The 55,563-nt window shown below is 62.4% G+C and carries 50 protein-coding genes and 2 pseudogenes (1 of these 52 running past the window's edge); 29 read left to right on the top strand and 23 right to left on the bottom strand.

The genetic code is table 11. The features are described 5' to 3' along the window. On the bottom strand, window positions 1-442 hold the beginning of the coding sequence (locus tag HBO11_RS26220; protein WP_169957119.1) for a hybrid sensor histidine kinase/response regulator. 1,160 nt of this gene lie to the left of the window's left edge; only the first 442 of its 1,602 coding nucleotides appear in the window; it begins with the start codon at window positions 440-442; the stop codon falls past the left edge of the window. A 113-nt stretch (window positions 443-555) separates the two neighbouring features. Between HBO11_RS26220 and HBO11_RS26225 the strand changes: the two genes are divergently transcribed. The 4 genes and pseudogenes from HBO11_RS26225 to HBO11_RS26240 all read left to right on the top strand — a co-directional run bounded on the left by HBO11_RS26225 (window position 556) and on the right by HBO11_RS26240 (window position 2,534). After that, window positions 556-1,158, top strand: a complete 603-nt coding sequence (locus HBO11_RS26225) for a response regulator transcription factor (RefSeq protein WP_169957117.1) — start codon at window positions 556-558, stop codon at window positions 1,156-1,158. Window positions 1,159-1,186: 28 nt separating this feature from the next. After that, window positions 1,187-1,414 (top strand): annotated as a pseudogene (locus HBO11_RS26230) (ASCH domain-containing protein); the annotation flags it as partial. A 117-nt stretch (window positions 1,415-1,531) separates the two neighbouring features. Next, the gene (locus tag HBO11_RS26235) at window positions 1,532-1,969 is read left to right on the top strand and encodes a GNAT family N-acetyltransferase (protein ID WP_169957126.1); all 438 of its coding nucleotides are present in this window, start codon (window positions 1,532-1,534) and stop codon (window positions 1,967-1,969) included. Window positions 1,970-2,042: 73 nt separating this feature from the next. Next, the gene (locus HBO11_RS26240; RefSeq protein WP_169957116.1) at window positions 2,043-2,534 is read left to right on the top strand and encodes a GNAT family N-acetyltransferase; all 492 of its coding nucleotides are present in this window, start codon (window positions 2,043-2,045) and stop codon (window positions 2,532-2,534) included. 14 nt (window positions 2,535-2,548) lie between these two features. Here the strand turns inward: HBO11_RS26240 and HBO11_RS26245 are convergent, their stop codons facing one another. Further along, a complete protein-coding gene (locus tag HBO11_RS26245; RefSeq protein WP_169957114.1) occupies window positions 2,549-3,754 on the bottom strand; it encodes a YgcG family protein in 1,206 nt (401 codons plus the stop codon). Window positions 3,755-3,886: 132 nt separating this feature from the next. On the opposite strand from HBO11_RS26245, the gene HBO11_RS26250 reads away from it, so the two are divergent. Beyond that, window positions 3,887-4,702: an alpha/beta hydrolase gene (locus HBO11_RS26250; RefSeq protein ID WP_169957113.1), complete on the top strand. Its 816-nt coding sequence runs from the start codon at window positions 3,887-3,889 to the stop codon at window positions 4,700-4,702. After that, on the top strand, window positions 4,692-5,861 hold the full coding sequence (locus HBO11_RS26255; protein WP_169957112.1) for a PAS domain-containing sensor histidine kinase: 1,170 nt from the start codon (window positions 4,692-4,694) through the stop codon (window positions 5,859-5,861). Before HBO11_RS26250 ends, HBO11_RS26255 begins: the two co-directional genes overlap by 11 nt. A gap of 8 nt (window positions 5,862-5,869) precedes the next feature. Here HBO11_RS26255 and HBO11_RS26260 read toward each other — a convergent pair whose 3' ends face one another. Then, entirely contained in the window at window positions 5,870-6,253 is a 384-nt protein-coding gene (locus HBO11_RS26260) for a type 1 fimbrial protein (RefSeq protein WP_169957110.1), read from the bottom strand. A 141-nt stretch (window positions 6,254-6,394) separates the two neighbouring features. Then, window positions 6,395-7,960 carry a L,D-transpeptidase family protein gene (locus tag HBO11_RS26265; RefSeq protein WP_169957109.1) on the bottom strand — a complete coding sequence of 522 codons (1,566 nt, stop codon included), beginning with the start codon at window positions 7,958-7,960 and terminating at the stop codon, window positions 6,395-6,397. Window positions 7,961-7,997: 37 nt separating this feature from the next. Here HBO11_RS26265 and HBO11_RS26270 point away from each other — a divergent pair, with 37 nt between their 5' ends. Genes HBO11_RS26270 through HBO11_RS26280 form a run of 3 tightly spaced genes read left to right on the top strand, consistent with a single transcriptional unit; the run spans window position 7,998 to window position 9,812 of the window. After that, window positions 7,998-8,696, top strand: coding sequence for a murein L,D-transpeptidase catalytic domain family protein (locus tag HBO11_RS26270; protein WP_169957108.1), 699 nt, complete (start codon window positions 7,998-8,000; stop codon window positions 8,694-8,696). Window positions 8,697-8,740: 44 nt separating this feature from the next. Then, window positions 8,741-9,490, top strand: coding sequence for a creatininase family protein (locus HBO11_RS26275; RefSeq protein ID WP_169957106.1), 750 nt, complete (start codon window positions 8,741-8,743; stop codon window positions 9,488-9,490). 46 nt (window positions 9,491-9,536) lie between these two features. Beyond that, a complete protein-coding gene (locus HBO11_RS26280; RefSeq protein WP_169957105.1) occupies window positions 9,537-9,812 on the top strand; it encodes a hypothetical protein in 276 nt (91 codons plus the stop codon). On the opposite strand, the gene yfcF is transcribed toward HBO11_RS26280, so the two are convergent. After that, window positions 9,787-10,419: a glutathione transferase gene (gene yfcF, locus HBO11_RS26285; RefSeq protein ID WP_169957103.1), complete on the bottom strand. Its 633-nt coding sequence runs from the start codon at window positions 10,417-10,419 to the stop codon at window positions 9,787-9,789. The two genes, HBO11_RS26280 and yfcF, sit on opposite strands and share 26 nt — an antisense overlap. A 109-nt stretch (window positions 10,420-10,528) precedes the next feature. Then, window positions 10,529-11,074, bottom strand: coding sequence for a DUF924 family protein (locus HBO11_RS26290; RefSeq protein WP_169957102.1), 546 nt, complete (start codon window positions 11,072-11,074; stop codon window positions 10,529-10,531). Window positions 11,075-11,206: 132 nt separating this feature from the next. On the opposite strand from HBO11_RS26290, the gene HBO11_RS26295 reads away from it, so the two are divergent. Then, window positions 11,207-12,364: a DUF1624 domain-containing protein gene (locus tag HBO11_RS26295; protein WP_169957100.1), complete on the top strand. Its 1,158-nt coding sequence runs from the start codon at window positions 11,207-11,209 to the stop codon at window positions 12,362-12,364. Window positions 12,365-13,119: 755 nt separating this feature from the next. Here the strand turns inward: HBO11_RS26295 and metE are convergent. The 3 genes from metE to HBO11_RS26310 all read right to left on the bottom strand — a co-directional run bounded on the left by metE (window position 13,120) and on the right by HBO11_RS26310 (window position 17,244). Next, complete coding sequence (metE, locus tag HBO11_RS26300; protein WP_169957099.1) at window positions 13,120-15,408, bottom strand: 5-methyltetrahydropteroyltriglutamate--homocysteine S-methyltransferase; 2,289 nt, start codon at window positions 15,406-15,408, stop codon at window positions 13,120-13,122. Between the two features lie 121 nt (window positions 15,409-15,529). After that, window positions 15,530-16,285, bottom strand: coding sequence for a M12 family metallopeptidase (locus HBO11_RS26305; protein ID WP_169957097.1), 756 nt, complete (start codon window positions 16,283-16,285; stop codon window positions 15,530-15,532). A gap of 80 nt (window positions 16,286-16,365) precedes the next feature. Continuing rightward, on the bottom strand, window positions 16,366-17,244 hold the full coding sequence (locus HBO11_RS26310; protein WP_169957096.1) for a LysR substrate-binding domain-containing protein: 879 nt from the start codon (window positions 17,242-17,244) through the stop codon (window positions 16,366-16,368). 126 nt (window positions 17,245-17,370) lie between these two features. Between HBO11_RS26310 and HBO11_RS26315 the strand changes: the two genes are divergently transcribed. The 7 genes from HBO11_RS26315 (at window position 17,371) to HBO11_RS26345 (ending at window position 27,626) form a co-directional block, all read left to right on the top strand. Next, window positions 17,371-18,672, top strand: a complete 1,302-nt coding sequence (locus HBO11_RS26315) for an FAD-dependent oxidoreductase (RefSeq protein ID WP_169957094.1) — start codon at window positions 17,371-17,373, stop codon at window positions 18,670-18,672. 39 nt (window positions 18,673-18,711) lie between these two features. Next, window positions 18,712-19,800, top strand: a complete 1,089-nt coding sequence (locus HBO11_RS26320; RefSeq protein WP_170059010.1) for a polyamine ABC transporter substrate-binding protein — start codon at window positions 18,712-18,714, stop codon at window positions 19,798-19,800. A gap of 111 nt (window positions 19,801-19,911) precedes the next feature. Then, a complete protein-coding gene (locus HBO11_RS26325; RefSeq protein ID WP_169957091.1) occupies window positions 19,912-21,009 on the top strand; it encodes a carboxynorspermidine decarboxylase in 1,098 nt (365 codons plus the stop codon). Window positions 21,010-21,038: 29 nt separating this feature from the next. Then, window positions 21,039-22,283, top strand: coding sequence for a saccharopine dehydrogenase family protein (locus tag HBO11_RS26330; protein ID WP_169957090.1), 1,245 nt, complete (start codon window positions 21,039-21,041; stop codon window positions 22,281-22,283). A gap of 1,334 nt (window positions 22,284-23,617) precedes the next feature. After that, the gene (locus tag HBO11_RS26335) at window positions 23,618-24,124 is read left to right on the top strand and encodes a sigma-70 family RNA polymerase sigma factor (protein WP_104912118.1); all 507 of its coding nucleotides are present in this window, start codon (window positions 23,618-23,620) and stop codon (window positions 24,122-24,124) included. Then, window positions 24,121-25,080: a FecR family protein gene (locus HBO11_RS26340; protein WP_169957391.1), complete on the top strand. Its 960-nt coding sequence runs from the start codon at window positions 24,121-24,123 to the stop codon at window positions 25,078-25,080. Before HBO11_RS26335 ends, HBO11_RS26340 begins: the two co-directional genes overlap by 4 nt. 101 nt (window positions 25,081-25,181) lie before the next feature. Further along, complete coding sequence (locus HBO11_RS26345) at window positions 25,182-27,626, top strand: TonB-dependent receptor (protein WP_169957389.1); 2,445 nt, start codon at window positions 25,182-25,184, stop codon at window positions 27,624-27,626. 53 nt (window positions 27,627-27,679) lie between these two features. On the opposite strand, the gene HBO11_RS26350 is transcribed toward HBO11_RS26345, so the two are convergent. The 5 genes from HBO11_RS26350 to HBO11_RS26370 all read right to left on the bottom strand — a co-directional run bounded on the left by HBO11_RS26350 (window position 27,680) and on the right by HBO11_RS26370 (window position 32,098). Next, on the bottom strand, window positions 27,680-27,997 hold the full coding sequence (locus tag HBO11_RS26350) for a hypothetical protein (protein WP_170041019.1): 318 nt from the start codon (window positions 27,995-27,997) through the stop codon (window positions 27,680-27,682). Window positions 27,998-28,071: 74 nt separating this feature from the next. Then, complete coding sequence (locus HBO11_RS26355; protein WP_170059011.1) at window positions 28,072-28,386, bottom strand: hypothetical protein; 315 nt, start codon at window positions 28,384-28,386, stop codon at window positions 28,072-28,074. Window positions 28,387-28,436: 50 nt separating this feature from the next. Beyond that, window positions 28,437-29,675: a hypothetical protein gene (locus HBO11_RS26360; RefSeq protein WP_169957364.1), complete on the bottom strand. Its 1,239-nt coding sequence runs from the start codon at window positions 29,673-29,675 to the stop codon at window positions 28,437-28,439. A gap of 164 nt (window positions 29,676-29,839) precedes the next feature. Beyond that, window positions 29,840-31,012, bottom strand: a complete 1,173-nt coding sequence (locus HBO11_RS26365; protein ID WP_169957363.1) for a sugar transporter — start codon at window positions 31,010-31,012, stop codon at window positions 29,840-29,842. Between the two features lie 87 nt (window positions 31,013-31,099). Beyond that, window positions 31,100-32,098: a bile acid:sodium symporter family protein gene (locus HBO11_RS26370; protein WP_169957362.1), complete on the bottom strand. Its 999-nt coding sequence runs from the start codon at window positions 32,096-32,098 to the stop codon at window positions 31,100-31,102. A gap of 84 nt (window positions 32,099-32,182) precedes the next feature. Here HBO11_RS26370 and HBO11_RS26375 point away from each other — a divergent pair, with 84 nt between their 5' ends. Next, window positions 32,183-32,971, top strand: a complete 789-nt coding sequence (locus HBO11_RS26375; protein WP_169957360.1) for a helix-turn-helix transcriptional regulator — start codon at window positions 32,183-32,185, stop codon at window positions 32,969-32,971. A 991-nt stretch (window positions 32,972-33,962) separates the two neighbouring features. Here HBO11_RS26375 and HBO11_RS26380 read toward each other — a convergent pair. Next, window positions 33,963-34,991 carry a LacI family DNA-binding transcriptional regulator gene (locus tag HBO11_RS26380; RefSeq protein WP_169957255.1) on the bottom strand — a complete coding sequence of 343 codons (1,029 nt, stop codon included), beginning with the start codon at window positions 34,989-34,991 and terminating at the stop codon, window positions 33,963-33,965. Between the two features lie 212 nt (window positions 34,992-35,203). Here HBO11_RS26380 and HBO11_RS26385 point away from each other — a divergent pair, with 212 nt between their 5' ends. Both HBO11_RS26385 and HBO11_RS26390 read left to right on the top strand, forming a co-directional pair. Beyond that, the gene (locus HBO11_RS26385) at window positions 35,204-36,535 is read left to right on the top strand and encodes an MFS transporter (RefSeq protein ID WP_169957254.1); all 1,332 of its coding nucleotides are present in this window, start codon (window positions 35,204-35,206) and stop codon (window positions 36,533-36,535) included. 13 nt (window positions 36,536-36,548) lie between these two features. After that, a complete protein-coding gene (locus tag HBO11_RS26390) occupies window positions 36,549-37,916 on the top strand; it encodes an amidase (protein WP_169957252.1) in 1,368 nt (455 codons plus the stop codon). 171 nt (window positions 37,917-38,087) lie between these two features. Here HBO11_RS26390 and HBO11_RS26395 read toward each other — a convergent pair whose 3' ends face one another. The 7 genes from HBO11_RS26395 to HBO11_RS26425 all read right to left on the bottom strand — a co-directional run bounded on the left by HBO11_RS26395 (window position 38,088) and on the right by HBO11_RS26425 (window position 44,693). After that, window positions 38,088-39,323 (bottom strand): Zn-dependent hydrolase, encoded by a 1,236-nt coding sequence (locus HBO11_RS26395; RefSeq protein ID WP_169957251.1) that lies wholly within the window; start codon window positions 39,321-39,323, stop codon window positions 38,088-38,090. Next, complete coding sequence (locus HBO11_RS26400) at window positions 39,320-39,811, bottom strand: L-2-amino-thiazoline-4-carboxylic acid hydrolase (RefSeq protein WP_057438692.1); 492 nt, start codon at window positions 39,809-39,811, stop codon at window positions 39,320-39,322. Before HBO11_RS26400 ends, HBO11_RS26395 begins: the two co-directional genes overlap by 4 nt. Before the next feature lie 135 nt (window positions 39,812-39,946). Beyond that, window positions 39,947-41,086 (bottom strand): branched-chain amino acid ABC transporter substrate-binding protein, encoded by a 1,140-nt coding sequence (locus tag HBO11_RS26405; protein ID WP_169957250.1) that lies wholly within the window; start codon window positions 41,084-41,086, stop codon window positions 39,947-39,949. An 83-nt stretch (window positions 41,087-41,169) separates the two neighbouring features. Then, a complete protein-coding gene (locus HBO11_RS26410; protein WP_169957249.1) occupies window positions 41,170-41,886 on the bottom strand; it encodes an ABC transporter ATP-binding protein in 717 nt (238 codons plus the stop codon). Further along, window positions 41,879-42,652: an ABC transporter ATP-binding protein gene (locus tag HBO11_RS26415; RefSeq protein ID WP_099168260.1), complete on the bottom strand. Its 774-nt coding sequence runs from the start codon at window positions 42,650-42,652 to the stop codon at window positions 41,879-41,881. Before HBO11_RS26415 ends, HBO11_RS26410 begins: the two co-directional genes overlap by 8 nt. Further along, the gene (locus HBO11_RS26420; RefSeq protein ID WP_169957247.1) at window positions 42,649-43,749 is read right to left on the bottom strand and encodes an ABC transporter ATP-binding protein; all 1,101 of its coding nucleotides are present in this window, start codon (window positions 43,747-43,749) and stop codon (window positions 42,649-42,651) included. Before HBO11_RS26420 ends, HBO11_RS26415 begins: the two co-directional genes overlap by 4 nt. Continuing rightward, window positions 43,746-44,693, bottom strand: a complete 948-nt coding sequence (locus HBO11_RS26425; protein WP_169957246.1) for a branched-chain amino acid ABC transporter permease — start codon at window positions 44,691-44,693, stop codon at window positions 43,746-43,748. Before HBO11_RS26425 ends, HBO11_RS26420 begins: the two co-directional genes overlap by 4 nt. Before the next feature lie 207 nt (window positions 44,694-44,900). On the opposite strand from HBO11_RS26425, the gene HBO11_RS26430 reads away from it, so the two are divergent. Together HBO11_RS26430 and HBO11_RS26435 are read left to right on the top strand one after the other, a co-directional pair. Next, entirely contained in the window at window positions 44,901-45,806 is a 906-nt protein-coding gene (locus tag HBO11_RS26430) for a LysR substrate-binding domain-containing protein (RefSeq protein WP_169957245.1), read from the top strand. A gap of 123 nt (window positions 45,807-45,929) precedes the next feature. Next, the gene (locus HBO11_RS26435; RefSeq protein WP_169957244.1) at window positions 45,930-46,358 is read left to right on the top strand and encodes a hypothetical protein; all 429 of its coding nucleotides are present in this window, start codon (window positions 45,930-45,932) and stop codon (window positions 46,356-46,358) included. 87 nt (window positions 46,359-46,445) lie between these two features. Here HBO11_RS26435 and HBO11_RS26440 read toward each other — a convergent pair whose 3' ends face one another. Beyond that, window positions 46,446-46,913 (bottom strand): Lrp/AsnC family transcriptional regulator, encoded by a 468-nt coding sequence (locus tag HBO11_RS26440; protein WP_169957257.1) that lies wholly within the window; start codon window positions 46,911-46,913, stop codon window positions 46,446-46,448. Window positions 46,914-47,074: 161 nt separating this feature from the next. Between HBO11_RS26440 and HBO11_RS26445 the strand changes: the two genes are divergently transcribed. The 7 genes and pseudogenes from HBO11_RS26445 (at window position 47,075) to HBO11_RS26470 (ending at window position 55,381) form a co-directional block, all read left to right on the top strand. After that, entirely contained in the window at window positions 47,075-48,895 is a 1,821-nt protein-coding gene (locus HBO11_RS26445) for a tyrosinase family protein (RefSeq protein ID WP_169957243.1), read from the top strand. After that, window positions 48,892-50,625, top strand: a complete 1,734-nt coding sequence (locus HBO11_RS26450; protein WP_169957241.1) for a hypothetical protein — start codon at window positions 48,892-48,894, stop codon at window positions 50,623-50,625. Before HBO11_RS26445 ends, HBO11_RS26450 begins: the two co-directional genes overlap by 4 nt. 16 nt (window positions 50,626-50,641) lie before the next feature. Further along, window positions 50,642-50,740 (top strand): annotated as a pseudogene (locus HBO11_RS28740) (outer membrane lipoprotein carrier protein LolA); the annotation flags it as partial. Window positions 50,741-50,780: 40 nt separating this feature from the next. Then, the gene (locus HBO11_RS26455) at window positions 50,781-52,379 is read left to right on the top strand and encodes a hypothetical protein (RefSeq protein WP_170059012.1); all 1,599 of its coding nucleotides are present in this window, start codon (window positions 50,781-50,783) and stop codon (window positions 52,377-52,379) included. Next, window positions 52,376-53,197, top strand: coding sequence for a hypothetical protein (locus tag HBO11_RS26460; RefSeq protein WP_169957359.1), 822 nt, complete (start codon window positions 52,376-52,378; stop codon window positions 53,195-53,197). Before HBO11_RS26455 ends, HBO11_RS26460 begins: the two co-directional genes overlap by 4 nt. A 127-nt stretch (window positions 53,198-53,324) precedes the next feature. After that, on the top strand, window positions 53,325-54,044 hold the full coding sequence (locus HBO11_RS26465; RefSeq protein WP_169957357.1) for a response regulator transcription factor: 720 nt from the start codon (window positions 53,325-53,327) through the stop codon (window positions 54,042-54,044). Then, a complete protein-coding gene (locus HBO11_RS26470) occupies window positions 54,041-55,381 on the top strand; it encodes a sensor histidine kinase (protein ID WP_169957356.1) in 1,341 nt (446 codons plus the stop codon). The genes HBO11_RS26465 and HBO11_RS26470 overlap by 4 nt, the downstream gene beginning before the upstream one ends. The last annotated feature ends 182 nt before the right edge of the window (window positions 55,382-55,563 follow it).

Here is a 55,563-nt window from a genome sequence, read left to right on the forward strand (position 1 = left end):
GCATCAGCACCATAAAGGGCTGCGCCTGCCACAGTGGGGTCAGCCGATACACAATCAGCAGCGCCAGCAACGCCAGGCCCGTGGCAATCGCCAGGTAGCGCGAACCGTAGCGCATGCCGTTGCCGAGGTTGACCCAGACCATCACCGCATACAGCGGCAACGCCGCCTCACCGCCCACCACCAGGCCGAACGAGGTGCCGGTGTAGTCGTGGATCATCCCGAAGACCCGCCGCGCCGGATAATGCCCGGGCCAGCGTGCAATCACCTGGCGCAGCGCAATCGAGACCAGCAGGAACCCGCAGATGTAGATAATCACCGGCACATAGCGCTCCATCGACTGCCCCGGCAAAAAGCCCAGCAGGCCGATGTACACAATGGCGCAGGCGGCCACCACAATACGCAGGTTGGCTTGGTCCAGTTCGGCGTCTTTCACGAACTTCATGGGCAACGTCCTTGTACGGTCATCGTCTTATCTGTGTACCCGGCAGGCAGGCGGTGAACAGAGTGGTAAAGTAGCACGCCACAGGACAACCTGGCCCCAGGGAGGAGCACCCCATGACATGCCGGATCATCATCGCCGACGACCATCCAATGTTTCGCGAAGGCATGCTGCGCACCGTGCAACGCCTGCTGCCCGAGGCCTGCGTGGAACAGGCCGGCGACCTGGACACCGTGCTGCAGATGCTCAAGAGCGGCAGCGAAGTCGACACCCTGATCCTCGATTTGCGCTTCCCCGGCCTGACCTGCATCAGCCAGTTGGGCGAACTGCGCCAGCAACTGCGGCGCACCACATTGATCGTGGTGTCGATGGTCGATGACCCGTTGTTGATCGAACAGGTGATGGCGCTGGGGGCCGACGGTTTTATCGGCAAAAACATCGCCCCCGAAGAAATCGGCCAGGCCCTGCTCGCCATCCGCCAGGGCGAGGTGCTGGTCAAATTCGCCCCCTCCGGGCTGTTGCCCCTGGACACCAACACCCTGACTGCACGCCAGCAGGAGGTGTTGCGGCTGATCGCCCAAGGCAAGACCAACAAGGAAATCGCCAAGGCCCTGGATATTTCGCCGTTTACTGTGCGCATCCATGTGTCGGGGTTGTTGAGAAGCCTGAACGTGCCATCGCGGGCAGCGGCGGCCGTTAAATACAGCCCACCCCTGTAGGAGCAGCACCATCAAAGCTCTCTCCATCGTGCGCCCCAGCGGCAGCCGGATCGCCGCAGGCGAAAAAACCCTGGAAATCCGCCGCTGGCAGCCACAGCTGGAGCCGTCCCAGGACCTGCTGATTGTCGAGAACGGGCGCTTCCTGCATACCGATGGCGATGAAGACGAAGCCGGTGTGGCCGTCGCCATCGTACGCGTAAAGGCAGTGCGTGCGTTTGCCCCAGAGGACGTGCCAGCAGCCTGCGCCAGCTATTTCGAAGAAGGCTGGTTCGCCTGGGAACTGACTGACGTACGGCCGCTCGCACGCCCCTTTAGCGCCCTGGCGGCACGGGGGATCTACGAGGTTGAATTCATGGAAAACCGCGAGAACTGTATGAACAGTCAGATCAGAGTCGCTACCCCGGCAGACATCAACGCCATCTTCGACATTCGCACCAGCGTCAGGGAAAACCACCTGTCCCATGACCAATTGGCGCAAATGGGCATCACCCCGCACGCCATCCAGCAAGCCATGCAACTAGCGCCCTGCGTATGGATCGCCGAGGTGGAGGGTGTGGCGGCCGGTTTTTCCATGGCCGACATAGAAGAAGGCTGCGTATTTGCCGCCTTCATCCGCCCCGAATTCGAAGGCCACGGACTGGGCCGCAGGCTGATGGAGCAGGCCGAAGCCTTGTTGTTCCAGCACCATCAACAGATCTGGCTGGAAACCGCCGAAGCGAGCCGCGCCAACGGGTTTTACCAGCGCCTGGGGTGGGTGGTGGTGGAGCAATTGCCACAGGGGGATATTCGGATGGAGAAGCTCCGGGAATAACCCTGCCAGTGGGATTTTCGCCAGCGCACCGACCCCGCTATCATGCAGCCCTTCGCCCAACCCAGGAACCGCCATGCCCGCCCTCACCCTACGCAACGCCACCCCGGCAGACGCCGCCCGCTGCTACGAGATCGAAATCGGCGCCTACGAAGGTGATGAAGCCGCGACCCTGGAGAAGATCGCCACGCGTATCGCCCTGTACCCGCAGGGCTTCCTCACTCTGGAAGTGGACGGTCAAGTAGTGGGCTTTATCAACGGCGGGTGCGCCTATGATGTGGTGATGTCGGATGAGGCCTTCAAGGAGTTGGTGGGGCACTCGGCGGATGCGCCGAATGTCGTGATCATGTCGGTGGTGATCGACCCGGCGCACCAGGGCAAGGGGTATTCCACGCAGCTGATGCAGGCCTTTGTGCAGCGCATGCGCGGGATGGGCAAGCAGACCATCCACCTGATGTGCAAGGAGCAGCATGTGCCGTTGTACACGCGCATGGGTTACCAGTATGTGCAGCCCTCGGCGTCAGACCACGGCGGGATGGCCTGGCATGAGATGGTGATGACGCTCTGACCCGGCAGCGGGCTTCACCAACTCCCCGAGGCCCCGCCGCCGCCGCTGGAGCCGCCGCCACCGGAAAACCCGCCACCGGAGCTGGAACTGGAGCTGGAGCTTGAACGGTCGCTGGAACCGGAGCTCGACCCGCCCGTGCCCTGACCGTAAATGAACAGCGCCGCGAACGAGCTGATGGGCAAGGCGAACAACCAGCCATCAAGGCCCATCTCCAGCAAGTACCCCGCCGCGCCATACACCCCCAGCACCATCAGCGTCTGCACGCAAAACCCCAGGCGGCTGTGGTTCCAGGCGGCTCTCATCACTGCTAGCAGGACCAGGTACAGGCCCAGCACCACCAGCGCGGCCAGCGGCCATGCCAGCCAGTTCATAAAGGACACTTCAGTCAGGTAGTGATCCACCAACCCCAGGCCGACGCTGTAGGCCATCAGCGCCAACACGCAATAAAACACCGCCTTGGCCTGCCACAACGCGCCGAATATCGCTGCGCCGATCGACATGCAAAACGGCAGCGCCAGCACATAGATCGGCCAGGCCTTGCCATTGATTGCGGCCAGTGCCGTCAGCAGCACGGTCAGCACCAGGCCAGCAATCAGGCCACGGCGCCAATGCAGCTTGCCCGAGGCCAGCAGCACCCCGCCGATGGCCCCCAGAATCAGCGCCAGCAACACCGCAGTTTCATCCACTGTTTCAAGGGGCTGGTCCACTGCCGGCAAGTCGCCGCCCTCGACCAGCACGCTCAGGGCGTCCACGGCGCGCTGCACACCGCCAGCGTAATCGCCCTGGCGAAACGCCGGGGTCAATTGCTCCTCGATAATCCGATGGCTCAACAGGTCCGTGACCAGCCCTTCCAGGCCGTAACCGACCTCGATCCGCGCCTTGCGATCGTCCTTGGCCACCAGCAGCAAGATGCCGTCGTCGATACCCTTGCGTCCCAATTTCCAGGCGCGCAACAGTTGGGTGCTGAACGTCTGGATATCGACGTCGCCCGTACTGGGCAGCAGCATCACGGCGATCTGCGCACCCTTGCGCTGTTCGAGATCAGCAAGCTGCGCGGTCAGGCGCTGCTGCGTCGCGGTATCGAGGGTGTGGGTCAGATCGATCACGCGCTGGTTCAGCGCCACATTCACCAAGGCCGGCGGCACCGTTTGCGCCAAGGCCAGTGCGCTGAACAGCAGGAGCACCAGGCCCCAGGCCGATTGCCATAAAAACCGCCCCATACTTTGTTACCTGACGTTTCGTCCTGAAAGCGCCGACTTTACCCTATCAGCGCTATATCTAGTGACCCCATGCGGTGGACTCTCTAAACTGACGCGAAAACCTCATAGCAACACGCCACTACGAGCACGCCCATGGACCTTCGCCATCGCAACAACGTCAACATAATGGGCAATGGTTCCTCGACGCTGGTGTTTTCCCATGGTTTTGGCTGCAACCAAGCCATGTGGAATTACCTGCTGCCCCATTTCGTCGAGCGTTTTCGCGTGGTGGTGTATGACCTGGTAGGGGCCGGCCTGTCTGACCCGGCGGCCTACCACAAGGAAAAATATGCGGCCCTGGACGGTTACGCCGCAGATCTGAACGAGATTATCGATGCGTTCGCCAGTGGCCCGGTGATTCTGGTTGGCCATTCGGTCAGCGCAATGATCGGTACCCTGGCCGACCGCGCAGCGCCCGGGCGCATTGCCGCCCATGTGATGATCGGCCCCTCGCCCTGCTATATCGACACCGACGACTACGTGGGCGGGTTCAAGCCCGAAGACATCCAGTCGCTGCTTGACACCCTCGACAGCAACTACCTGGGTTGGTCCAGCGCCATGGCCCCGGTGATCATGGGCGCGCCGGGGCAACCGGCACTCAGTGAAGAGCTGACCAACAGCTTTTGCCGCACCGAGCCCGAGATTGCCAAGCAGTTTGCGCGGGTGACGTTCCTGTCGGACAACCGCGCCGATATCGGCGGCCTCACCACCCCCACATTGATCCTGCAATCGAGCGATGACCTGATCGCCCCGGTCTGCGTGGGCGAGTACCTGCACCGCGTATTGCCCCACAGCACCTATCGCCTGATCGACAATGTGGGCCATTGCCCGCATATGAGCGCGGCACCGGCTTGCGCGGCGGCGATGGAGCACTTCCTGCTGCCATGGACCGTTGCCCATGGCGAGTGAACAGTTGCCCGATCCCCAGGCGCTGTTCGACGGTGCGGCCTGTGCACTGGCGGTCACCGCAGAAGACGGCACGCTGCTGCGGGTAAACCAGTGTTTCAGCGACTGGCTGGGCATGCCGGCGACCGAGCTGCAGGGCCGGCGTTTCCAGGACCTGCTGACCATGGGCGGGCGGATTTTTTACCAGACCCACCTTGCCCCGCTTATGCAGGTGGAAGGCCGCATCACCGAGGTAAAACTGGACCTGCGCCATCGCGATGGCCACACCGTGACCATTTTGCTCAACGCCATCAAGCGCGAATACGCCAACGGTGTGCAGCATGAACTGGCGCTGTTCGGTACCACCGACCGCGACAAGTACGAACGCGAGCTGCTCAACGCCCGCAAGTTGGCCGAAGCCCTGCTGCTGGAGAAGACTGCTGCCGAAACCGCCCTCCAGCACGCCCAGGCCGAGCTCAACCAGGCCTATATCAAGGCGCAGCGGCGGGCGCTGTTTGCCGAGCAAATGGTCGCCATCGTCAGCCATGACCTGAAAAACCCGCTAACCGCGATCAAGATGGCATCCGACTTCCTCGCCCGGGGCGAGCGCACCGCCAAGGAAACCCAGTTGATTGGCCATATCGGCCAGTCATCGGAACGCGCCCAGCGGATGATCGCCGACCTGTTGGACTTCACTCAGGCCCGGGTCGGCGTTGGCATCGGCGTAAGCCCCAACCCGCTGGACCTGCACGACGTGACCCGGCGCGCAGTGGATGAGCTGCGGGTGGCCTTCCCCCGCGCGTGCCTGGTGCATCACACCGTGGGCGCTGCCGATACCTGCCTGGATGGCGACCGTGTGCAGCAAATCATCGGCAACCTGGTGGCCAACAGCGTGGCCTATGGCGACCTGCAACAACCGATCACTATTACCTCGCGACTGGGCCACGACGGGGCCAGCCTCTCGGTGCACAACCATGGGCCGGTGATTGCCGACGCGCTGATGCAGGTGCTGTTTGAGCCCATGACCCGAGGCACCGACCAGGACTGCGACATACGCAGCGTGGGGCTGGGGTTGTTTATCGTGCGGGAAATCGCCAAGGCCCATGGTGGGGATGTGGGCGTCAGCTCACAGGTGGGCAGCGGTACCACGTTCACCGTTTGCTTGCCGCTGACCCACCTGTGAAGGTGCTGTCAGGGGTAATTCAGCGTCACCAGGTAAGCCCCTGAGCGCAACGGCTTGCCCGCCCCATCGTTCAGGCTGTATTGCCGATCGAAGTAACGACCATCGCCGCTGGTTTCGGTCACCAGCTTGACCTTGACGGTTGAGTGGTCCAGCGCACTGACCGTGCGCACCGGCTCGACGCCAGAGGCGCTGATGTCGCCCCCGGGTGCAAACATCGGGCAACCGCGCAGCGCCAACGTCGACCCTGCCCCGCTCCCTGCGGTGCAGGTGGCCTCCACGATACTGCCGCGAAACTGGATAACGCCATGGGCCACGGTGGTTGCTGCTTGGCCACTGGCGCTGACGAGCGCGAAAAACAGGCTGATACCGACTGCCAAACGTTGACTGCTCATATTGAACGCTCCTGGGTATATACCCATCACGTCGGCAAGTCTGGTCAGTTTCTTGAGGGTTTAAGAACTACCTGATGGTTATTTTTTCAAGGATGCCAACGGGGTCTCATATTGAACAGATCCCCGTTCAGGTGGGAGCGCCTACAGGACAGCACCCAACGCCTTCAACAGCACGCCATCACGGCCATAAATATCCGGCGCGTACAGCAACGCGCCCTGGCTATCCACCTGCACTGTCCAATAACCCAGCAACACCGGCACCGGCGTCGCCAGGCGGAACTCATGGGTCAGCCCGGTTGCCAGCAACTCTTCGGTCCGCGCCTTTTCCGCCGGGTTCACCAACAAATCACGCAGCAACATCGGCTGCTCTACCCGCACACACCCCGAGCTGAACGCCCGTGGTCCCTTGCTGAACAGCGGCTGGCTGGGCGTGTCGTGCAGGTACACCGAGAACGGGTTGGGGAAGCGCATGACGATCTTGCCCAGCGGGTTGCGCGGGCCGGCGTCCTGGCGCAGGAGGATGTTGCCAGGGTGCGACCAGTCCACCTGCTCCGGCGACAACGCACGGCCTTCACTGTCGAGCACCTTGAGGTTCTGTTGGCGCAAGTACTCCGGGTTCAGGCGAATTGCCGGCAACTTGTCCTCGCGCATGATGGTCGGCGGGATCGTCCAGGTGGGGTTGAGGGTCAGGCGCGTGATGCGTGACTTGAGCAACGGCGTCTGCCGCTCGGCGCGGCCTACCTGCAAGCGGGTCTGCCACACGGGCACGCCGCCTTGGTAGACGCTCAACTGCGCGGCTGCGACGTTGACCAGGATGCCGTCCGGCTCCAGGTCCTGGGCCAGCCAGCGAAAGCGTTCGAGATTGACCCGCAACTGCTCGCGGCGCAGCGCTGGGCTGACGTTGAGCTCGGCCACCGTGCCCGGGCCGATTACCCCGTCGGCTTGCAGCGAGTGGCTGGCCTGGAAGCGCTTCACCGCCTCCACCAGTTCATTGCCGTATTGATTGCCCTTGGGCGCGCTCGCCAGGTAGCCACCACTGGCCAGGCGTCGGGCGAGGGCCGGCACCCGTGAGTCTTCGCCGCCGGGACGCAGCAATGGGCCGTCGGCAATCACACCCCATTGCGCCAAGGGTTGCAGGCGCTGTGTGGCGTAGGCTGTGCGCAGGCTGCGGTACAGCTTTGCGCTGGGCCTGGCCTGGTCGAAGGCGGCTGGCATGTCGGTGAGCCCGGCAGTGGCCAGGGCCAGCACGGCGACGGCTGGGTCTTCGCTCGGCGGCTGGGAATGCCACAACGGTTCGTAATGGGCCTGCTGCAAACGGCCATAGTGCAAGTCATGCAAGGCTTGTAGGTAGTGCTGGCTGGTTTCGAAGTCGCTGCACAATACGTTGCTGGTGGCCGCCACGTCGGCCAGCCGGTAGTGCGCCGGGTCGAGGCCGTCGTCGGCCAGCAACAGTAATTGATCCTGCAACGCCTTTCGGCGTCCGTCCTCCGGCCAGAGGGCGACATTGCCTTGTTGCTGGTAAAAAGCCTGCAACCGCGCCTCGGCGGGTACATCCAGTTGCGCAGCCAAACCGGGGCAAACGCTCGACAACTGCCCAAGTGCCAGCTGTACTGGGTTTGACGGCTCGACCAGCACTTCATCAGCCGTGGCGACCAATGGTGCTACGAGCAAGCAAAGGCTCAAGTAACATGCGTGTTTTTTGAACAATGGCTTAGCTCCAATCTACGGCGGGGATGCGATATACATGCTCAATATTGACTGCCGACTCGGCCTGATCGCCGTCGCCCTGGCCGCGTTCTGTACGGGTGCCTTCGCAGAGAATGCCAAACCTCATACCTTGTATAGCAGCCTGGCGCGCTCGGCTCCAGAACTCAATCCCGCAGTCCTCAAAAGCGCCCTCAGCGCCATGCAGTGTGCTGTCAACAATGGCCAGGAACGCTCCGAACGCCTGGCCGTGATTGACTATTCGCAGCCTTCGACCGCCCGTCGCCTGTGGATTTTCGATCTGCGGCAAAAAAAGCTGGTGCTGCGCGACCTGGTGGCCCATGGGCAAAAATCCGGGGAAAACTTCGCCACACAGTTCTCCAACAGCGAAGGCAGCCATCAATCCAGCCTGGGCCTGTTCCGCACCCAGGAAAGCTACCAGGGCACCCACGGCTATTCGTTGCGCATGGACGGCCTGGAGCCCGGCTTCAATGACCAGGCCCGCGACCGCGCCATCGTGATCCATGCCGCCGACTACGTCAGCCCCCTGTGGAGCAAGCGTGAAGGCCGCATCGGCCGCAGCCAGGGCTGCCCCGCCGTGCGCCCGCAAGTGGCGCGCCAGGTGGTGGACAAGCTCAAGGATGGGCAGTTCATGTTCTCCTGGTATCCCGACCAGCGCTGGTTGAAATCCTCGGCCTACCTCAATTGCAAGCCGCGCCAGATCGCCAGCGCCGGTTGAGGTAGTATCTGGAGGGCCGAGCCTGACCAGAGAGAGAACCTCAAATGCTTTTGCACCAGTCAACGTGGATCGAGATTGGCCAATTTCTCGACCGCAGCCGTACCGTTGTGATTCCCATCGGTTCCAACGAACAACATGGCCCCACCGGCCTGTTGGGCACCGATTGGATGTGCCCGGAAATCATTGCCCATCAGGCGCAAAAAGACGCTGATATCCTGGTCGGCCCGACCTTCAATATCGGCATGGCCCAGCATCACCTCGGGTTCCCCGGCACCATCTCCCTGCGCCCATCGACGTTTATCGCCGCGATTGGCGACTGGACCCGTTCCCTGGCGGCCCATGGCTTTGAGAAGATCCTGTTTCTCAATGGCCATGGCGGCAATATCGCCACCATTGAAGCGGCCTTTTCCGAGTTGTACGCCGAGGCCAGCTTCGCCCGTCGCCCCGCCGGCTTCGCCTTGAAGCTGTGCAACTGGTGGGACCTGGAAGGCGTTGGCGAACTGGCGCGCGCGCAATTCCCGACGGGGCATGGCACCCATGCCACCCCTTCCGAGATCGCGATTACCCAGTGGGCTTATCCGGACTCAATCAAGACCGCCGACTATTCACCGCAGATCGCGTCCTCCGGCCCGATCCGCGAGGCCCAGGACTTCCGCGCCCGCCACCCGGATGGCCGGATGGGTTCCGACCCGGCCCTGGCAACCCCGGAGAAAGGCGCTGAACTGGTGGCGCTGGCTGCCAAGGGGTTGGTGTCTGCGGTGGAGAATTTCAGCCGCGAAGCCATGCCAAACTGACGGTTGCGACACAGACACCAATAAAATCTATAAGAAGGACCTATTCATGAAACCCCACCAGAAGACTTTTGATCGCATCCGCAACGCCGTGCTGCCGGAGTTTCGCGAGCGCGTCGCCGACTATTTGGTCGAGTACGAAAACGTCCTGCAGGACCCCGCTGCCGCTACCGACCAAGCCTGCGCCGCCGCCCAGCAACTACGCGGTTACCTGCGCGGCCTGAACACCACCCGGGTGCTCGGCATGGAGGACTGGGAAGACCTCGACCGCCGGGTCACGCAGGAGTGGCCGCTGGGCGCTACAACGACGGACGTGCCTGGTTGACCCAGGCCTGCACCGATGGCCGCTGCCACTGCCGCTGGGCATACGCCACCAGCCGCGCGGGCACCGGGTCGCCGTTGAGGATCAGCCGGTTGAGCATCACGGCCAGGTCCACATCGGCAATCGACCATTGGCCAAACAGATAGTCATCGCCCTCGGCCAACCACTGCTGCGCCGCCGCAATCAGTTTGTCGGCCGCCACCTGGGCCTGGGTTGATAGCGGGCCATATTTGACCGCGCAAAACACCACCAGCGTGGAGCGCTCCTGGCGGATCGGCAGCAAGTCACTGCGCAACCACGCCTGGATCTGCCGCGCCCGCGCGCGTTGGCGCGGTTCCCTCGGATACACCGGCACCTGTGCAAATACATCCTCCAGGTACTCGGTAATCGCCGACGACTCGGACAACGCAAACCCGCCCTGCTCCAGGGTCGGCACACGCTGCGTCACGGACAGCCCGGCAAACACCGGCGCCTGCTGCTCCAACGCGTCCAGGTCGAGGGTGCGCACTTCAAACGGCAGGCCTTTTTCCCGCAGGGTTACAAACACCGACATCGCATACGGGCTGGTGAACTGGGCATCGACATACAAGCGCATCGGCAGGTTCGTCACGGCGGCATCTCCTTGGGTGAGCAGCCACGCTACGAGATGTGTGGCGATAAATACAATGCAGCCTTTTTATAGGGGCATTCCTTGACGGAATACGGCAGGCTCCCACCACCTAGCCGGAAAACCCACCGCCCGTCAGGAACGCCTGCTCCTCCTCGGTCGTCACCCGGCCCAACGCCCCATTGCGATGGGGAAAGCGGCCGAATCGCTGGATGATCTCGGCATGCTCCTTGGCCCAGTGATAGGTGTCGGCATCCAATTGTTTGTTCAGCGCCAGGGAGCGCTGCTGGTCCTCAGGTTGCTCGGAATGCTCAAAGGGCAAGTAGCAGAACGCGCGCAATGCCGGGTCGATCTGGCGGTCCAGTCCCGCGTCGACCATACGCCCGGCGTAGGCCCTGGCCAGTGGATCGGTCGCGAACATATGGGCAGTGCCGCGAAAGGTATTGCGCGGGTATTGATCGAGCAGGATCAGCAGCGCCAGCGCGCCTTCGGGTTCGCTCAGCCAGTGTTCCAGCTCACCCCTGGCCGCCTGGAAGTGGGCCTCATGGAAGCGTGCACCGAATTCGGCATCGAACTGTGGATCTTTCTTGAACCAGCGTGATGGGCCCGCCGCCGTCCAGAATTGCACGACGGTTTTGAAATCAATCGGGGCGCTCATAAGTGACTCCAGGGTCGTTAGGTCTGTGGCCTACCCTAGCATCTGAATGAGCCGATTCCGACTCGGAAATCCACGCTTGCCGCCCAATGTTATAAGATAACCACCCTCCTCTTCTGCTGACGACCTCGCCCCATGACTGACGCTGTTCCTCGCTCACGCCAACGCCTGCTGTCCATCGACGCCCTGCGCGGCCTGGTGATCCTGTTCATGTTGCTCGACCACGTGCGCGAGACGTTCCTGCTGCACCGCCAGGTCAGCGACCCGATGAACATCGACAGCACGGAACCTGCGCTGTTTTTCAGCCGCACCCTGGCCCACTTGTGTGCGCCGGTGTTTGTGTTGCTGACGGGCTTGTCGGCGTTCCTGTACGGCGAGAAATACCAGGGCCGTGGCGATGTCTCGGCGTTTCTGTTCAAGCGCGGGCTGTTCCTGGTGGTGCTGGAATTTACCCTGGTGAACTTCGCCTGGACCTTCCAACTGCCGCCCAGCGTGATCTACATGCAGGTGATCTGGGCCATCGGCGTGAGCATGATCGCCCTCGCCGCACTGGTGTGGCTGCCGCGCCCGCTGCTGATCGGCCTGGCGCTGCTGATCATCGGCGGGCATAACCTGCTCGATGGCCTGCACGTCGCAGCGGGGTCGGCGTGGCACGCTCCCTGGACGATCCTGCATGAGCGTAGCTGGATCGAGGTCGGCGACTCCCTGCGCCTGCGCACGACGTACCCGGTGTTGCCGTGGATCGGGGTGATTGCCCTGGGTTACGGCATCGGCCCGTGGTTTGCCGGCTCGATGACAGCGGCGCGGCGTCAGCGGTACCTGTTACTGACAGGCGTGGCCGCGCTGGTGGGCTTTGTGGCGTTGCGCACGCTCAATGGCTACGGTGAGGCGCCTTGGCAGGTGTACGACAGCCACGTGCAGACGCTGATGAGTTTCTTCAACATCACCAAATATCCGCCTTCCCTGCTATTCCTCGCGCTCACATTGGGTGTGGGGCTGCTGTTGCTGCTGGCGTTCGAACGCGCCGGGCAACGGCGCTGGATCGCCACCCTGTCGGTGTTCGGCGCGGCGCCGATGTTCTTTTATTTGCTGCATTTGTATGTGTTGAAGGTGATGTACGTGCTGGGCGTGGCGCTGTTTGGCTTGAACCAGGGCACGCATTTGGGGTTCGACAGCGTGGGGGCGGTGTGGCTGGTGGCGTTGCTGCTGCCGCTGGCGTTGTACCTGCCCGTGCGCTGGTTTGCCCGGCTGAAGGCGCGGCGGCGGGATATTGCCTGGCTTAAATACCTCTGATCAGGTGGGCTCGGGGTTGCTGGCGATGGCGGTGTATCAGCTGTCAGCAATGTTGGCTGGGCTGGCGCTATCGCGGGCAAGCCCGCTCCTACAGGGGATGTTGGCTAGGCACAAAACAAAGGTGGGAGCTGGCTTGCCGGCGATGGCGGTGTATCAGCCGCCAGCAGTGCTGGCTGGGCTGGCGCTATCGCGGGCAAGCCCGCGCCTACAGGGGATGTTGGCTGGGCACAAAACAAAGGTGGGAGCTGGCTTGCCGGCGATGGCGGTGTATCAGCTGTCAGCAATGTTGGCTGGGCTGGCGCTATCGCGGGCAAGCCCGCTCCTACAGGGGATGTTGGCTGGGCACAAACCAAAGGTGGGAGCTGGCTTGCCGGCGATGGCGGTGTGTCAGCCGCCAGCAATGCTGACTGGGCTGGCGCTATCGCGGGCAAGCCCGCTCCTACAGGGGATGTTGGCTGGGCACAAAACAAAGGTGGGAGCTGGCTTGCCGGCGATGGCGGTGTATCAGCTGTCAGCAATGCTGACTGGGCTGGCGCTATCGCGGGCAAGCCAGCTCCTACAGGGGATGTTGGCTGGGCACAAAACAAAGGTGGGAGCTGGCTTGCCGGCGATGGCGGTGTATCAGCCGTCAGAAATGTTGGCTGGGCTGGCGCTATCGCGGGCAAGCCCGCTCCTACAGGGGATGTTGGCTGGGCACAAGATCGGCGCCGCGCCACATAAGCCCGCTTGCACAATGGGATTTGTGTCAGCAGCAGTTACGCCAGTTCAGCCCGCAATTGCCGGGCGGCCGCCACCATATGGATCAACGCCGCTTCCGTTTCCGGCCAGCCGCGGGTCTTCAGGCCACAGTCGGGGTTGACCCACAGCCGTTCGGCCGGGATGCGCCGGGCGGCCTTGCGCAGCAGGTTGGCCATTTCCGAGGCGTCGGGCACCCGTGGCGAGTGGATGTCATAGACGCCCGGGCCAATGTCATTGGGGTAGGCGAAGGCTTCGAACGCGTCCAGCAGTTCCATATCCGAACGCGAGGTCTCGATGGTGATCACGTCGGCATCCATCGCCGCGATGGACTCGATCACATCGTTGAATTCGCTGTAGCACATATGGGTATGGATCTGGGTTTCGTCACGCACGCCGCAGGCACACAGGCGGAAGGCTTCGGTGGCCCAGTCCAGGTAGTGTTGCCACTGGGCCCGGCGCAGGGGCAAGCCTTCGCGAAAGGCCGCTTCATCGATCTGCACGATCTTGATGCCCGCCGCTTCCAGGTCCAGCACTTCATCGCGGATCGCCAGGGCCAGTTGCCGGGCCTGCACTTCGCGGCTCACGTCTTCGCGGGGGAAGGACCACATCAACATGGTCACCGGGCCGGTCAGCATGCCCTTCATGACCTTGTCGGTCAGGCCTTGGGCGTAGCGGATCCACTCCACCGTCATGGCTTTCGGGCGGCTCAGGTCGCCGAAGATCACCGCAGGTTTCACGCAGCGCGAACCATAGCTCTGCACCCAGCCAAAGCGGGTGAACACATAGCCATCCAACTGTTCGGCAAAGTACTCGACCATGTCGTTACGCTCGGCCTCACCGTGCACCAGCACGTCCAGGCCAAGGTTCTCCTGCACTTCTACGGCGTGCTTGATCTCGCTGTGCATGGTCTCGACGTATTCGGCTTCGCTCAACTTGCCGGCCTTGAACGACTGGCGCGCCAGGCGGATCGACGCGGTCTGCGGGAACGAGCCAATGGTGGTGGTCGGCAATAGCGGCAGGTCGAGGCCGGCGCGCTGCTTGGCGATGCGCTGGGTAAACAGCGACTGGCGCTGGCTGTCCTTGGCAGTGATGGCCGCAACACGGGCCTGGACCGCCGGCTTGTGGATCCTCGGCGAGGCCGCCCGGGCGGCCTGCACGGCACGGCTTTCGGCCAGGGCCGCAACCACCTTCGCCGCTTCTGGCTGGTTGATGGCCTGGGTCAGCACGGCCACTTCTGCACATTTTTGCACGGCGAAAGCCAGCCAGTTTTTCAATTCGGCGTCGAGCTTGTCTTCACGCCCCAGATCCACCGGGCTGTGCAGCAGCGAGCAAGACGGCGCAACCCACAAGCGCTCACCCAGGCGTTCATGGGCGTGCTGCAAGGTGGCCAGGGCATTTTCCAGGTCGCAGCGCCAGACGTTGCGCCCATTGACCACCCCCAACGACAACACTTTATAGGCCGGCAGGCGGTCGAGAATGGTCGGGTATTGTTCCGGCGCACGCACCAGGTCAATGTGCAGGCCATCAACCGGCAAGTTGGCGGCCAGGCCGAGGTTTTCTTCCAGGCCGCCAAAATAGGTGGCCACCAGTTTTTTCAGGGGGTCACGCTGGATCAGGTTGTAGGCGCGCTCAAACGCGTTTTTCCAGTCCTGGGGCAAATCCAGTACCAGGATCGGCTCGTCGATCTGCACCCATTCAACGCCCAGGTCCGCCAGGCGCTGGAAGATCTGGCCGTACAGCGGCAGCAGACGGTCGAGCAGGTCAAGCTTGTCGAAATCGCTGCCCTTGGCCTTGCCCAGCCACAGGTAAGTCAACGGCCCGATCACCACCGGCTTGACGGTGTGCCCCAGGTCGCGGGCTTCCTGGACTTCTTCGAACAACTGATCCCAGCCCAGGTGGAACTGCTGGTCAGCGCTCAATTCTGGCACCAGGTAGTGGTAGTTGGTGTCGAACCACTTGGTCATTTCCTGGGCGTGGGCGCCGCCGCAGCAGCTGTCGCTGACGCCACGGGCCATGCCGAACAGGGTCTGCAACGTGGCTTTGCCGTCGGCCGGGCGGAACCGCTCGGGGATCACGCCGAACATCAGCGAGTGGGTCAGCACCTGGTCGTACCAGGCAAAATCCCCCGCCGGCAACAGCTCGATGCCAGCCTGTTTCTGCAAATCCCAGTGGGTCTTGCGCAACTCACGGCCGACCGCACGCAGGCCGGCTTCGTCCAGTTCGCCCTTCCAAAACGCTTCCTGCGCTTTTTTCAGTTCACGATCGCGTCCAATGCGCGGAAATCCAAGGGAATGAGCGACTGCCATGACAATAAACTCCAATGTGTTGGTATGGGAGCCATTGTCGGCAGCGCGCGATAGTGAGACAAACTCATTTTATTCTAGGCAATCACGAAATCTACTCATGATCAAAACACCCCAGGCCTTCTCAAGCACCCCTGTGCAGGTGCCGATAGTCCCACCAACTGGACGTGGCGGTTTTTTTCTTGACCACAGGTGGGTAGAGCGAGCGGACAAAGTTGATGTCGCCTTCAGATAGCTCGTTGTTGTCCTTGATGGCTTTTCCATCATTGAGCCAGGATGAAGCAAAACCATAATGCATGATGGATTTGCGATCGTACTCAGACGAAACCACATTGGAAACCAATGGCTTGAAGTTGTGCTTTACCTCTTTCGCCCCACCTTTACCTATGTAGGCTTTATTAACTTCGGACCAATTAATATCTAGATTATTGTGTTCGTGCTGGTGTTCATGTTGCAGCCCCAAAACATGACCGAACTCATGCTGGATCGTACCGGCGTTATACGCATTGAGCCCTCCCTGGAAGCCAATGACCGTCGTAGGCTTGTAGGCCGGTACATTGAGCGATCGGATCCCCAGGTACGAATGGCCACCCGACAGATCATTGTCTGCGGCAATCCGGATATCCCCGTCGGAGTCATCCGTAAACTCAAAAGTCAGGTTGACGTGGGGTGCCCATTTATTGATGTTGGTTTTTGTAAACTCCTCTTGCTCGGGGGTCATGCCCAGCAGGGAAATTTTTATGACCGACTGTTGTGGCCATAACGCCGAAGTTGTCGCCACCCCGCGCTTTGGTCTGGATGGGGCCGCGACCTCGGCGCTATCAAGCAGCGACGGGTTCGGTGTATGGGCAGTTAAGTGAGCGTTCAGATTGACAGTCAACGTTGTATCCCCGCAGCGATGTAATTTCCTATTGCGTCGCATTGCGCCGCTGTAGGTTCCACTGGGGCCATGACAAGAGTTTACGAATTGTGCGCCTGGCTACCAAACCACTGCCTCACCACCCCCAACGCCGGATGGGCAGCGGCCGACGGTTGCAGGCACAACGCATAGCACCCGCCCGTGGCCAGGGCCTGGCCAAAGGGCACTACCAGCACACCGCGCTCCACCGATTCGGCCGCCAGTGTGCGGTCAGTCATCGCCACCCCAAGCCCGCGCGCAGCGGCATCCAGCGCCAGTTCATCGAGGTTGAAGGGAATATGGCGATAGTCCGCCAGCGACCGCCCGCCATGCGCCGCCAGCCAGGTGGCCCAGTCCTGGCGGTCGGCCGAGCGGTGCAGCAAGGCAAAGCGCGCCAGGTCCTGCGCCGACGCCAACGGCCCAAGCCCAGGGGCGCAGACCGGCACCAGCGCTTCCTCGAACAGCACCAGGCAATCCCCATCGTGGGTGGGCTTGGGCAGGTAGAGGATGTAGGCGTCACTGTCGCTGGCCGGTTCGACCACCTCGGTGGCCACGGTCTCGATGGCCAGTGAGATATCCGGGTGGCTGCGGTAGAAATCACTCAACTTGGGCAGCAGCCAGCGCACCGCCAATGACACATGCATGCGGATCCGGAACGGGCGCTGGTGCGGCGACAGCCGATCCTCCAGGCGCTGCAACTGCGCCAGCACGCTACGCGCGCTGTCGAGTACCCATTCGCCCTCAAGGGTCAGCCGCAGGTTGCGGCTGTTGCGCACCAGCAGCGGCACACCGTAGTGGCCTTCCAATTGCTGGATCTGGCGGCTGACCGCACTTTGGGTCAGGCACAAGCGCCCCGCCGCGGCAGTGAAGCTGCCACGCTCGGCAACCTCGACCAAGGCTTGCAGGGCTTGCAGCGAAGGCAGGTGATGGCGGTTATCCATGCGCTTTCCGAATAGATGGATGATTTTATAACGTTGGTTGTATCACCCAAGCCCCTATAGATTCCAGCTGACAATAAATCCTGCGCGACTCACCCATGCCGGTGATGCATTCAACCGAGGTGCCCTGTGGAAAATAGCTGTGGCTGGATTGCCCAAACCCAAAGCCTGCCCGCCCGTGCGCTCTTAAGTGGCACGCACCAAGCCGACTGGCTGGTGATCGGCGCCGGCATCACCGGCTTGTGTGCCGCCCATAGCCTGGCGCAACTGCATCCGCAGGCGCGCATTGTGCTGCTGGATCGACAACGGGCGGCCCAGGGCGCCTCGGCCCGCAATTCAGGATTTGTGGTGGCCCATGAGTATCCCGGCGCCGACGAGTTGATGGGGCGTGGCGGGTTCGCCGGGTATGAGGTGGACTGCACTATCTCCCAGGCCGCCACCCAGGAAGTGCGCAAGCGCGTCGCCACCCATCACATCGACTGCGACTTTCGCGACAGCGGCTATTACTTTGCCGTCCACGACCGCGACAAACTGGAGCAGGTCGAAGCCAGGCTGGCGACCTTGCACGCGGCGGGTGCCGCTGCCCATTTCGTGCAAGGCGAAGCCCTGCGCCACACGCTCGGCACCGCCCACTACCAGGCCGCGATCTGGTGCGGCAACGGCAACGCCTTGCTGCAACCGGCCAAGTACGTCACCGGCCTGCTGCAGGCCTTGCCCGCCAACGTAACGCTCTTTGAGAACAGCCCCGTGACGGGCCTGGAGCCCATGGCCCATGGCGCCATCCGCGCCAACGCCGTCAATGGCAGCGTCGAGGCCCGCCAGGTGCTGGTGTGCCTGAACGCCTTTATTCCCCGGGTTGGCCTGGACCACAGCGCCAGCTTCCCCATGGAGCTCAGTGCCAGCCTGACCCGCCCGCTCACCGACGAAGAGTACCGCCAGATGGGCACAGTCGACCCCTGGGGCGTGCTCTCCACCCGCCCGCTGGGGGCTACGGTGCGCCTGACTCCGGATCGCCGGGTGATGATCCGCAACACCGCCGAATACCGGACCCGCGACCTGTCCAACCGTGAACTGCTGCAGCGCCGCCGGCACCATGTACAGGGTTTGCAACGGCGCTTTCCGTGGCTGGACGAGCAAGACATCCACTACTCCTGGACTGGCCACTTGAGCGCCACGCGCTCCGGGCAGCCGTACTTCGCCAAGGTGCGCGATGGCCTGTATGCGGTCGCGGGCTGCAACGGTGCCGGCGTGGCCCGGGGCAGCCTGTGGGGGCGCCTGCTGGCGGAATGGGCCTCGGGGCACACCTCGCCGCTGCTGCAATCGGTCATCCAGCGCGCCCAGCCCGGCTGGCTACCGCCGCGCCCGCTGTTCGACCTCGGGGCCCTGCTGCGCATGCGCGTGGAAGCCGTACGGGCGCGCAGCGAAATCTGATCACACAAGAACAACAAACCTTCACACAGGTGCTTGATCATGCTTATTCGCAAACGCTCCATGGCCACCTTGCTCGCGCTGTGTTCATCCGCCGCGCTGGCGGGTGAAACCGTCAACATCTCCAACTGGAACGGCTACATCGCCGACGACACCCTGCCCGCCTTCACCCAGGCCACCGGCATCCAGGCCACCTACGACATCCATGACAGCAACGAGGTCCTGGAGTCCAAGCTGATGACCGGCAACACCGGGTATGACGTGGTCAGCCCGTCCAACCACTTCCTCTCACGCCTGATCAAGGCCGGGGCCATCCAGAAGCTGGACCAGAACCGCCTGCCCAACTGGCACAACCTCGATCCGGCGCTGCTGAAAAAGCTCGAAGTCAACGACCCCGGCAATCAGTACGGCTTTCCCTATATGTGGGGTTCGGCGGGGATCGGCTACAACGTCGCAAAGATCAAGGCGATCTTCGGCACCACCGACGTCACCCGCTCCTGGAGCCTGTTCTTTGCTGAAGACAACATCAGGAAGCTCAGCGCGTGTGGCGTGGCGATTATCGACAACCCGACACAGGTGCTGCCGATCACCCTCAACTACCTGGGCCTGCCGCACCACAGCCACGCCCCCGAGGACTACAAAAAGGCCGAGCAGGCGCTGCTGAAGATCCGGCCATACGTGCAGTACTTCCATGCCTCCAAGTACATCAGCGACCTGGCCAACGGCAATATCTGCGCGGTCATCGGCTTCAACGGCGACGTGGTGCAGGCAGCAGCGAGTGCCAGGGAGGCGAAGAACGGCATCGAGATTGGCTACTCGATCCCCAAGGAAGGCTCCACCCTGTGGCTCGACATGGTGGTGATGCCCAAGGCCGCGCCCCATGAGGCGAATGCCTATGCCTACATGAACTACCTGTTGGAGCCCAAGGTGATTGCCAACATCAGCAACCACATTCACTACGCCAACCCCAACCGTGCGGCGGACCCGTTCGTTGATCCCGAGGTCAAGCAAGATCCGGCGATCTACCCCTCCGGGGCTGTGCTGGACAGCCTGTTCACCGTCGAAGACCTGCCACCAGCCATCGCCCGCCTGGCCACACGGTTGTGGACCAAGTTAAAGACCAATACCTGAGTATCGCGCAGACCAAAGCCTGCAAATTCCGCTGACTAACCTTTCGATCCTGAGCAAGTGCGGGCACAATGCCTGTCCTTTTTTGGCAGGCTCCGCCGCAGGCTCTGAAAAATGATCAAAACCCCGTATTACCTCATCGACAAACAGAAGCTTCTGGTCAACATGCAGAAGATCGCCTACGTGCGCGAACAGTCCGGCGCCAAGGCGCTGCTGGCGCTCAAGTGCTTTGCCACCTGGTCGGTGTTCGACCTGATGCAGGAATACATGGACGGCACCACGTCCTCGTCGCTGTATGAGCTCAAGCTCGGTCGCCAGAAGTTCGAAGGCGAGGCCCACGCCTATAGCGTGGCCTGGGCCGACGATGAAATCGAGGAGATGCTCGACAACTGCGACAAGATCATCTTCAACTCCATCAGCCAGCTGCAGCGCTTTGCCGAGCGCAGCGAAGGCAAGACTCGCGGCCTGCGCGTCAACCCGCAAGTGAGCAGCTCCGACTACCTGTTGGCCGACCCGGCGCGCCCGTTCAGCCGCCTGGGCGAGTGGGACCCGGTGAAAATCGAAGGCGTGATCGAGCAAATCTCCGGCTTCATGTTCCACAACAACTGTGAGAACGGTGATTTCGAGCTGTTCGACAAGATGCTCGGCACCATCGAAGAACGCTTCGGCGCGCTGCTGCACAAGGTCAACTGGGTCAGCCTCGGCGGCGGCATCCACTTTACCGGTGAAGGCTACGCCATCGACGCGTTCTGCCAGCGCCTCAAGGCGTTCTCGCAAAAGTACGACGTGCAGGTGTACCTGGAACCCGGCGAAGCGGCGATCACCAACAGCGCCTCCCTGGAAGTGACCGTGCTCGACACCCTGTACAACGGCAAAAACCTCGCCGTGGTCGACAGCTCCATCGAAGCCCATTTGCTGGACCTGCTGATCTATCGCCTCAACGCCAAGCTGGCGCCGAGCACCGGCGAACACACCTACATGGTGTGCGGCAAGTCGTGCCTGGCCGGGGACATCTTCGGCGAATACCAATTTGATCAGCCGCTGGCCATCGGCGATCGACTGTCGTTCATCGACACGGCAGGCTACACCATGGTCAAGAAAAACTGGTTCAACGGCCTGAAAATGCCGTCCATCGTAGTGAAACAACTCGACGGTACAGTCGAAGTGGTTCGTGAATTTGGTTACGACGACTACCTGTCCAGCCTTTCGTAAAGCGGACAGATAAAGGAGAGATAAAGCAATTGAAAAAGAACGTTCTTATCATTGGTGCAGGAGGTGTCGCCAAGGTGGTGGCCCACAAGTGCGCGCAGCACAACGACGAACTCGGTCGTATTGCTATCGCGTCGCGCAACATCTCCAAATGCCAGGCCATCATCGACAGCGTCAAGGCCAAGGGTAGCCTCAAGGTACCCGCCCAGATCCAGGCCTTTGCACTGGACGCCCTGGACGTGGAAGCGACCAAGGCACTGATCCGCGAAACCCAATCGCAGATCGTCATCAACGTCGGCTCCGCCTTCCTCAACATGTCGGTACTGCGTGCCTGCATCGACACGGGCGTGGCTTACCTCGACACCGCCATCCACGAAGAGCCGGGCAAGGTCTGCGAGACCCCGCCGTGGTACGGCAACTACGAGTGGAACCACCTGGAGGAATGCAAGCAGAAGAACATCACTGCGATCCTCGGTGTGGGTTTTGACCCAGGTGTGGTCAACGCCTATGCGGCGCTGGCGCAACAACAGCATTTTGACCGCATTGATTCGATCGACATTCTCGACGTCAATGCCGGCAGCCACGGCAAATATTTCGCCACCAATTTCGACCCGGAAATCAACTTCCGCGAATTCACCGGACAGGTGTGGAGCTGGCAGGACAGCCAGTGGACCAGCAACACCATGTTCGAAGTAAAACGTACCGACGACCTGCCGGTAGTGGGTTCACAGAACCTGTACCTGACCGGCCACGATGAAGTGCACTCGTTGTCGAAAAACCTCGACGTGCCCAACGTGCGGTTCTGGATGAGCTTCGGCGAACACTACATCAATGTGTTCACCGTGCTGAACAACCTCGGCCTGCTCTCCGAGAAACCGGTCACCACCGCCGAAGGCTTGCAAGTGGTGCCATTGAAACTGGTCAAGGCCGTGCTGCCTGACCCGTCTTCCCTGGCACCGGGCTACACCGGCAAGACCTGCATCGGCGACCTGGTCAAGGGCACCAAGGATGGCCAGCCACGCGAGCTGTTCATCTACAACGTGGCCTGCCACGAAGAAGCCTATGCCGAGACCGACAGCCAGGGCATCTCCTACACCGCAGGCGTTCCACCGGTAGCCGCTGCGCTGCTGGTAGCCCGTGGCGAGTGGGACGTGCAACGCATGGCCAACGTTGAAGAACTGCCAGCCGAGCCGTTCCTCAAGGCGCTGGACGTAATGGGCCTGCCGACCCGCATCAAGGACGAAAAAGGCGACCGCGCCTGGGATGCTATCGCCTGATAGCGTCTTGATTGACGGATCGCTCCCACGTCCTGTGGGAGCGATCAAAAACATTGCCCGGATCGTTGCGAGGGCGGATATCAATGTTGCCAGTGCCTACAGCTCCCACCTTGGAGATTCAGGGGTCTGAATTCCCTGTTGCACGCGTCTACTGCATCTCAAATGCAATCCCCCAAACAATGAAAATCGAGGTGGGAGCTGTCGGTGTTTGCGGGACCTGCGTCTTTGAACGCCGGGGCTCTGGCGCGAGCACAATATTAAAGCCGCCCCAAAACAATGTAGGAGCTGTCGAGCCCCAGCGAGGCTGCGATGACGGCGGTACTGCTGGCATTGATGTTGGCTGAACCACCGCTATCGTAGCCTCGCTAAAGCTCGACAACTCCTACAGGGTTTGTCGGTGTTTGCGGGATCTGCGTCTTTGAACGCCGGGGTTCTGGAGCGAGCACAAACAATGTAGGAGCTGTCGAGCCCCAGCGAGGCTGCGATGGCGGCGGGATTGCTGGCATTGATGTTGGCTGAACCACCGCCATCGTAGCCTCGCTAAAGCTCGACAACTCCTACAGGGTTTATTGGTGTTTGCGGGATCTGCGTTTTTGAACGCTGGGGCGCTGGAGCGAGCACAAACAATGTAGGAGCTGTCGAGCCCCTGCGAGGCTGCGATGGCGGCGGGATTGCTGGCATTGATGTTGGCTGAACCGCCGCTATCGTAGCCTCGCTAAAGCTCGACAACTCCTACCAGGGTTTATTGGTGTTTGCGGGATCTGCGTCTCTGAACGCCGGGGCTCTGGAGCGGGCACAAACAATGTAGGAGCTGTCGAGCCCCAGCGAGGCTGCGATGGCGGCGGGATTGCTGGTATTGATGTTGGCTGAACCACCGCTATCGTAGCCTCGCTAAAGCTCGACAACTCCTACCAGGGTTTATTGGTGTTTGCGGGATCTGCGTCTGTGAACGCCGGGGCTCTGGAGCGGGCACAAACAATGTAGGAGCTGTCGAGCTCCAGCGAGGCTGCGATGGCGGCGGTACTGCTGGCATTGATGTTGGCTGAACCGCCGCTATCGCAGCCTCGCTAAAGCTCGACAACTCCTACAGGGTTTGTCGGTGTTTGCGGGATCTGCGTTTTTGAACGCTGGGGCTCTGGAGCGAGCACACTATTTTGGTCAATGCCTCGCAAGACCAGGCGCTGGATGGCTGCGTACAACCGGCCCTATAACGCTGGAATGCCGTTTTATGTAGGCGCGAGGTTGCTCCTGCAACTACCGGTTATTGCACCCCCCCTCGCACAAAAGGTAGTATTGAGAACGATTCACAATACCACCCTTGAGAAAGTCGACCCGTGCAGTCACCTCCAATCCGCAAGCTGGGCTTCTTTTTCAATGACCATCACCGTTGGCTGCTGCAACATATCCAGCATCGCGTGCGTAACCATGCCGATGCCGAAGACACCGCCGCCGATACCTTCTGCCAGATGCTCGCCGCCCGGGTCGACCCCGACAGCATCGAGCAACCCCGGGCTTATCTCTCGACCATTGCCCGCCGGCTGATCTTTGATCGCTACCGGCGCAGTCGCCTGGAAACCGCCTACCTGGAACGCCTGGCCGCCACCCCCGAAGCCTTGGCGCCCTCCCCTGAAGACCAACTGCAACTGATCCAGGCCCTGGTCGCCATTGACCGCGCCCTCGATGGCTTGCCGCTGATCGTCAAGGCCACGTTCCTTTATAGCCAGTTGGACGGCATGAGCTACGTGGCGATTGCGCGCAAGTTGCAGTTGTCCGAGCGCACCGTCAGCCGCTATATGAAACAGGCCCTGCGCCAGTGCTACCTGGCCGAGCTGGCCCCGTGAGCAAGGCCCGGCTGGACCCGGTCAGCGAGCAGGCCATCGACTGGATGGTGCGCCTGCGCGCCGGCACACCGGATGCGCGGTTGCAGGAGCGCTTCAATGCCTGGCTGGCCCTCGACCCGGCCCACGTCCAAGCCTGGTCCCGTTTGCAGGAACGCCTGGGCGGCTCGTGGAACACCCTGCGCACCCTCGACAAACGCCTGCCCGGCGAAGCGCGGCAAGTGCTGTTGCAGCCCCAAGGTTCGCGCCGGGACATACTGCGCGCCATCGGCGGCCTGGGCCTGCTGGGTGGCGGCCTGTGGTTGGCAGCGCGCAGCCCGCTCGGCGACGACCTGCTGGCCGACCTGCACACCGGGCGCGGCCAACGCCAGACCTTCACCCTGGCCGATGGCAGCCGCCTGAGCCTCAATGCACAGAGCGCAGTGGATGTGCAGTTCGATCAGCACCAGCGCTTGATCATCCTGCGCCACGGTGAACTGGTGATTCAGGTGGTAGCCGACCCCCAGCGGCCACTGCGTGTGCGCAGCGCCCAGGGCAGTGTGCAAGCGTTGGGCACGCGCTTCCTCGTGTCCCAGGAGCCAGACGCCACGCGGGTGGTGGTGCTGGAGCATTCGGTCCAGGCGACGCTGCACAACGGCATCCAGCACACGGTGCTGCAAGGCCAATCGGTGATGCTGCATGCCGAGCGCATCGAAGCGTTGGCCGGCAACCAGGGCTACCGGGCCGACTGGCTCGCCGGCCACCTCAGCGTGCTGGACGATTCCCTGGAGCAGGTGGTCAACGCCCTGCGCCCGTACAGCCGGGGATTTGTACGCGTCGACCCGCAGGTGCGCAACTTGCGCGTGCAAGGCGTATTCCCCCTCAACGACCCCCGCCGCGCCTTCGCGGCCCTGGCCGAAACCCTGCCGATCCGGGTGGATCACTACAGCCCGTGGCTGACCGTGATTGGCACCAAATAACCCGGGCCAGACTTTTTTATGCAAATCACTCTTATTTGTGTCCGGTTTTCAATTCTCGACCCACCTATCTCCTGACACGTCCACACCTTCAGGAGAATGCTGTGCTCAACCCTTGGCCCCACGCCCTTTCTGTCGCCGTTGCCCTGGCAACCCTGGCGAGCCCTGCCTTGGTACAGGCGCAAAGCCTGTCTTTCAACCTGCCAGCCGGCCCGCTGGCACAAACGCTGAACGCCATTGCCAGCCAGAGCGGACGGATTGTGTCCCTGGACCCGGTGTTGGTGCAGGGTAAACAGGCCCAGGCGGTGATCGGCCAGATGCCGGCCGAACAGGCCATGGACCGTGCGTTGTCGGGCAGCGGCTTGCAGTTGCGTATCACCGAGCAAGGTAATTTCAGCGTCGAGCCTGCCACCGACACGGGCAGCGCGCTGCAATTGGGCGTGACCTCGATTGTCGAGCGCAGCATCGACCCCACCACCACCGAAGGCAGCGGTTCCTACGCCGCACGGGCGGTGACGATCGGCAAGGGCACCCACACCCTCAAGGAAATCCCCCAGTCGATCACGGTGATGACCCGCAAGCAAATGGACGACCAGGATCTGGTCGACCTCAAGGACGCCGTCAACCACACCACCGGCCTGGTGGGCGTGCAAGGCGTGGGCAAAGGCATGATCATCACCTCCCGCGGCTTCCAGATCGATGACTGGCAGTACGACGGCGTGCCGATCCCGCGCAATACCTATGCCCTGGGCAACTGGGCCACCCAGGACATGATTTTCTTCGACCGCCTGGAGGTACTGCGCGGCGCCTCCGGCCTGCTGCAGGGCACCGGCAGCCCCGGTGGCGCAATCAACCTGGTGCGCAAGCGCGGGCAGACGGCACCCACCGTGGCCCTTACTGCCAAGGCCGGCAGTTGGGACCACTACGGCCTGCAACTGGACGCCGGCGGCCCGCTGAACCAGAGCGGCACGATCCGTGGGCGGATGGTGGCGGATGAAGACCAGAGCGATTCGTTCATCGACTATGAATGGAGCAAGACCCACTCGCTGTACGGCGCCCTGGACTTCGACCTACAGGAAGACACCACCCTGGGCCTGGCCGTCAGCCGCACCAATGCCGAGTCCCGGCCGATGCTGCGGGGCCTGCCGCGCTACAGCACGGGTAAATCGATTGACCTGCCCCGCTCGACCTTCAGCGGCTCGCGCTGGAACCACTCGCAGATCGACGTCACCACCCTGTATGCCGACCTGGAACACCGCTTCAACGATGACTGGAAGTTCAAGCTCGGCGCGGTGCGCATGCGCGAAGAAAACACCTCCACCCACCAACGCGTGCAGAGTACCGGCGAAGGCATTAACGCCGACGGCAGCGGGTTGACCTATGCCGATTGGTACACCGATTTCGACGGCACCAAGATCGGCCTGGACAGCCACCTCACCGGGCGTTTCGAGGCGCTGTCGATGGCCCAGGAAATCACCCTGGGCGGCAACTATTCCAAATACACCACCAACGACGTCATTGCCCGGACCTTTAACCAAAGCACCGACAACATCTTCGACATCGATAACCACCGCCCCGAAATCAGCTACGAGGGTCTGATGAACACCCCCGGCGGCCGTGCAACACCGAGCAAATACGACATCCGCCAAAAAGGCCTGTATGGCAGCTGGCGCGTCAAGCCCATCGACCCGTTGACCCTGGTACTCGGCGCCCGTGTCAGTTGGTATGACTACAGCTATACCTCCTCGGGCATCACGGCGGTGACCCACGCCACCACCGTCAACAAGCCCAGCACCACCAACGAAACCGGCGAAGTCACGCCCTACGCCGGGATCGTCTACGACCTGAGCCGCGAGTGGGCGGTGTATGCCAGCTACACCGACGTGTTCGAGCCCCAGACCCAGCGCGACCTCAGCGGGGCGGTGGTCAAGCCGGTGATAGGCAGCAACTACGAAGTCGGCCTCAAGGGCGAATTGCTCGACGGGCGGGTCAATACCTCCCTGGCGCTGTTCCGCTACGACCAGGAAAACCGTGCGATCACCGACTACTCCCTGGGTGAAATCTGCGGCGGCACCTACTGCGCCACAGGCTCGGGCAAAGTGCGCAGCCAGGGCCTGGAAGCCGAGATCAGCGGTGAAGTGTTGAGCGGCCTGCAACTGTTTGCCGGCTATACCTACAACACCACCAAATACCTTGAGGACCGGGATAACAAGGGCCGGGTATTCAGCCAGTGGACGCCCAAGCATATGTTGCGGGTGTGGGGCGACTACCAGTTCAGTGGCGACTGGAGCAAGGTCAGCACCGGGTTGGGCTTTACCACCCAGAGCCATACCCTGGGGTATGAGTACAACTACGACGTGGCGGGCTACACCGTGTGGAATGCGCGGGTGGCGTATCAGCTGACGCCGGAAGTGGGGTTGGCGGTCAATGCCAACAACCTGTTTGACAAGACCTATTACGCCTCCGGGTACAACCAGTTGAATGGCAACAACTTCTACGGTGACCCGCGCAATGTAATGTTCAGTGTGAAGTACACGCCGCAGTTCTGAGCTAGGCCGCTGTGGGGCCGGCATGCCGGTGCCTGCAGCGGCATGCCGGCGCTTCAATCACAGTAATGGGTTTTCACTATCGAGCCATCCCGCACCAGCTTGATGCCTTTGCTTGTGCACACAAACGAATTGGGCGCATTGGATTGGTTGACGCCGATCGGGCTTACAGTCGGGGCCTTGATGACTGGGGCGGATGGAATAAATGACTGGATAATACCAAAGACTCGCGTGACGATCTGGTGTGTCGCATCAATGATGGGACCTCCACCAGGGTAGTACACCTCATCTTTATGCCCCCCCGCATAAGTCGGTGCAGACACTAAAAACACAAGGGTTGTCCCTATTGCCAGCAATGCCGTCGTCCTTTTCATACACACCTCCTCAACCGTAGATCCACCCCCCCCCATCGACCGCTCCAGGGATTAAAAGTCTGGGTACCGTCTACTCAATCACAATAATGGGTTTTCACTATCGAGCCGTCCCGCACCAGCTTGATGCCTTTGCTTGTGCACACAAACCAACTGGGCGCATTGGATTGGTTGCCGCCGATCGGGCTTACATCCGGGGCCTTGATGACCGGACTGGGGGGCGTAAACGCATCGGCTGTGAGATCAAATGGCAAGATCGGCACAAAGCTCATTTGATGCAGTTGCTCTGGTGGGAAGTGCACCCCGGATTTAAGCCCCCCTGCGTAACTCGGTGCACCCGCCAGTAACTGAAGGATCATCCCCGCTGCCAGCAATGCTGCTGTCCTTTTCATACCCACCTCCTCAATCCTGGATCCAACGCTACAGGGGGACGTCCAACCTCTCAGGGCAAGGGCGCCACCACGGCACTGACGTCTTGCGACGTGTCAGTGGACGCGCCCGCAATGAAGGTGCCACTAAACGAAATGCTGTTCAGCATGCTCTGGTGCCCACCGCCAATGGGGGCAATGGCCTGGGTTCCATTGTCCGGATCCCAGGTGCAGGCGGTGGCGTACTCGGCGCTGTCGGTGCAGTCCATCGCGACCGTGCCATTTTCAGTCAGGCCAAACGCCTTGGTACTGACGCTGCCCGGCAAAAACGGGATGGGCTGCACGCCGAAGCTGGAGCTGGTGTCCGCCCAGTAGAAATCCGTGGTAAAGCCCGAAGGCGCAGTGCCTCGCGCCAGCACATGCCCGGCATTGTTCACCGCAACCCCCGAGTTCATGGCATTCAACGGCAATGTGAGCAGCAACGGTGCGCTGGTGGGGGTGGGCCAGAATGCGGTTTTGCTGCTGTTGGTGGCAGAGTGGGGGTATAGGCAACTGCCCACCGCCTGGTTCTGATCGTTCATATCCACCGCTATGCAGTAACTTGCCCCGGCTGGCACAGGCAAGTCAGTGGTGGTGTAGCCACCCCCTCCGCGCCGGACAACCCTTGCCACAATCTTGCCGTTGACCGGGCAGTTCATCAGGATGCTGGGGTATCCGCTGATCAGGGTATTGTTCACCACCGTACCGAGACACATGCTGTCCCAGTCAGAGATGCGCTCGGGCGCTGTCATGCCTGGCCGATACAACACAACGGTAGATTTGCCGCTGCCACTGATACTCAAGCCGAGCACCGCTCCTTGCTGGTTCTGGGCGGTCGCATAGGTATGGACATCGGCGGGACGCAACAAGGGAAACAACAAAGTCGCCGGAAGGGGGGTGAGCTTGATCGGGGCCGCCGCCGGTGCAGCGGCGCTCCAGGTCACAGCAAAATTGAAATTGCTCGCATCCGTACAACGCCCCACCATCACCCCGCTATTGCCAATGCTCCCCACTGAGCAGGGTTGGTTGGCCACCAGCGGCGGCAACACTTGCTGGGGCCCCGCGCTAGAGGCCGCATACCAGGGGTTGTCATTGGCGCTGGGGGTCGCCGTGCTGCAACTGCCCACGGTCTGGCCGCTGTCATTGACCGAGACTGCGACACATTGCTTGCCCGCCGCATTGCCCAGATCGACAAAGGTCGCCGCCGTCGCTGTGGCGCCATAGCCCAAAAGCAATGCGCCGCCGAGAATCACGTATTTGGATAGGGTCTGCATGATCAGTCCGTCCCTGGAAGTTTGCGCCTTCAAGTTCAGCGCCTAACCACCGGCTGGGCGCTGCGTCTGAGAAGGAGTAAAAGCCTGGAAGACCGATTAGACAACTGTCAGATCTGACAGCTTACGCACACGCACAAAGCGGTTTATAACGGGAGGTTTGCGACTTAACCCTGGCCAAACCGATAAATCGACAGGCAATACAACCCCAGCGCCGCTACCGCCAGCAAGCCCCCCGCCCCGCCGATCCAGGCGAAGCCAAAGTGCCCGCCGACCCAACTGCCCAGCAGCGCGCCGCCGCCGATGCCGATGTTGTAGATCCCGGAAAACATCGCCATCGCCACATCCGTTGCGTCCGGTGCCAGGACCAGGACCTTGGATTGCAATGCCAAGCCAAAGGCCATGATCGCCATGCCCCAGAACACGCTCAGCACCACCAGGTACGACACGTCACCACTCAGGGGCAACAGCAGCCCCAGGCACAGCGCCAGCACCGACACGGCCACCAGCAAAAAGCGATAGGGACTGAAACGGTGCAACAGGCTGAACAGCAACGAACCGATGATCCCCGCCCCGCCAAACACCAGCAGCACCAGGGTTACCGCATTGCCACCCAGGCCCGCGACGCGTTCGACAAAAGGTTCGATATAGCTGTAGGCCGTGAACTGGGCGGTGACCACCATGGCCGTCAACACATACAGCGCCACCAGCGCCGGGCGCTTGAACAGCATCGGCAGGCTGCGCAGCGAGCCGGAGTTCTGGCTCGGCAACAACGGCAAGGTGCGCGCCAGCCAGAACACCAGTGCGGCGGCAAACCCGGCGATCACGATAAACGTGGTGCGCCAGCCCATGGCTTCACCCAGCAGGCGCCCGAGGGGAATGCCCAAGACCATCGCCAGCGAAGTGCCAGTGGCCAGCAAGCCCAGCGCCTGCACCTGCTTGCCCGGCGGCGCCAGCCGTACCGCCAGGGAGGCAGTGATCGACCAGAACAGCGCGTGGGACAAGGCAATGCCGATACGACTGACCATCAACAGGCCAAAACTGTTGGCCACGCTGGAGAGGATATGGCTGGCGATAAACATGCCGAACAACACAATCAGCAACTTGCGCCGCTCGACGTTACGGGTCAGCAACATCACCGGCAGCGAGGTCAATGACACCACCCAGGCGTAGATGGTGAGCATCAGGCCGACCTGGGCGATTGGCATGTCGAAGCTGGCGCCGATGGCACTGAGCAGGCCGACCGGGACAAATTCGGTGGTGTTGAACACAAAGGCGGCCAGCGCCAGGGCGATGACCGGTTGCCAATTGGCGGCGGGGGTTGCGGTGGAAGTACTCATCGACAGGTCGTTTTACTCGGTTGCGCGCCGATCCTGACGGCCCGATGCCTGCCCTGGAGCGGCGCGCAAAAATAGTAACACGATGGTTCAGGGATCGACCTGCGCCATGATCTCGGGAATCGACTCCGGGCGATTGGCATAGCGCTGGGCCAGTACCGCGCAGACCATCAACTGGATCTGGTGGAACAGCATCAACGGCAGGATCAACACGCCCATGGTGCTGCCGGCGAACAACACCTGGGCCATGGGCACGCCGGTGGCCAGGCTTTTCTTCGAGCCGCAGAACAGGATGGTGATGCGGTCTTCCTGGTTGAAACCGAACGCCTTGCCCAAGAGCGCGGAAGCCACCAGCACCAGCGCCAGCAAGATACAGCAGGCCACCACCAGGCCGCCCAGTTCCCACAAGGGGATCTGATGCCAGATGCCTTCGTTGACGGCCTCACTGAAAGCGCCATAGACCACCAGCAGGATCGACCCCTGATCGACGAACTTCAGCCAGTTTTTATTGCGCCCCACCCACGCGCCAATCCAGCGCCGGGCGATCTGCCCGGCAATGAACGGCAGCAGCAACTGCACGCTGATCTTGAGGATCGCATCCACAGTCGAGCCGCCGTCACCATGCACGTTGAGCAACAAGGTCACCAGCAACGGCGTGAGGAAGATGCCGAACAGGCTGGACGCCGCCGCACTGCAAATCGCCGCCGGAATATTGCCCCGCGCCAGGGAGGTAAAGGCAATCGCCGACTGCACCGTGGCCGGCAACGCGCACAGGTAGAGCATGCCCATGTACAGGTCTTTGCCGATCATCGGCGACAGCAGCGGCTTGAGCGCCAGGCCCAGCAGCGGGAACAGCACGAAGGTCAGGCTGAACACCAGCAGGTGCAAGCGCCAGTGCCCGGCACCGGCGACGATGGCCTGGCGCGACAGCTTGGCGCCATGCAGGAAAAACAATAGCGCGATGGCCAGGTTGGTCACCCAGCCAAAGGCCACGGCGGCCTGGCCGCTGACGGGCAGCAAGGAGGCCAGGGCCACCGTGGCAATCAGGATCAGGGTGAAGTTGTCGGGTAAAAACCGTGGGCGTTTCATCAGCTGTTCTTCCAGGGGTTGCCAGGGCGTCGTGGCGACTCTAACGTAACAACCGGTTACCGACTAACGCCAATGAGCCAGTAAATGCCGCCTAAAGGACATGAAAAGGCTGTTCGCCGCAGCATCCCCGGGCTCGCCAGCCTGCCGCGCCCGGTGTATGGCCGCACCGAATCCCTGCCCAACCGCGCCCTGACCCGCCGCCATAGCCATCCGTGGGTGCAGTTGTCGTATGCGATTTGCGGGGTGCTGGAAATCCAGACCAGCGCCGGACGCTTCGTCGCGCCGCCGCAACGGGCGGTATGGATCCCGGCGGGAATGCCTCATCGGGTGTTCAGTTCGCCACACACCGAAATGCGTAGCCTGTACCTGGACTGCAGCGTAACGACCTGGGCGCCGGGACACTGCCAGGTACTTGCGGTTAGCGACCTGTTGCGCGAGTTGATCCGCCGTTTCAGCGAACTGCCGGTGGAATATGCCGAAGATGGCCCGGATGGGCGCCTGGCCCAGGTGCTGCTCGACCAATTGGCCGCCGCGCCCCAGGTCGACCTGATGCTGCCGCTGCCGGTGGACAGCCGTCTGCGGCAGATCTACCGCAGCTTGCGCCTGCACCCGGAACAGGCGACCACGCTGGGGCAGTGGAGCCAGAAACTGGGGGTCAGTGAAAAAACCTTGAGCCGGTTGTTCTTGAGCGATACCGGCCTGACCTACCGCGCCTGGCGCCAGCGGCTGCGACTGCTCGGCGCCCTGCCCGACCTGGAACGCGGGGAACGGGTGACGGATGTGGCGCTGGGCTGTGGCTATGAGTCGGTTTCGGCGTTTATCGCAGCGTTTCGCCAGCAGTTTGATACGACGCCGGGGGAGTTTTTTCGCTGACTGAATTGACCCGGCCCTGTGGGAGCGGGCTTGCCCGCGATAGCGGTGTGTCAGGCGATAAATCCCGTGACTGACACCCCGCAATTGCGGCATAGGTATCTACACAACTCTCGTCTGGGGTTGTGTACATATCCGCTGCTGCGGTCACGGCGGCTATTGGTTCCGCCCTTACGGCGGGTCACTTTTGGAAAAGAGCCCGGAGTGCCGGCCCAGCCAAAAGTAACCAAAAGGGCTCCTGCCCACCACTCGGCACCTCGCCTAGGCTCGGTGTGCCCGTCATCCGACATTGATTTGGGGGGCCGCCGCGATGGGCCATCCATGGCACAGCGTGGCTAACCCGGCGTCCTGCCGGGTTACCCCCCAAATCAATGTCGGATGACGGCCAGCGTGGTTTAACGGGGCGCCTAAGATCAAAATCACAAGCAAAGCGAGGCGGCCTGACAGCCGACCTGATCGTCAAGGCGTACGCGTACCCTTGTAGGAGCGGGCTTGCCCGCGATGGTCGTTAACGATGACGAATGAATACCAGATACTCTGATGTGTTCTTTCGGGCGTCATCGCAGGCAAGCCAGCTCCTACAGGGGAATGCAGCTTCGCGCTCTGGTTCTGCTGTTGCTGTTGCTCTGCTTTTGATCTTAGGCGCCCCGTTAAACCACGATAGCCGCAGGCAGGTATTGCGCAGTGGGCACCCCGGCATGGATGCCGGGGTAGCCGCGACACGGCCATGGATGGCCGATCGCGGCGGGCCCACGGAGCAATGCCTGACTGCGGGCATGCCGAGCCTAGGCGAGGCACCGAGTGGTGGGGCAAAAGCGCTTTGGTTACTTTCGCGCTTTTCGAAAGTGACCCGCCGTAAGGGCGGAACCCTAAGTGGCCATTACCGCAGCAACGGATATGTACACAACCCCAGACGAGAGCTGTGTAGATACCTATGCCGCGATCGCGGGCAAGCCAGCTCCCACATGTTCGACCGCCACTGACCCGCCCTCAGTCAGCGCAACAAAGACGAACTCGCCCGCACCTGCAACTGCGGCGCCACCATGATCGACTCGACAGCCTCGCCCTCGATGCGTTTGAGCAACAGCTCAACCGCATGGCGGCCCATCTCTGCCAGCGGCAGGCGCACGCTGGTCAGGGGGACCATCAACTCATTGGCCAGCGGTATGTCGTTGAAGCCCACCACCGCAATGTCCTTGCCCGGCATCAAGCCCTTGTCCCGTGCGGCGCCCATCAGGCCGATGGCCAGGAAGTCATTGACCGCGAAAAACGCCTGGGGCCGTGGGTTGAGCCCCAACAGGTATTCGCCCTGGCGGTGCCCGGTGAGGCTGTCAAAAGGACCATTGAGCGTCCACTCCGGGCGCAGGGTGATGCCCTGCTCACGGTAGTAACGGGTAAACCCACGGGTGCGATCCGCACCGGTGGAGGCATGCCGTTCACCCGCCAGGATCGCCACATCGCGACAGCCCAACTGGTACAAGTGCTCTGCCGCCAGCCAGCCGCCCAGTTCATCGTCGCTGCACGCCGCCAGATGCCCGGCAATCTGCCGGCTGACCAGCACGTAGGGGATGTGCTTGCGCGTCAACAGGTCGAGTAGCGGCTGGCTTTCGCCCACATGGGAGTCGCCGACGATCAACCCCGCCACCGAACGGCGCAGGGCGTGCTCGGCCCGCGCCATCTGGCGAGGTTGCTGGTCGTCGGTATTGGAAACGAACGTCAGGTAGCCGGCCTGCTCGGCCGCACTGTCGATGCTGTCATAAATGGTTGCCATCACCAGGTCAGTGAGCCTTGGCATGAGCACACAGATTTCCTGGCTTTTGCGCAGCTTCAGGCTCGATGCCTGGGTGTTTGGCCGGTAATCGAGCTCTTTGGCCAATGCACGAATGCGCGCCACCACTTCGGCCGACGCCGCTCGCTCGACCCCGGCCGGGTCGCCATTGAGTACCCGGGACACCGTGGAAACATGCACGCCAAGTGCAGTCGCCATGGACTTCAAGGTGGCTGGGCGAGAGGGGCTCGGCATGGTGGTGGGGCTTCCGACTGTCTGATATTTAGCGCGCAGAGTCTACCCGAACGGGCGTGTCGCAGCCGCAGATAAATCTTTACCCAAACGTTTGACTAAAAATTTTCCGCGCCTTACATTTCGCCAACCCAAACGTTTGGGCAAACAATAAAAATACGCCGGACGCGGCCGACTTTTTGACTTCTGCCATCATTTTGAAGAGTCAGATCCCTATGAATAGCCCCGCTATCCCGTCTTTCCGCTACCAGATTTTCTTCCTGATCATGCTGATGGCATTGCTCAACTACATCGACCGAGGCGCGATTGCCTATGCCTCGGCGAGCATTCTTCCCGAGTACGGTTTCGACAAGGCCGACTGGGGCAACGTGCTGGGTTACTTCGGTTACGGCTACATCCTGGGGGCACTGGTCGGCGGCATTCTGGCCGACCGTTTTGGTGCCAGGCGCATCTGGCTGATCGCCGGTGCCACGTGGTCGATCTTCGAGATTGCCACGGCATTTGCCGGCGATTTCGGGCTGGCGTTCCTCGGTGGCTCGGCCATGGCCGGCTTCGCCACCATCCGTGTGATGTTCGGGTTTGCCGAAGGTCCGGCGTACTCCGTGATCAACAAAAGCGTGGCCAACTGGGCCACGCCCAAGGAGCGCGGTTTTGTGGTGTCGGTGGGCCTGCTGAGCACCCCACTGGGTGCACTGCTGACCGCACCGGTGGCCGTGGGCCTGCAAACCCTGACCGGCAGCTGGCGCAGCATGTTCGTGGTGCTGGGCGTGGCCAGCCTGGCGCTGCTGATCTATTTCATGACCCGCTTCACCAACACCCCGGATGAAAACCCGCGCGTGTCCAAGGCCGAACTCGACTTTTTGCGTAAAGAGCGCGCCGAAGCCGCTAACGCATCGACCCCCACCACCAGCGTTGCGCCGGTCTGGCACTTCTTCAAGAACAAGGACCTGTTGCTCAACGCCGTCGGTTACTTCTCGTTTGTGTACGTGACCTTCCTGCTGCTGACCTGGACCCCCAAGTACCTGCAGGATGAGTTCCACTACAACCTGTCGTCACTGTGGTACATGGGCATGATCCCGTGGACCGGCGCCTGTTTCACCGTACTGCTGGGCGGCAAAATATCGGACCTGCTGCTGCGCCGCACCGGCAACCTGAAAGTCGCCCGCAGTTGGCTCGCCGCAACCTGCCTGCTGCTGACCACCTTGTGCTTCATCATGGTGTCCCAGGCCCAGACCGTGTGGGGCGTGATAGCCCTGATGACGCTGGCCAACGCGCTCAACGCCCTGCCCAACTCCGTGTACTGGGCCGTGGTGATCGACACTGCGCCGTCCAATCGGGTGGGTGCCTACAGCGGCATGACGCACTTTATTGCCAACACCGCGTCGTTCATCGCCCCGATGCTCACCGGCTACCTGACCGTTCGTTACGGCTACTCGTCGATGTTCGTGGCTGCCGCAGTGGCCACGGCGCTGGGCATGAGCGCCATGCTGATGGTGCGCCCAGGCGGTCGCCAGGTCGCCGCGCCCTCTATACCCGCCGCTGTTTGATGGAGTTGTTTACATGAGCCTGGTGAAGCCTGCCCACGCTGGATATTTCTTTGGCCTGTCGATCGTCACGCTGGCCGCGCGCCTGCGTGCCGGCAGCGTGACCAGTGTCGAGTTGACGCAAGCGGCCCTGGACAGCATCGAGCGTTTGAATCCGCTATTGAATGCGTTCGTGCAAGTCGATGCCTGCGTCGCCCTGGCCCAGGCGCGCAAGGCCGACGCGCTGTTGGCCCAGGGCCTGGACCTGGGCCCGCTGCACGGCATACCGGTCGCGGTCAAAGACAACATCGACACGTTTGACTACATCACCACCTACGGCTCCGCGCATTTCGACGGTTGCCTGCCGGAGCGCGATGCGTTGTGCGTGCAGCGTGTGCGCGAGGCCGGGGCGGTGATTGTCGGCAAGACCTTGACCCACGAATTCGCCTACGGCCCGACCGGCGACCGCTCGTTGCAGGGCGCCGCACGCAACCCGTGGGATGCCCGTTGCATCACGGGCGGCTCCAGCGCAGGCAGTGCGGCGGCGGTAGCCAGCGGCATGGTACCGCTGGCCCTGGGTACCGACACCGGCGGCTCGATCCGCATCCCTTCGGCCTTGTGCGGCGCGGTCGGCTTCAAGCCTTCGTTTGCCTGCGTGCCGGTGGACGGCGTGTTCCCGCTGGCCTCAAGCCTCGACCATGTCGGCCCCATCGCCAATCACGTCGAAGATGCGCGCTTGCTGTTCGAGGTGCTCGCCGCCCGCCCGTGTGCGCCTGCGGCCACTGCGCAGCCGCTGCGGGTTGGCTGGCTCACCTGTGGCAGCTTCGGCCCGGTGGATGCCGACGTGAATCAGCAGGTGTACCAGGCGGCGCAGCAGCTGTTTGGCGACACGCTTGAGCACACCGACGCGCTGCAAAAAATGGCGCCGGGCATGAAGGACACCCTGCTGACCCTGCAACGTGCCGAGGCCTTTGCGGTACATGCCGAGCGCATGCAGGATGCGCCGCACAAGTTTGACCAGGAGGTACGCGAGCGCCTCGAGGTGTCGAGGGACGTCAAAGGCTGGCAATACATTCGCGCACAGGCAAGCCAGGCGCAGTACCAAGCGGCGATGGCGCGTTTGTTCGAACACTATGACTTGCTGGTGTCGCCCAGCGTGCCGATTACCGCCACCGAGGTGAATGCGCGCGAAGTGCGGGTGGGCGAACAGGAGATTGACGTACGCGCCGCCGTGCTCAGCCATACCAGTGCCTGGAACCTCACCGGCCTCCCCGCGATCAGCCTGCCGGTGGGGCACGTGAGGGGCATGCCGGTGGGGTTGCAAGTGATAGGCGCGGCTGGCGCGGATGATCACTTGTTGCAGGTGATGAGCCAGCTGTTTGTGCCGATTACAGGTGGTGACTGAACTACCGCTTTCGCGGGCAAGCCCGCTCCCACAGGGGGGCTTGGTGTGGCGGGGAATTTTGCTTACGCTGCGCAACGAAGGTGGGAGCTGGCTTGCCTGCGATAGCGGTGTATCAGCCTACAGAGGGGCTGGCTGAACCACCGCTTTCGCGGGCAAGCCCGCTCCCACCCATCACTCACGCGACGAAGCCAGAATCGCCTGCAACAACACATCCGCCCCCGCTGTGGACCAGTGCGGGTGGATTTCTTCCGCCTCGTTATGGCTCAAGCCATCCACGCACGGCACAAAGATCATCGCCGTCGGCGCGACCTGGTTCAGGTAGCAGGCATCATGCCCTGCCCCGGAAATCATGCGCCGATGGCTATAACCCAGGGCCTGCGCCGCAGCCTGCACCACGTCCACGCAGTCTTTGTCGAAGGCAATCGGTGCGTACTGGAAGATCTGCTTGACGCTGGCCTGCAAGCCAATACCCTCGGCGATCCGTGCCACCGCTTCGTGCAGTTGCTGGTCCTGCACGGCCAGCACCGCTTCATCGGGATGGCGGAACTCGACGCTGAAAAACACCCGTCCCGGCACCACATTGCGCGAGTTGGGGAAGATATTGGCCATGCCCACCGTCGCCCGCCCTTCGGCGCCTTGGGCCAGGCCGATCTGGTTGACCGCCTCCACCACCCGGGCAAAGCCCAGCAGTGCATCCAGGCGGTGATCCATGGGCGTGGTGCCGGCATGGGCGCTGCGCCCGCAAAGCTCGACTTCATACCAGCGCTGGCCCTGGGCGCCGGTGACCACGCCGATGGTCAGGTCCTGGGCCTCAAGGATCGGGCCCTGCTCGATATGCAGCTCATACGCCGCATGCACCGCCTGGCCACCCACCGGATGCGGGCCGGCGTAGCCAATCTGTTGCAGCGCCTGGCCAATGGTCACGCCGGCCTTGTCTTCGCGGGACAAGCCGTATTCCAGGTCGAACACCCCGGCGTACACCCCCGAGGAAATCATCGCCGGGGCAAAACGCGAGCCTTCTTCGTTGGTCCAGTTGACCACCTCGATCGGCCGGTCGGTCTCGATGCCCAGGTCGTTCAAGGTGCGCAGCACTTCCAGGCCGGCGAGTACGCCGTAGATGCCATCGAACTTGCCGCCTGCTGGCTGCGAGTCACCGTGGGAGCCGGTCAGCACCGGGGCCAGGTGGTCATGGCGGCCGGCGCGGCGGGCGAAGATGTTGCCCATGGCGTCCACGCGGATGCTGCACCCGGCCGCCGTGCACCAGGCCACGAACAGATCGCGCCCGCGCCGGTCTTCGTCGGTCAGGGCCAGGCGCGACACGCCGCCCTTGGGCGTGCCGCCGATCTGCGCCATTTCCATCAGCGAGTCCCACAGGCGCTCGCCGTTGACCCGCGCCAGGGCGCTCACGAGCGCGGCTCCCGGGGCTTGGCGTGGTAGCGGAAGTCACAGCTTGGCGCGCCGCCCATGATGGTCTGGGTGCGCGTCAATTCAATATTGGGGTTGTAGCCGACGATAAACAGTTCGTCGCGGTTGCACGACAACAGGTGGCCGATCTCGCCCAGGCCCATCTCGTGGTACATCTCGGCGTAGCGGCAACGCTTGACGTCATAGTCGTAATGCTCGGCGTCGCTGGCGATGATCTCGACTTTCAGCGCGTCGTCTTTTTCCCACAGCACTTGCAGCTCAACGAAGCTCTTGAGGTCGGCGCCCTGCTCTTCCTGGGCAGCAAAATGCTTGCCGGCCTGGATCGCGGCATTGCCCACCGCCTCGCCAATCACCGCGGCGGCAAAGGCCTTGCCCTGCTCGCGCACGAGGATTTCGTAGATCGGCTTGATGATCTCGGCTTCGATACGCCGGCGGGCCAGGATGCCCAGTTCACCTTCGAGTTTGCTCATTGCGTGCCTCATTCAAATGGCTGCGAAGCCCCCTGTAGGAGCTGGCTTGCCAGCGATCCGGTGCACTCGGTGTTTCAGGTCTACCGAGGCGATACCATCGCTGGCAAGCCAGCTCCTACATGGGGAGCTGACGCGTTACTTTTTACCGCCAGCCACGCTCACCGGTTGCCATTGATTGGCCTTGACCTGGTAAACGGTGAACGACGGGTTCTGCAGATTGCCCTGGGCATCGAACGCTATGGTCCCGGTCACGCCTGGATAGCTGATGGCGCGCAGCACGGGCAGGTACTTCTGCGGATCGGTGGAGTTGGCCTGCTCGATAGCGGCGATCAGCACGCCCACGCCGTCATAGGCGAAGGGTGCGTGCAGCTCGATGTTGCTCTTGAAGCGCGCCTTGTAGGCCTCTTCGAAGGCCTTGCCACCCGGCATCTGCGCCACGGCCAGGCCCGGCTCCAGGGCGATCACGCCCTCGCCTTCGTTCTGTGCCAGTTGCAGGAAGGTCTGGCTGACAAAGCCGCCCGCGCCCATCAACGGCGCCTTGATCCCCAACTGCTTGATGCGTCGGGCCAGCGGTGCAGCCTGGGAGTCGACGCCACCGAAGAAGATCAGGTCCGGGTTCTGCCCGCGAATATTGGTCAGCACCGCACTGAAATCGATGGTCTTGTCGTCCACGTATTCGCGGGCAACCACCTTGGCGCCACCGGCCTCGATGGATTTGACGAACTGGTCCGCCAGGCCCTGGCCGAACGCGGTGCGGTCGTCGATCACGGCGATGCGCTGCGCCTTGAGGGTCTTGAGCGCGTAGTCGCCGGCGACCTGGCCGCCGTCATCGTCATGGCCCATGATCCGGAAGCTGGTGTCGAAACCTTGCTGGGTGTAGGCGTGACCGGTGGCGACCGGTGCGACCTGGGCAATCCCGGCGTCATGGTAGACCCGCGCGGCCGGGATGCTGGTGCCGGTGTTCCAGTGGCCGACCACGCCGACCACGCCTTCGTCCACCAGGCGCTGGGCCACGGTGACGGCGGTGCGTGGGTCGGACTGGTCATCCTCGGAAACCAGCTTGAACGTCACGGCCTGGCCGTTGATTTTCAGGTGCTTGGCGTTGGCCTGGTCAATGGCCAGTTGCGCACCGTTTTCCAGGTCTTTGCCGATCCGCGCCGACGGGCCGGTCAGGGGCCCGGCCAGGCCGATCAGGACCGTCTGGTCGGCCTGGGCCACACCGCTCAGGGCCAGGCTCAACAACAGTACGCGTTTGAAGGGGGCAGTCTTGTTCATCAGTTTTTCCTGTTTCTCATCAGGCCCTCATGGCCTGTGGGGTGGGCGAAACACGCCGGGCGTCCGGTGGCGTTTGTCATGGGTTATTCACCGAGGTAGGCACTGCGCACCTCGGGGTGGTCGAGCAATTGCGCGCTGGCGCCGCTGAGGCTGATGCGCCCGGTGTCCATCACGTAGGCGCGGTCAGTCACTTGCAGCGCAAGGCGCGCATTCTGCTCCACCAGCAGCAGGGTCATGCCCTGGCGGCACACATCATCAATCACCTGGAACAGCTTTTCGACCATGATCGGCGCCAGGCCCATGGAGGGCTCATCAAGCACCAGCAACCGCGGCTTGGACAGCAGCGCACGGGCCAGGGCGAGCATCTGCTGCTCGCCGCCGGAGAGCAGGCCGGCCGATTGCTGCAAGCGTTCTTCCAGGCGTGGGAAGTGCTCGAACAACTGGCGGATTTCCAGGCTCACCTGGTGCGGGTCGCGGCGCAGGAACGCCCCGGCCTGGAGGTTTTCCAGCACGCTCATGCGCGCAAAAATGCCGCGCCCTTCGGGCACCATGGCGATGCCCAGGGTCAGGCGCTCATGGGGCGCCAGGCTGAGGATCGAGCGGCCGGCAAAGCGGATCTGCCCCGCAGCGGCCGGCAGCAACCCGGTCAGGGCCTTGAGGCTGGAGCTCTTGCCGGCGCCATTGGCGCCGATCAGCGTCACCCGTTCGCCTTCATTAATATGCAGGTCCAGGGACTTGACCGCCTCGATGGCGCCGTAGCGCACCTTCAGGCCGTCAATCTGCAACAACGCTTCAGACATGGGCGCCGGCTCCCAGGTAGGCCTGGATCACTTGCGGGTGGCGGCGCACTTCGGCCGGCGCGCCCACGGCGATCACGCGGCCGTAGTCCAGCACGCTGATGCGGTCGCACACGCCCATCACCAGCTTCACGTCGTGTTCGATCAGCAACAGGGTGTGGCCGTCGTCGCGGATTTTTTCCAGCAGGCTGCGCAGTTGCACTTTCTCGCTGGCATTCATCCCGGCAGCCGGCTCGTCGAGGGCCAGCAGGCGCGGTTCGGTGGCCAGGGCGCGGGCAATTTCCAGGCGCCGCTGGTGGCCGTAGGACAGGCTGTCGGCACGGTAGTGGGCAAACCCGGCGAGGCCGACATAGGCCAGCAGGCGGTGGGCGTGGGCGCGGGTCTGCGCTTCTTCCTCACGCCCGCGCGAGTGCCCGCTCAAGGCCGCCCACACGCCGTTATGGGTGCGCACGTGGCGCCCGACCATGACGTTTTCCAGGGCGCTCATGGCGTTGAACAGGCGGATGTTCTGGAACGTGCGCGCAATGCCGGCACGGGCCACCTGGTGCACCGCCGTGGGCTGGTACTCCTCGCCGTCGAGCTGGAAGCGCCCGGAATCCGGGGTGTACAGCCCCGTCATCACATTGAAGAAGGTGGTCTTGCCGGCGCCATTGGGCCCGATCAGGCCGTAGATTTCCCCGGCCTCGATACTCAAGCTCACGTCATCGAGCGCAGCCACGCCGCCAAACTGTTTATTGACCTTCTCGATCTGCAATAACGGATGGTTCAAGGTGCACCTCCTGTGCGGCTCGGCCAGAGGCCGGCGGGTCGATACAGCATCGCCAGAATCAGCGCCAGGCCGTAGAACAGCTGGCGGATAATCTCCGGGTCCACCAGCACTTGGCCAAACAGCGCCTGCTGCAAGGGCCCCATACTGGCGCGCAACGCTTCGGGCAGGGCGGCGAGCAACACGCAGCCCAGAATCACCCCGGGGATATGCCCCATGCCGCCGAGCACCACCATGGCCAGCACGGCGATGGACTCATTGAGGGTGAAGGATTCGGGTGAAACAAAGCCCTGGAATGAGGCAAACAGCGCCCCGCTGATCCCGCCGAACGCCGCGCCGATGGCAAATGCCAGCAGCTTCAGGCGCAGGGTGTTCAGGCCCATGGCCTGGGCCGCCTCTTCGTCCTCGCGGATCGCCATCCAGGCGCGGCCGATACGCGAGCGCTGAAGGCGGATGCAGGCAAACAGGATCAGCACCACCAGTGCGGCGAACAGGTAGTAATAGAGGTAGACCGAGGGCAAGCGCAGGCCGAACAGTTCCTGGGTACGCCCCAGGTTGACCCCCAGCAGCGTCACCGGATCGACCTGGGCGATGCCCTTGGGGCCGTTGGTGAGGTTCACCGGGCGGTCGAGGTTGCGCAGCAGGATGCGGATGATTTCGCCAAAGCCCAGGGTGACGATGGCCAGGTAGTCGCCGCGCAGGCGCAGGGTCGGCGCCCCCAGAATCACCCCGAACCCCGCCGCCAGCAGCGCCGCCAGCGGCAAAATCAGCCAGATCGAGGTGTGCATGCCCTGCGGCATCAGCGCCAGCAAGGCCGGGAACTGTTGCAACAAATGGGGCGATGACAGCAAGGCCGCCAGGTAGGCGCCCACCGCGTAGAACGCGATAAAGCCCATGTCCAGCAGGCCGGCATAGCCCACCACGATGTTCAGGCCCAGGGCCAACATGATGTACAGCAGGGCAAAGTCCAGGGTGCGCACCCAGGTATTGCCGCCGGCATGCCCGACAATCCACGGGGCCAATACCAGGGCCAGGGCGAACAGCAACAGCCCAAGGCTGGCGCGTTTGCTCGAAGGGCTCACAGCGGTTGCCAGGCTCATGCGCGGGTCGCCAGTCGTTCGCCCAACAACCCCTGGGGCCGGAACACCAGCACCGCGATCAACACGATGAAGGCGAACACGTCCTGGTAGTTGCTGCCGAACACGCCGTTGGTGGCGGCCCCCAGGTACCCGGTGCCAAGGGCTTCGATCAGCCCCAGCAGCAGGCCGCCGAGCATCGCGCCCTTGAGGTTGCCGATGCCGCCCAGCACCGCCGCGGTAAACGCCTTGATGCCGGGCAAAAAGCCCATATAGAAATGCGCGCTGCCATAGTTGCTGGCCATCATGATGCCCGCCAGCGCGGCCAGGGCGCCGCCGATGGCGAAGGTCATGACGATGATGCGGTTGGGGTTGATGCCCATCAGGCTCGCCACTTGCGGGTTCTCGGCCACGGCGCGCATGGCCCGGCCAAAACGCGTGCGCTCGACCAGCAGCAACAGCCCGACCATCAGGCTCAAGGCCACGCCAATGGTGGTCAGGGCGGTGGCATTGGTCACGGCGGCGTGGGTGGCATCGCCGGCCAGCACTTCGATGGGCTCCAGGGGCAGCAATTGCGGGAACATCTGCGGGTTACGGGTCCAGACCAGCATCGCCACGGTCTGCAACAACAGCGACACGCCGATACCACTGATCAATGGCGCCAGGCGCGGGGCGTTACGCAAGCGCCGGTAGGCCACGCGCTCGATCACCACCGCCAGCACCGCACAGAAGGCCATGGCGATCATTGCCGCCACCAGCAGCAACAGCACCGGCGGCATATACGGCCAGGCCGCCTGCAACACCCGGATCACCGACAGGCCCACCAGCGCGCCGATCATCAACACATCGCCGTGGGCGAAGTTGATGATCCGCAAAATGCCGTAGACCATGGTGTAACCCAAGGCCACTAAGGCGTAGAGACTGCCCGACAGCAAGCCGTTGAGCAGTTGCTGGATAAACGCATCCATGAGAACCATCAACTCCATACACAGAAAACATCGGTGCCAGGGCGCACCGACTAAAAGTCCGAGCGCGGAACACTAGTTATTTATTCTGTTTTTATCAAATATCTGAAAGGAATATGTTTATACCCAATACCAAACGCCCTATATGCGGCACATTTTCCCCACTGATGCCGCTTTATTTATCTTTTTACTTGGTATTTAATTCAACACATGAATAATTTAGAACAGTTAGCCAACGATCCACCCTTGCGTGCCGTGCGCACGTTCGAAGCCTTTGCCCGCCATGGTGGGGTGAATGCCGCCGCCCGCGAACTGGGGGTGTCGCCCTCGGCTGTCAGCCATCAGTTGCACTTGCTCGAAAGCTTCCTGCAACAACCCCTGACCCTGCGCCAGGGCCGCAATCTGGGGTTGACCGACGAAGGCCGCGAGTACTACCGGGCGATTCGCTCGGCATTCGCGGTGCTGCGCAGTGCCACCGAGCACGTGCGGGAAAAAAGCGCGACGCGCCAGGTCACCATCAGCCTGATCCCGATGTTCGCGACCCACCTGTTCATCCCGCGCCTGCCGCAGTTTTTGAGCGCCAACCCGGCGCTGGATATCAACATCACCTACGCCAACCACCGCAGCTACCCCAGCGATGCCGCCGACCTGTCGATCCGCTTCGGCACCGGGCACTGGCCGGGGTATCACAGCGAGCCACTGATCAGCGGCGCGGTCACGCCGTTCTGCAGCCGCGAGTTCCTCCAGCGCCACGGCCCCATCGCCACGCCGCAAGCCCTCAGCGAACTGCCACTGCTGCACGACGAAGAGCGCGGTACCTGGGGCCAATGGTTCGACGCAGCCCAGGTGCCGCACACCCACTCGCACAATGGCCTGCTGCTGGAGGATGGCCAGTTGACCCTGGTCGCCACTCTCACCGGCCTGGGCTGCTCGCTGTTGCGTGCGCCGTTGGTGGCGCCGCTGGTGGCCAGGGGGGAACTGGTGCAACTGTTTGACGTGCAGGCAGATGACGGGCGCCAGTACTACCTGTGCCGCCGGGCCAACAGCGAGTTGTCGAGCGAAGGCAACAACCTGTACGACTGGATCAAGGGCCGCCTGGGCCACAGCCCCGTGTAGGAACAGTGGTTAACGATGCCGCGGGGTGCCCTCTCAGGGTTTTGGCCGGCAAGCCGGCTCCTACAGATGGGGTATGATGCCGCGCTTTGAAGAACCAGCTGTAGACCTGCGAGGAAACGCACCTTGAGTAACGACGCAAAAATGACCGGCGACCTGTTCGAAATAGACAAGCGCCTGTCGCTCAAGCCTGTGGTGGATTTCAATAGCTACCTGCAGGCGGCCTTCGGCGATGGCCCTTGCACCTGTGTGCGCTGTGTTGCCAGTGCGGGTGACGAGAAAGGTTACGAGTATCAGCACAGCTTCAACTTCCTGGGCCAGGTGGCCCACCGGCGCTTTGCGTTGACCGCTGGCAGCGATGTGCTGCAGATGCTGAAAAAGGCCTGGCTGTCGTACACCAAGGCCGAGCTGCCTGGCAGTGGCGACTTGGCGCTGGAGACGGTCAAGGAGTTCGTCGAGCCGCAGTTGCACAAGCGCTTGCTGCCACTGTTGCTGGCCAGTGGGTTGGTCAAGGATGTCGAGGGTGGGTTGCAGCTTCAGGCTGTGGCGGCCTGATAGACAACCGGATCATTACAGCGAATGCATCACCCTGTGGGAGCAAGCCCGCTCCCACATTTTCAATGAGCTGCGTCTCATGGGCGTCTACAGATGTTGCACGCCCTGCAACGGCAACTCATAAGACTTCTTCACGGTGCGCACCACCAACGTCGAAGAATACGTACGAATCGGAATATCCCGGTAAGTGTCGAGAAACCGATAGATGTATTCGGTGTACTCCGTGGCATCACGAAACTTGGCCACCATCACAAAATCAAACTCTCCGGTCATCAGGTAGCAGTCCTGGATCTCCGGGTGATTGGCCAGGATGTGCTGCATCTTGCGATCAATGTCGTTGCTGTCTTTGTCGAGCTTGATCAAAAAGAACGCGGTGACCTGGATCCCCAGCTTTTTTTCATCCAGCACCGCGACTTTCGCCTTGATGATGCCCACGCTCTCCAGGCGCCGGATGCGCCGGTAACAACTGGTCGAGGACAGCCCCACGCTGTCGCTGAGCAGGTCCAGGCTTTGGGTGCAGTCTTTCTGCAACTTGCCGAGAATTTTCAAATCCATGGCGTCTGTCATTATTTCCACTTCTTCCTTGAGAAAACTGCAATGAATCCGCCGTAAAAGCGGGCCAATTTGCACAATTCTCTGCACAGTGGCCCGTTACTATCAAATCCAGCTTAGCAGCCCCGGCAGATCCAGCATGGGGGCTGCATGAGAGGGATCTTATGATAGTCGCGAAACCGACATGGACCGCTGATATCCAAGGGCTTTTCACCGCGCCTTACTGGATCCCGGCGGCAGATCGCGCCAACGTCGCAGGCTCGTGGGTGCGCTGCATGAATGCCTACGATGTGTTCCTGCAAGACCCCGATTCGGTCAAGACCTGGTCCGAAACCATCTACCAGCACCTGGCGTCGCGCAATATGCCGCTGACCCTGGATGACCGGCAGTTCTGGCCTATCGACGCCCTGGAAACCTTCCGGTTGTGGGTCAACCAGGGCTGGCGCCTGAACAGCTTTTCGCCGTTCGACATCGCCGAGCGCATCCCCCCTCCAGACCTGCCGCACCCGGTCAAGCGCGTGCGCCAGGACATCCGCGCATTGAGCCAGGAACAGCTGGACCTGTACCGCGCACGGCTCGACGACGTGATGCAGATCGGCAATCCGGACAGTGGCTCACCCTGGCAGCGCTATGCCTATATCCACACCAACTGGTGCCTGCATTACCAGGAAGCCTTTGCCCTGTGGCATCGCGCTTACCTGCTGTACCTGGAAGCCTTGATTGACTATCCGATCCCCTACTGGGACTGGATGGCCGAGGACGCCAGTGTCGACGGCAGCCCCCAGGCCGGCCTGCCCCAGGCCTTTCTCGATGAGACCTATGTGCACCCGCACAGCGGCGAGGTGCGGCGCAACCCGTTGCGGTATGCGGCGGCCAAGGATGGCCGCTCGAAAGTCTGCGCCTCGGGCAATGTCGAGGGGGTGGACTGCGGCTTCGTGCAACGCAACCCGCTGTTCTACACCCAGGGCGACCAACAGCGGTTCAAACGTACCCAGCTGTACGGCATGAGCCGGATTTTCCAGCAGCAGGTGGTGGACGCCTTGAAATTCAAGACCTTCAGCCAGCCCCAGGGCGTGCCGGGGTATCCCTGGGCCAATATCACCGTGTTTGATCCACCGCAAAAGGACGCGCTGTACCCCAACCGCACGCTGAATTTCGATGGCCTGTACGAACAGCCCCACGACAACTATCACGGCTGGATCGGCGGCGATATGGCCGACAACGCCTACACCGCGTTTGACCCGCTGTTCTGCTCCTATCACGCCAATATCGACCGCGTGCTGGAGATCTGGATCCGCGCCAACCCGGCGGCGCAATACACCACCCAATGCCTGCTCCAGCCGTTTGCCGGCAGCCAGGCCGACGCGGTCACGTTCACCAGTGCCGATGCCTGGCGCTACACCACCCTGGGCGATATGGCCCAGGACAGCCGGCACATCGGCTACGACTATGCCACCCCGGTGGCGCCGCCGTTCGGCGCCCGCCGCGCCAGCGCCAGTGCGTGCTGCCCCCACAGTGCCGCGCCGGTCCAGGAGCAGGCCCAGGCCAGCGGCCCATGGGTGGTGTTCGACCATGTGCGCTGCACCCATGACACCTATTTGATCGACGTGTTCGTCAATCAGCCCGACGCCACGCCCCAGCAGGTCAACGCGGATAACCCGCACTACGTCGGGCGCTTCAGCCGCATCGGCATGGGGCTGGTGGACGACAAGGGGCGCTGCATCACCCACGGCGTCTGCCGCGCACTGAATGCGGCGCGCAGTGCCACGGCGTTGCACCTGGGCCCCACGGACGCCGTGCAGTTGAGCCTGCTGGTCACCCATCTCGATAGTGGCCGGGTATTGGCGCCGCAAGAGTACGCGCCGCTGCCTGGCTTTATCGCCCAACTGGTGTGGGACGACCCGCGCCAGACCGTTGCCGACCCTCCCCCGAGTGCCGGTTGCTGCGCAGCTTCTACCCCCACACCCCATGGAGATCTGTCATGAGCACGCCGTTCAAGCAATTCACCTCCCCCGCTGGGCAAGCGCCAAAGGACTACAACAAGCTGGGCCTGGAAAACCAGTTGCCGCAATTTGAAACCGACTGGAACAACGACGTCACCGGCTGGACCGAAGCGGCGATCATCGGCAACCCGTGGTCGGGCCTCAATGACGCGCCGCGCTCGGGCTATTATAACCCGCTGGTCGAGGGCTATGGCGACGTCACCCCGCCGGCAATCACCTGGCAACCCTTCCCTAACCGGCTGTGGACGTTTTTCTACAACAACGGCACGGCCGTGATTCCGCAACTGGGCGGCAAGGCCATGACCCTGCAACAGGTCATGGAACTGACCGACAACGGCCAGATCACCCTCAACAACACCCTCTACACCCTGTACGACCCGGACAAGAAAGGCACGCTGCTGCAACTGCCGGTGACCCGTTGCCCGAGTATCGACTGGAACGGCAAGTACAAGGATTTCTCGCCCTCCGGCCCACGGGGCTGGCTGGACGAATACTGCGAGTGGTCAATTGTGCGCGATACCAACGGCAAGATGCGCAAGATCACCTTCACCAGCGAAAACCCGGCGTACTTCCTGGCCATGTGGCGCATCGATCCGAATGCAGTGCTGGGGCTGTATCGCGACTACATCGACCCGAACGTGCAACTGCAAGACCTGTACCTGCGCTACACCGCCAACTGCCCGACCGGCAATGCCGGTGACCCGGTGATCGACCCGACCACGGGCCTGCCGGCCTACGACACCGTCAACAAATGGAACGCCGGCACCGCCTGTACCCCCGGCCAGTTCGGCGGCGCAATGCACCTGACCTCCGGCCCCAACACCCTCAGCGCCGAGGTGTACCTGGCGGCGGCGGCCACGATCATGCGGCCCCTGAAAAGCAGCCAGAACCCCCAGTCACTGATCTGCTGCGCGCAGTATGGGCAGAACTATCGCAACTCCGACCCGCATATCGGCTTTGCGGCCAATGAGGCGGCCATCAGCAGCCGTATTTCCCTGACCAACCCCATCGCCCTGTACCTGCAACAGCCCACCAACTTCAGTGCCTGGAAAGGCCCGCAGGGGCAGGATGTGAGCCAGTACTGGCGCATCACCCGTGGTACCGCCAAATCGGCGATCAACGGCTCCGACCAGATCCTCCAGGCGGTGTTCGAGGTCCCGCAAAGCGCGGGGTTCTCGATCAATGACATCACCATCAACGGCCAGGCCGTGGACTATGTGTGGGTGATTGCCCAGCAACTGCTGGTGGGCCTGAGTGTGACCGCCACCCCAAGCACCACGGCGCCGCCGTCCCCTTGCGTGCAGGACCGGGTCAATGGCCTGCAACCCTGGCCGGTGCAGCTGTTGCCGCTGGACCTGTTCTACGGCCAGTCGCCCACCGACCTGCCGGCCTGGCTGGCCCCAGGCAGCAGCGGGCAGTTCGCGCTGGTGGTGCAAGGCGCCGACCTCAAGACCACCGCCGCCACTGCACGGATCCAGTTCAGCAACCCCGGGGTGACCGCGCAGGTCACGAAGTTTTTGCCCGATGCCTCGGCCATTCCCGGCCAGACCAATGCGGGCGGTACCCAGGGTTACATCATGACCATCAGCGTCGCGAAAAACGCGGCGCCGGGGCTGGTGACGGTCCGTGCGCTCAACCCGGGCGAAGCGGATAACGTCAGCGCGGCGGACCACCCATGGGAATCCGGGCTGGCGCTGGTGCCATCCCTTTAAGGGCAAACACCCCCCTGTGGGAGCTGGCTTGCCAGTGAGAATCCTCAACGATAACGCGGGGTATCTGATGCCCAGCGGTGCTCTCAGGTTTTTCGCCGGCAAGCCGGCTCCTACAGAACGGCTAGAAGCTTCACCTTCATGCAAGGAGCGCGATGATGTACAGATTTCGCTTACGTGGTCTGCTGCTGGTCAGCACGCTGCTGTCGCTGTTTCTCCTGCCCACGGCCCAGGCATCGGATGCCGATACCTGCGTCCAGCAGCAGTTGGTGTTCGACCCCAACAGCGGCGGTTTTCTACCCGTCAACAATTTCAACACCACTGGCCAGAGCTTCATGAACTGTTTTGGCTGGCAGCTGTTTATTGCCCTGAACTGGCCCGTGGATCCCGGATGGCCAGCCAATGCAGCCCTCGCGGGCGAGCCGAACCGCAAGATCAGCATGGCGCAATTTGGCGTGCCCCAGGTCGCCGGGCAACCCATGACCACCGCGCCGGTGTGGGCAAGCTTTAAAGACGCTAACGATATATTCCTGCCCGGCGCCCGACCGCCCACAGGCTGGGGCGTGCAGACATTGGTGCCGTCCAATTGCAGCAGCGAGGGCAGCCTCAAAGCGCTGTCGGTAGGCGCGCGCAAATTCATGAACGCCACCTCGGAAAGCGCGACCAACGCCAAGCATCGCTTCCACTTGTCCAGCGGCACCCTGGCGTCGATTCCCGACCCGATCATGGAGGCCGCCGGTGGCTGGCTGACGGACCAGACCGGCAACCTGGTGTATTTCGAACGCAAGGTGGGCAAGGCCGAGTTTGACTACATCGTCGATAACGGGTTGTACGATGCGGCCAATCAACTGGCCGTGGCACAGAACAGCGATGGCAAGCACCCTGCAGGCCTGTCGCTGCCGGCCGGCGAGTTGATGCGTTCGATGCCGGCCAAGCCGCTGCCCCAGGAAAAACTGGGCGCCCTGGAACTCAAGGCCGCCTGGCGCATCCTCACCGGCAAGCCCCAGCTCTACGGGCGCTACCTGACCACCGTGGCCTGGCTCAAGAACCCCGCCACCCTGCAATGCACCCAACAGGTGGTAGGCCTGGTGGGCCTGCATATCATCAACAAGACCCAGAGTTCACCGAACTTCATCTGGACCACCTTCGAGCAAGTGGACAACGTACAGGAACCGGTGCAAACCCCGGCGCAACAGACACCGCCCGACGGCTATATCTTCTACAACCCCGCTTGCACCGGTGGCCCTGACGTGTGCACGCCGAACGTAGCCCGTATCCAGTGCAAGCAGCACCACCCTGATCGCGAATGCACCGAGCCCTATCCCCGCGACCAACCGGTGCAGACCACCCGCGTACACCCCTTGCCTTCGGACATGCAAGCGCTCAACGGCGCGGTGCAGGCCAGCTTCGCCCAGCAGACCAGCGGCCAGTCGGTGTTCCAGTACTACAAGCTGGTCAATGTGCTGTGGATCACCGCCCCGACACCGCCGGACCCCGAGCCGGGCGCCGGCGCAAAGGTGCCCCTGTCCTATGGACCCTTTATCAGCGATAGCAACGTACCGGTGGCCAATACCACCATGGAGACCTACGTCCAGGGCCTGAACTGCAATGACTGCCATCAGAAGGCAACGATTGCCGGCGACCCGAGCCTGGCCTCGGACTTTTCGTTCCTGTTCAACAACGCCGATTCGGCCAGGCAAAAAAGCCTGATCAAGCGCGTGCATGCCTTCGAAACCCTCAAGGACGGTCAACCATGAAACGCTCCCTCGCCACTCTCCTGCTCGCATTATCGATGGCCCTGGCCCCCCTGGCCCTGGCCCATTCACCCCATGAACTGCACGCAGTCAGCAACGGCGCCGATGCCGATGCGCCGGGCAACCACGGCATGTTCATGGTCGGCTCGCAGACCCTGTTTTTGGTGCACATGCCGATGTTCACCACAGAAAAGCACATGTACCAGATCGTCCTGCAGGCCAGCCTGCCCGCCGACGTGATGGCCAAATACCAGGCGCTGCGCGCGGCCAACCCGAGCAAGCCGTATAACCTGATCAATGTCGATAACGACACCTTCACCCTGCCCCAGCTCAAGGCCGGTGAGGTGACCACGTTCAAGGCAACGATCTTTGACGGCTACTCCAATGATGGCGGCGGTACACCGGGGCCGGTGTTGTTTGACAACGTGCCGGTGACGGTCGAAGCGGTGGTGATCTACCGGCCGTTCAACCTGGGCATCGACCGCCCCAAACAGCTGGTCTACACCTTGTTTGGCCGGGGCAATGAGGCGCACTTGACGCACTACATCGCCCAGGATCCGGACTTCCAGGAAATCATTACCCTGCCTGGGCCACCAGCACCGTTTTCGGCGGCGCAGTTGGTGTCTACGGTGGATTTGAATTTCACCACCGTGCAATCGTTGCCGATCGTATGCCAGTCGCCGCTCAAGCCCGGGGTTTACCCAACGTTGCTGGAGGGGCGTGCGGATGCGCCGGTGGCCCTGGATCTGGGACCGGCAGCGCAGCGCGTGTGGTATTCGACGGGCAATCTGTTGAACAAGACAGACCCTTGTCAGCGTTAGGCGGCGCCATTGACCTGCATACGGCCGTTTTCTCCAAATGCAGCAATAATCCGCAATCGATAGGAATGTGGCGGGAGATTTGCCAGAATGCGCGACTTAGAAACATTCGCATTCGCAGGAAATTCCCATGCACGCCCACCCTTCGCTCCCCGCTGCGCGTCGCATCCTCGCCGTCGAGGATGACCCGGTGCTCGCCGCCCACCTGGACAGCCACCTGGGCCAACGTGGCTTCGATGTCACGTTGCGCCAGGACGGTGGCGAGATCGTCGAGTTGGTGCGCGCCCAACCTTTCGACCTGATCCTGATGGATATCATGCTGCCGGGCAGCAGCGGCCTGGAGGTGCTCGCGCAACTGCGCCGGCATCAACGGGTGCCGGTGATCCTGATGTCGGCCCTCGGTGCCGAGCAGGACCGCATCACCGGGTTCAGCCAGGGCGCCGACGATTACCTGCCCAAGCCGTTCAGCATGCTGGAGATGGATGTGCGCATCGACGCGATCCTGCGCCGGGTGGCCTATGAACATGAGGTGCCCGGCACGGCGCGCAATGAGGACCCGCAACTGACATTCGACGAACAACGCACCGATGTCAGCCTCAATGAGCAGTGGGCCGACCTGACCACCACCGAGTATCGGGTGCTGGAAACCCTGGTGGCCCATGTCGATGAGGTGCTGACCAAGGCGTTTCTGTACCAACAGGTCATGCATCGTGCCTATTCCAGGCATGATCGCAGCCTGGACATGCATGTCAGCCGCATCCGGCGCAAGTTGCAGGCCATCGGCTACACCGCCGGGCGCGTGGAGACGGTCAGGAGCACCGGCTACATGCTGACCCGGCTGCAAGCATGAGGCTGCCCAACCGCCATTCGCTGTTGTGGAAACTGATCGGTTTGCTGGCGGTACTGTGCCTGTTGGTGGTCAGCCTGCAAGTGGATGTGAGCCAGCGTATCTATGAAGCCACCGCGCGCCTGCCCGCTCCCACCCGCTACATCCTCGGCGAATACGCGCGCCAGGCCGAAATGGCCTGGCGCGAGCGCGGTGCGGCAGGGGTCGATGAGTTCCTCAAAAGCCTGCGTGCCCAGGAGCAGGTGTGGGCGGTGGTGGTAGACGACCACCATTCGCTGTCCTCCCAGGCCTTGACCACGGTCGAACGGCGCAAGCTGGACTTTGTGCGCCAGATCGACTGGCCCGTGGGCCGCCCTGGTGGCCGGCCAACGTTTTACATGCCGTTCAGCGACGGCGCAGCCCGCCTGGTCATGGAGTTGCCGCTGCACCTGGACCCGCGCCAGGGCCGTGGCCTTTGGGACATTTTGCTGCGCCAGGTGCTGCCGACAGGCCTGGCGTTGTTGTTTGGCGTGCTGTTGTACCGGGTGCTGATTTCACCGCTGGTGATCCTGCGGCGCCAGGCCAATGCCCTGAGCGCCGGTGACCTGGCCTCGCGGGTCGGGCCGCAGGTGACGCGGCGCCGCGATGAATTGGGTGAGTTGGCCCGGGCCTTCGATCATATGGCCGAGCGCCTGGAAAGCACGGTGGTGCTGCAACGGCGCTTGCTGCGGGACTTGTCCCACGAACTGCGCACGCCCTTGAGCCGGCTGCGGGTGGCCGGTGAGCGCGAGCCTGATCCAGGCGCCCTGCGCCAGCGCCTGGAGCGCGAAGTGCAAGGTATGGAACGCTTGATCGGCAGCACCCTGGAGCTGGTCTGGCTGGATACCGAACGCCCATCCATGCCCGTGGAAGCGGTCGAGATGGAGCCTTTGTGGGACCTGCTGCGCGAAGACGCCTGCTTTGAAAGCGGCTGGCCCAGCGAACGCCTGCCCTGCGAACTGCCCGCAGGCGTCTGGGTGCTGGGCAACCTCAATGGCCTGGCCCAGGCCCTGGAAAATATCCTGCGCAATGCCATCCGCCATTCCCCCGAACACGGTGTGGTGCGCTTGACCGGTGCGCTTGAGGGTGATTTCTGGCACCTGTGCATCCAGGACCAGGGCCCGGGGATCGAGCCCGACAAGCTGGAACAGATCTTCCTGCCCTTCACCCGCCTCAATGCCGCCCGCCCGGGTGGTGACGGTTATGGCCTGGGCTTGTCGATTGCCCGCAGCATCGTGCAGTTGCAAGGTGGCCAGCTGTGGGCACAGAACACCACGCCCGGGCTGTGCCTGCATCTGCGACTCAAAGTGTATAAGTTGTAAATTGCGTTTACTCTCATATGAGAATCACTAGCATTCGAGTCAACCCTATGCATGGTTGTAGTGGTCTAATGAAACCGGACACCCATTTAGGCGAGAATGCTCGCCAGTTAGAGGTGTCTGATGACAAAACAACGTCGTTCCTTTTCCGCTGAATTCAAACGCGAGGCCGCAGGCCTCGTGCT

This window comes from Pseudomonas sp. WS 5010 (assembly GCF_012985565.1).
Lineage (GTDB): Bacteria > Pseudomonadota > Gammaproteobacteria > Pseudomonadales > Pseudomonadaceae > Aquipseudomonas.

What these genes read in the sequence shown, in the direction of transcription:
- HBO11_RS26225 (WP_169957117.1), top strand. Translation starts at nt 556, where the DNA reads ATGACATGCCGGATCATCATCGCCGACGACCATCCAATGTTTCGCGAA.
- HBO11_RS26235 (WP_169957126.1), top strand. Translation starts at nt 1,532, where the DNA reads ATGAACAGTCAGATCAGAGTCGCTACCCCGGCAGACATCAACGCCATC.
- HBO11_RS26240 (WP_169957116.1), top strand. Translation starts at nt 2,043, where the DNA reads ATGCCCGCCCTCACCCTACGCAACGCCACCCCGGCAGACGCCGCCCGC.
- HBO11_RS26245 (WP_169957114.1), bottom strand. Translation starts at nt 3,754, where the DNA reads ATGGGGCGGTTTTTATGGCAATCGGCCTGGGGCCTGGTGCTCCTGCTG.
- HBO11_RS26250 (WP_169957113.1), top strand. Translation starts at nt 3,887, where the DNA reads ATGGACCTTCGCCATCGCAACAACGTCAACATAATGGGCAATGGTTCC.
- HBO11_RS26255 (WP_169957112.1), top strand. Translation starts at nt 4,692, where the DNA reads ATGGCGAGTGAACAGTTGCCCGATCCCCAGGCGCTGTTCGACGGTGCG.
- HBO11_RS26260 (WP_169957110.1), bottom strand. Translation starts at nt 6,253, where the DNA reads ATGAGCAGTCAACGTTTGGCAGTCGGTATCAGCCTGTTTTTCGCGCTC.
- HBO11_RS26270 (WP_169957108.1), top strand. Translation starts at nt 7,998, where the DNA reads ATGCTCAATATTGACTGCCGACTCGGCCTGATCGCCGTCGCCCTGGCC.
- HBO11_RS26275 (WP_169957106.1), top strand. Translation starts at nt 8,741, where the DNA reads ATGCTTTTGCACCAGTCAACGTGGATCGAGATTGGCCAATTTCTCGAC.
- HBO11_RS26280 (WP_169957105.1), top strand. Translation starts at nt 9,537, where the DNA reads ATGAAACCCCACCAGAAGACTTTTGATCGCATCCGCAACGCCGTGCTG.
- HBO11_RS26290 (WP_169957102.1), bottom strand. Translation starts at nt 11,074, where the DNA reads ATGAGCGCCCCGATTGATTTCAAAACCGTCGTGCAATTCTGGACGGCG.
- HBO11_RS26295 (WP_169957100.1), top strand. Translation starts at nt 11,207, where the DNA reads ATGACTGACGCTGTTCCTCGCTCACGCCAACGCCTGCTGTCCATCGAC.
- metE (WP_169957099.1), bottom strand. Translation starts at nt 15,408, where the DNA reads ATGGCAGTCGCTCATTCCCTTGGATTTCCGCGCATTGGACGCGATCGT.
- HBO11_RS26310 (WP_169957096.1), bottom strand. Translation starts at nt 17,244, where the DNA reads ATGGATAACCGCCATCACCTGCCTTCGCTGCAAGCCCTGCAAGCCTTG.
- HBO11_RS26320 (WP_170059010.1), top strand. Translation starts at nt 18,712, where the DNA reads ATGCTTATTCGCAAACGCTCCATGGCCACCTTGCTCGCGCTGTGTTCA.
- HBO11_RS26325 (WP_169957091.1), top strand. Translation starts at nt 19,912, where the DNA reads ATGATCAAAACCCCGTATTACCTCATCGACAAACAGAAGCTTCTGGTC.
- HBO11_RS26350 (WP_170041019.1), bottom strand. Translation starts at nt 27,997, where the DNA reads ATGAAAAGGACGACGGCATTGCTGGCAATAGGGACAACCCTTGTGTTT.
- HBO11_RS26355 (WP_170059011.1), bottom strand. Translation starts at nt 28,386, where the DNA reads ATGAAAAGGACAGCAGCATTGCTGGCAGCGGGGATGATCCTTCAGTTA.
- HBO11_RS26360 (WP_169957364.1), bottom strand. Translation starts at nt 29,675, where the DNA reads ATGCAGACCCTATCCAAATACGTGATTCTCGGCGGCGCATTGCTTTTG.
- HBO11_RS26365 (WP_169957363.1), bottom strand. Translation starts at nt 31,012, where the DNA reads ATGAGTACTTCCACCGCAACCCCCGCCGCCAATTGGCAACCGGTCATC.
- HBO11_RS26370 (WP_169957362.1), bottom strand. Translation starts at nt 32,098, where the DNA reads ATGAAACGCCCACGGTTTTTACCCGACAACTTCACCCTGATCCTGATT.
- HBO11_RS26375 (WP_169957360.1), top strand. Translation starts at nt 32,183, where the DNA reads ATGCCGCCTAAAGGACATGAAAAGGCTGTTCGCCGCAGCATCCCCGGG.
- HBO11_RS26380 (WP_169957255.1), bottom strand. Translation starts at nt 34,991, where the DNA reads ATGCCGAGCCCCTCTCGCCCAGCCACCTTGAAGTCCATGGCGACTGCA.
- HBO11_RS26385 (WP_169957254.1), top strand. Translation starts at nt 35,204, where the DNA reads ATGAATAGCCCCGCTATCCCGTCTTTCCGCTACCAGATTTTCTTCCTG.
- HBO11_RS26390 (WP_169957252.1), top strand. Translation starts at nt 36,549, where the DNA reads ATGAGCCTGGTGAAGCCTGCCCACGCTGGATATTTCTTTGGCCTGTCG.
- HBO11_RS26400 (WP_057438692.1), bottom strand. Translation starts at nt 39,811, where the DNA reads ATGAGCAAACTCGAAGGTGAACTGGGCATCCTGGCCCGCCGGCGTATC.
- HBO11_RS26405 (WP_169957250.1), bottom strand. Translation starts at nt 41,086, where the DNA reads ATGAACAAGACTGCCCCCTTCAAACGCGTACTGTTGTTGAGCCTGGCC.
- HBO11_RS26410 (WP_169957249.1), bottom strand. Translation starts at nt 41,886, where the DNA reads ATGTCTGAAGCGTTGTTGCAGATTGACGGCCTGAAGGTGCGCTACGGC.
- HBO11_RS26420 (WP_169957247.1), bottom strand. Translation starts at nt 43,749, where the DNA reads ATGAGCCTGGCAACCGCTGTGAGCCCTTCGAGCAAACGCGCCAGCCTT.
- HBO11_RS26425 (WP_169957246.1), bottom strand. Translation starts at nt 44,693, where the DNA reads ATGGATGCGTTTATCCAGCAACTGCTCAACGGCTTGCTGTCGGGCAGT.
- HBO11_RS26430 (WP_169957245.1), top strand. Translation starts at nt 44,901, where the DNA reads ATGAATAATTTAGAACAGTTAGCCAACGATCCACCCTTGCGTGCCGTG.
- HBO11_RS26440 (WP_169957257.1), bottom strand. Translation starts at nt 46,913, where the DNA reads ATGGATTTGAAAATTCTCGGCAAGTTGCAGAAAGACTGCACCCAAAGC.
- HBO11_RS26445 (WP_169957243.1), top strand. Translation starts at nt 47,075, where the DNA reads ATGATAGTCGCGAAACCGACATGGACCGCTGATATCCAAGGGCTTTTC.
- HBO11_RS26450 (WP_169957241.1), top strand. Translation starts at nt 48,892, where the DNA reads ATGAGCACGCCGTTCAAGCAATTCACCTCCCCCGCTGGGCAAGCGCCA.
- HBO11_RS26455 (WP_170059012.1), top strand. Translation starts at nt 50,781, where the DNA reads ATGTACAGATTTCGCTTACGTGGTCTGCTGCTGGTCAGCACGCTGCTG.
- HBO11_RS26460 (WP_169957359.1), top strand. Translation starts at nt 52,376, where the DNA reads ATGAAACGCTCCCTCGCCACTCTCCTGCTCGCATTATCGATGGCCCTG.
- HBO11_RS26465 (WP_169957357.1), top strand. Translation starts at nt 53,325, where the DNA reads ATGCACGCCCACCCTTCGCTCCCCGCTGCGCGTCGCATCCTCGCCGTC.
- HBO11_RS26470 (WP_169957356.1), top strand. Translation starts at nt 54,041, where the DNA reads ATGAGGCTGCCCAACCGCCATTCGCTGTTGTGGAAACTGATCGGTTTG.